Below are 57,671 nucleotides of genomic sequence, written 5' to 3'. Positions count from 1 at the left end.
GCCCCGATGGATGCCGTCGAAGTAGGTCAGCAGCGCGGCGCGGCCGCCCTCCGCGACGTGGTACTGGTGCCGGCTCGCCTGCTTCTCGACGATCTGGACCAGCTCCACGGACGAGTAGTCCGCGAAGGTCAGCGTGCGGGAGAAGCGGGAGGAGAGGCCCGGGTTGGCCGCGACGAACTGCCGCATCTCGTCCGGGTATCCGGCGACGATCACCACCACCTCGTCGCGGTGGTCCTCCATCAGCTTCACCAGCGTCGAGATCGCCTCCTGGCCGAAGTCGGTGCCACCGCCGGTCGGCACCAGGGCGTACGCCTCGTCGATGAAGAGCACCCCGCCGAGAGCCTTGCGGAAGGCCGCCTGGGTCTTCGGCGCGGTGTGGCCCACGTACTCGCCGACCAGCGTGCCCCGGTCCACCTCGATCAGGTGTCCGCGTTCGAGCATGCCCAGCGCGGCCAGCAACTGCCCGTAGAGCCGGGCCACGGTGGTCTTGCCGGTGCCGGGGTTGCCGGCGAAGACCAGGTGTCGGGACATCGGCGGCGGCGCGAGACCGGCCTCCCGACGGCGCTTGACGGTCTGCACCAGCTTGACCATGGTGCCCACGTCCCGCTTGACCCGGGCCATCCCGACCAGATCGTCGAGCTGGCCGAGCAGGTCGGCCAACTCCGGCACCTTGCTCGTGGCACCGGCTCGGGGCGCGGCGGCGGGGCGGCGCGGACCGGGACCGGCCGGCACCGCGCGGGCGGCGACCGGCTCGGTCGGCAGGGTCGCCTCGGCGACGTCGGTGCTCCAGCACTCCTCGAAGGTCGCCCGCCCCTGGTCGGTCTGGTCGACGTCGGCCGCCGCGTCGTGCACGTGGCAGCGCAGCAACGCCGGATCGGCGTCGACGCCGACGTGCACCGCCGGGTAGTCGGTCCGGGAGATGTCACAGTCGGTCAGGCTGCCGTGCGCGCCGTCGCCGACGTACACGCCGTTCTTGCGACACTCCCGCACGGTCAGGCTGCGGATCATCGGCGCGGCGCCCTCCCAGAGCACCAGCCCGCTGCCGCCGATGTCGGTGATCTCGCACTCTTCGAGCGTCGGCGTGGCGTACGCGTCGACGAGCACCCCGGCCGCGCCGCAGGAGGCGATCCGGCAGCGCCGGGCCAGCAGCGCGGCGTGCGGGGCGACCTCGATGCCGGTCTGCTCGACGTCGCGGACCTCGCAGTCGGTCAGCAGCGGCCGGTGCGGGGTGTCCACGCGTACGCCGGCCCGAGAGTCGCTGACGGTCAACCCGCGCAACTCGGCGTCGGCCCCGCCGTCGATCTGCACCCCGCCGAGACCGGCGCCGGTGATGGTGCCGCCCTCCATCCGCAGCAGGGCACGGTCGGAGGCGCGTACCCCGAACTCGGGGGTGTCCGCGATGGTGCACTCGGCCAACGCGGCACTGGCCGTGCCGGTGAGGTGCACCGCGCTGTACTCGGAACGCCGCACCTCGCAGCCGTGCATCAGGATCCGCCCGTCGTCGGCGGCGTAGAGCCCGTTGGCGGCCGAGTCAGCGAAGGCACTGCCGGTGAGGCGCACCTCGGCGCGTTCCCGGACGGCGAGCGCGGTCTGACCGGACTGGTTGATCCGACTGCCGGCCATCGAGAGCCGGCTGTCGCCACCGGCCAGCACGCCCGGACCCCGCGCGGCGTCCACGGTCGACTCGTCCAGATGCAGGTGGCCGTACCCGGCGAGGAGCACCCCGGCGGAGGCCGCGCGGCTGATCGTGCACCGCCGGACGAGCACCCCGCCGGTCTCACCGGTCTCCCCCGCGCCCGGGGTTCCGGCGTGTTCGGGCCGCAGCGGCGGCCACCAGTCCGGCCCGAAGGTCGCGCTGCCGCTGATCCGGATGCCCTCGGCGGCCAGGTCGTGCAGTTGGCAGTCGGTCAGCCGGGCCTGGGCGCCGCCGCTGACCTCGACGCCCACGCCGCCGCTGGGCCCGATCTCGCACCGGGTGAGCGTCAGCGTGGCGTTCTCGGCCACCAGCGCGCCACCTCCGACGCCGCCCATCCGGCTGTCGGCCAGGGTGACCTGGGCGCTGCCGGCGGCCTCGACCGCGGCGCCCCCGGTCTCCGTCACCTCGACCGACGAGCCCTCCACCGTCGCCTGGTCGGCGACGATGAGCCCGGGAGCCGCCCCGGTACGCAGGATGGCGCAGTCCCGCAGCGTCGCTGACGCATCGCCGCTGACCTGGACCGCACCCCCGGTGACCGTGGTCGACTCCAACGCGAGCCGACCGGTGGCGGCGACCACCACGGCACCGGTGCCGCTCAGCACGAACCCACGGACCGTGGCCGACCCGGACCGTACGGCGAGCGCCGGACCGTGCGGCGCGACCAGTTCGACCGCGCCGCCGTCGTTCTCGGCCACCAGCGTCACCGACTTGTCGACGGTCAACGACTCGCGGTACACGCCGGCCACCACCGAGACCACCCCGCCGTCGCGGGCCGCCCGGATCGCCGAGGAGATGGTGCGGTGCCGACTCCAGGGGCGGGTGGAGACCCGTTCGATCCGGCCGGACGGCGCGCTGGCCGGGGCGGAGACCGCGGGCTGCCCCGTCACTGGGCGATCACCTCAACCGCTGTGCATCGGAGTGGTCGGTCGGACGGTTCGCGGGCGGGTCGAACTCCGGTTCGGAATCCTTGCGGTCGTCGGAGCGGAGCACGGTACGCAGCCGGAACACCGACAGGACCGTCACGGCCACCAGCACCAACCCGATGAGTACGAAGATGAGTACCTGGCCGCCGCTGGTCGACGATCCGCTGTCTCCGGCGGGCGGGCCGTTCGGCGCGGCCGCCCCGCCGTCGTTCTCCAGCGCCGCGTTGACCGAGGTGAACGGGTCTATGACGCCGTCGCCGTAGGAGGCGGGGTCCTCCGGGGTGTCGGCGGTCCGGCTGGCCGTGTTCCGGATCCGTTCGGTCACCTGACCGGCCGACAGATTCGGGTACGCGGACCGCACCAGGGCGGCCTGGCCGGCCGCGTAGGCCACCGCGTACTGGGTGCCGCTGCCGACGAAGTCACCCGCACCGCCGATGCCGAGACTGGCCACGTCCACGCCGGGCGCGACCACGTCCACCCCACCGGCGCGGTAACTGGCCGCCATCTTGCCGTCGCCGCCGATCCCGCCGACCCGCAACATGCCCTGGTTCGGCAGCCCCGACTCCGGGTCGCTCGACTCCAGGTCGGCGGCGGAGACCACCACGATGTCGTGCTTGACGGCGGTGGCGATCGCCTCGGCGACCGCCGGGACGTTCGGGTCCACGTACGATCCGAGCGCGATCACGGTGGCACCGGCGGCCACCGCCACCTCGATACCGGCCGCCTGGTCCGCCGGCTGCGCCTCGGCCTTGGTGGTGACCACCCGGACCGGCATCACGGTCGCCTCCGGAGCCACTCCCGTCACCTTGCCCTTGGAGCCGGACTGCGCGATGGCGATACCGGCCATCGCGGTGCCGGTGCCGAGGCAGTCGACGTCGCCCCGGCCGCTGCCGGCCACCACGTCCATGCCCTGGGTGACCCGGCCGCGCAGCTCGGACAGGCTGCCGTCCACACCGGAGTCGACGATCGCGATCATCTGACCCTCGCCCCGGCTACGGGACCACGCCCGCTCCGGTGACATGCGCCGCTCCGCCCAGTCGGCGCTTCCCTTGTCGCCGCGCGCCGCGGTGCCGCACTTGGCACCTCCCGAGCCGGGCTTCTTGGTGCCGCTCGGACTCGGGGTGGGGCTCAGACTGGGGATGGAGGGTCGGGGCAGCGGGTTGGCCGCAGGTGGTGCGGCGGACGCCCCGGGCGACGATGGACGGGGGGTCGGCGACGTCGGGGACGGCAGCGAGCCGCGTTCGACCCCGTTACCGACCGCGTCCCACGGCAGCACGAGGTGCCAGCCGGCGCGCAGTTGACTCGGGTCGGTGAGGGCGCCGCCGCCCGGCTGGGCCCGGCCGACGTTCAGGTTGAAGATCTCCTCGGCCCGGTCCCGGGCGCCGAGGAAACGCTCGGCGATGTCGCGCAGGCCCTCCGGCTTGCCCGCGTACGCGGACTCCACCGTGTAGTACTTGACGTACGGTGCCGCCTGGGCGCGGGCCGGGAGGACGGGCAGCGCGGCCAGCAGTACGCCGAGCACCACCACCACGTACCGTCCCACCCGTGACGGGTACCGGCTGACCAACATCTCCCTCGCCCCCTCGTCGTGCCCGTCCCGGTGCGGACTCACGACTCCACGACGGTCCCGCTCGTCGCGACGTTCAGCCGTCGCGTCGGGAGTTTCCGTTCAGGCCGCCAGTGCGCCGGGCCCGCCGATGATGCCCCGGGCGGCCCGCAGCGCATAGAACGACCGCGACCGGACGGTCCCCTCCGGGATGCCGATCCGGGCCGCCGCCTCGGCCACCGACACGTCGCCGTAGTAGAGCTCGACCAGCACCGCCCGGTGCTCCGGGGTGAGCTTGCGCAGCACGTCGGCCAGGGCGGCCCGGTCGAGCAGGCCGTCGAACTCGTCGTCCGGCGAGTGGGCCCAGCTCACGTCCATCCCGTAGACCTCGGTCGGCCGGGCGGCCCGCGCCCGGGCCACGTCGATCGAGAGGTTCCGCGCCACGATGAACAGCCACCGGCGGATCGTGGCGTCGTCGGCGGGCAGTTCGCTCAACCGGGACCAGGCCCGCAGCATGGTCTCCTGCAACAGGTCCTCGGCGAGTTGGCCCTGTCCCCGGGTCAGTCGGAGAAGGTAGTAGTACAACGGTTGGGCGTTGTCCGCAAAGACACGCCGCATCCGGTGATCGAGGTCGGCATCTGCCTCGACCCGCTCCTGCACGCCAACGTTGGCACCCATCGCTGCAGCCCTCCCCAGGACCCGGACCTCTCACCAGCACCGCTCAGACGGGACGCTAGTGACCGGGAAAGCTGGCGGCGTGAGCCAAAGGACTCAGTGGGGCCCAGGTCTGGTCCCGGCAGTGCTGCCCTGCCGGGTGGTCGCATCGGCCCGGCTGGCGAGGAAGTCGGCCAGCGACATCTCCGGCTCACCCACCGTCCGCCAGCCGAGCCGGCCCGCCGAGAGCAGCCGGACGACCTCGACCTGCTCATTCGCCTCTCGGGGCAGCAGCAGGCTCGCTCCGGCCTCCAGCATCGAACCGGCCGCCGAGTGGATCTGCGGCAGGTCGCCGATCTGCGCCACGGTCGCCCGTACGTCGACGGCACACCGCCACGGCACCCGCACCTGCACCAACAGCCGGCCCCGACGGGCTCGCGGCCGGTTACGCAGCAGCACCAGGCCCTGGCTGCGGGTCGTGGACCCGGGGTCGCGCACCAGTGCGTAGGCGAGCGCGTCGGCCTCGTACGGCCAGCGGGGCAGGTCGGCCGGCAACCCCTCGATGCCGTGCCCCGCGCCGGTGCAGCGCAACGCCAGCGGTGGAGTGGACGAGGCGGCCGGCTGCTCCACGTACCGCCCCGACGCGTCGACGCCGTAACCGGCGATGAGCTGGGTACGGCCCAGCAGACCGCCCGGGAGCAGGTACGACTCGTCCCGGTCGACGAGCAGCTCGTGCAGGGCCGGTGGCTCGTGCACGGTGATCGAGGACATGTCCACCGCGCCACCGGCGAGGACGCGTACCCGCAGCAGGTGCTCGTCCGCCCGCAGCGCGGCGGGCACCGGCGGGCGGAGGGTACCGACCAGGAACAGGTTCGAGGTGGGTACGCCGGTGCCGGTGGCGTCGGTCGGCGAGCAACCGGCCACCACGTACAGCTCGACCGGTTCGGCGTTCACGGTCGGCCGCTCGGCGATCCAGTAGATCGCGTGCGAGACGGGCCGACGGACCGTACCGAGCCGAGGGGCGGCACTGACCGGAAGCTCGGGCCCACCCGGCGGGGCCGGCCGATCGGGACGCCGCCCGGCAGCCTCCGCCACGCTCGGCCCGAACCCCGGACGTTGTGACAACCCGGGCTGTACGACCGGCCCGGTACCGGACCGCCGCGTCCCGGGCCCAGGCTCCATGACCGGACTGGCACCGGGGCGTCGCATCGCTCGCGGATCAGGTTCCCGCGCCGCACCGGCCTCGGAGCGCGGCCCGTCCCCAGAGCCGTGATCCGGGGCCGGACCGACGGCGGAGGGCAGCTCCTGCTCGTAGCCGACCGCAGGTTCGGCAATCGGGCCGCGCCCGGCGTTTTCCCCCGGTCCGGTACTCGGTGCCGGCCCGGCGCCCGCACGCGGACCCGCCACCGGCCCGACCGCCGGTCGCGGCGGCCCGATCTGCCGGTCGACACGCCTCGGCTCGGTCCGGTTGGGCTGGGCCCAGCCACCCGCCCGGGCCTGCGGCGGAATCGGCGGTGCGGCCGACGACAACTTCGAGTAGGAGTCGGCTCCGGCGGCCCCGGCGGGCGACATGGGGGGCACCGCAGGCGCGGCGGGCGACGAGGGAGCCGCAGGCGCGGCGGGTGACGAAGGGGCCACGGCAGCCGCATCCGGCGCGCCCGGAGCTGGTCGCGGCGGTGCCGGCCGGAACGGGGGCACCTCCGGGGCGGGGGACGTCGGCGCGGGCAGCGGCAGGGCCGCGTGCACCGGGACCGGGGACACCGGGCCGGACGCCACCGCCGGCATGCGTCCCGTCGACGGCGGAGCAGCGTACGCCCGGACGTCGGACACCGAGGGCGGAGCCGACAGGCCGGGCTCACCCGCCCGCTGCCGGTCGACCGTCGGCGTCGCCTCGGCGGCGGTGCTCCGCTCTGCGGTGTCCGGGGCGGTGGGCTCCGGCGCGCGGGGGGCGGCGCCGGTCGGGCGGCCGGGGGCGCCCAGGCGGCCGGCGGCGGCCGGACGGTTGCTGCTCTCGGCCGTCACCAGCACACCGTCGTCGCTCTGCCAGCGTCGCTGCGAGTCGTCCAGGTCGAGGCGCTGCCAGTCGACCGGACGGCCCCGCTCGTCGACCGCACGGGCCGTACCGTCGACGCTGTCGAACGCGGCCTCCGGCGGCAGCACCCACACCTCGGCGCGGAGTCCCTCCACCAACCGGCTGCCGTAGCGGCGTACCCCGTCCTCGGCGGAGGCCGGATAGCTGGCCAGCAGCAGCAGGTCCTCCCCCTGCCATCCGGCCGTACGCAGCATCCGTTGCAGCACCCGTGGCCCGAGCGCGTGCGGCCCGGAGTCGGCGTACTGCACCGCCCACCGGCCGTCGTTGAGGATGGTCAGATCGATCCGGAACAGTCCGTGCTGGGCCCGCAGGCTGCTGTATCGGGAGTTCATCGCCCGCTGGCGGGCAGGCGCGACGCTGACCAGGGGCGCGCCCGGATAGGGAGTGACGACCATCCGCCCGGCCGGGGACAGTCGACCGTCCTGGTCCGGTTCGAAACGCGGCGAGCCGGCCATCGGGGGCAGGTAGGTACGCCACTCGGCCGGGCCCCCGGCGCGGTCCACCGCGCTCAGGTCCTGGCAGCTCTCCAGGACCTCCAGGGCGGCGGTACGCTCCGGCGCCCACACGATCGCCCCGGTGTTGTCCGCGAACGCGGCCAGGTTGGCGTGCAGGCGCTGCCGCTCCTCCGGGTCCGAGGGCCAGTGCAGCCACATCCGGATCTCACTGCCGTAGAGCGGCACGTCGGACAGGGCCGCGGCGAGCTGACGCCCCCCGGTCACCTGGTAGGAGCCGGTGTAGTCGCCGACCACGAAGCCGCCGCCCCGGACCGACACCCCGATCGTGGTCAGTTCCGGGTGCCCCGGGGCCAGATCCACCGCAGCGGCCCGGCGGGCCACGAAATCGGCCCGGGTGGCCAGCGTCAGCCCACCGGGCAGCGGCGCGGCGACGACACCGGACCGGGGACGCAGCACGCCGCCGCTCGTCTCGTACCAGCCGGGCAGGTCGGTGGCCATCGCCGGGGGTTGGACGACGAGCCATTCCGCCGGTCGCCCGGTCTGGGCGTCGACCAGGTTGGGCTCCGGCTCGCGGTCTCCGTCGTACCGCAGCATGCTGCCGGCCGGGCTGATCAGCACGTCCCGGCCGAGGATCCCGGCCAGCTCGGCGAAGACCTCCGCGTGTTCCTCGCCACCGTCCATCATGATCCGGACGTCGTCGCCCGCCCCACCGCCCCGGCGGACCAGGTCGGCGAGCTGTACGGCGTCGAGCGGCGTCCCGTTGCCCCGCAGCGCGACCAGCAGGCCGTCCGGGCCGGTACGCAGCCAGATGTCGTAGAGCCCGTCGATGCGCCGGTGCTCCGGGCGCGCCCGGGTAGCCGGTGTCGGCGGCAGCCTGCCGGTCATGACGCCCGTCCGTTCCTCGATGTCCCCCCTTGCACGTCCTCTCAACGGACGGCGGTACCCGGTTTTCTCAATCCGACGTCGGCGAGTCCGTGCCATCACCCCGCTGAACACGGCGAGGCCCGCGTCCGTCGTGGGATGCACCGGGCAGAGAAGGGGTACGGCCATGGAACAGGATCTGGGTACGGTCGCGATCGTGTGCGACCAACCGTTGTCGCGGGTCGGGATGGAACGTCTGGTGCAGGACGAGCCGGGGCTCGCGCTCGGCCCCTCGGTCGGCTCAGTCGGTGAGTTGGAGCAGGCCGGACCGGCCGACTACCGGGTGATCTTCATCGACCTGCCGGCGCTGCCCGGCGCGAGTGTGCTGGAGCTGATCGGGAAGCTCGCCACCCGTGGTGCCCCGCTGGTCTGCGCCACCTGGGAGCAGCCGCCCGGCCTGCTCTCCGCCGTCCGCGCCGGGGCCCGAGGCGTGATCACCCGGTACGCCGAGCAACCCGACGTACGCCTGGCGTTGCGCGTGGTCGCCACCGGCGGGCTGCACATCGGCGCGGAACTGGCCGACCGCTTCGCGGCGGACCTGTCGCGCCCGGCGGACGCCGACGAGAACGGTCTCGCCCCGCGCGAGGTGGAGACGCTGCGCTGGATCGCGCTCGGGCTCACCCACGCGCAGATCGCCACCCGGATGGGGCTGTCCCAGGCGACCGTCAACACGTACGCCAAGCGGATCCGGGCCAAGCTCAACGTGACCAACAAGGCGGAGCTGACCCGGATGGCGATCGAGCTGGGCCACGTGACCCAGGGACGCGTGGCGCACGGCCGGTTGACCCACGGTCACCTGAGCCACGGCTGGCGCGCCGCCTCCTAGCCCACTCCGCTCAGGACAGCTCGGCATCGGGCTCCCTCGTCGGCCGCACCGCGATCGACCAGCGGGACGGCGTCACCTCACCGAGGACCACCGGCACCTGCACTCCGGCCGTCCGCAACTCGCGGGACACCCGCCCGTCGCCGTTGGCGAGCTGGGGGCACACCACGATGCCCGGGGTCGGTGACGGTTCCACGTCGGACAGTTGCGCCACCCGGTTGCATCCGTTCGGCAGCGACTCGCCGAGGACGTCCCCGACCACGGTCACCTCGTTGCCGTCGGCCAACGCCTGCCGGATCAGCCGGCGCGCGTACCGCTGCCCGTCGGGCAGGCTGCCGGCGACGGTGAGGACGTCCGGGCAGCGGACCAGGTCGACGTAGAGCCGCCAGCCGTCGCGGTCGCCGAGCAGCAGTGGCAGGGTCGCGGCCGGCGGCGCCTCACCCGGGCCGTACCAGCCGAACGGCGCCGCCGCCGCATCCCGCGCCCCGTTCAGGGAGACGCTCAGGTTGAGCCCCTCGACGCGCAGGTCGGCGCTCAGCTCGGTGGCGTCGCCGACCTCCGGCCGGCCCGGCCCGGCGGGCGGCTCCATCAGCGGCGGCACCGGGGCCGGCGTCGGCGTCCGGCGCGGCAGCTCGGGAGAGGGCGGTCCCACCGGCCGCAGGCGACCGCCCAGCGACGGCCGTGCCGGCCGCTCGGGTGCCGTCGGCCGTTCCGGCGCCATCGGTCGCTCGGGTGCCGTCGGCGGCAGGTGCGGAGCCCGTGACGTGGCCGTCGCCGGGTACGGGTCGTCGGCCGGCGGCGCGGAGGAGTGGGCCCCGGCCAGCACGAGCTCGCGCTCGGCGTCGGCCGGCGGCGGGCCGGAACGGGCCGGGTGACCGTGTGTCGGCGGCGCGTCCGACGGCACGGGCGGGTCGGACCGCGGCGGCGGGTCCGACAAGGGCGGCAGTGCTGCGGACACCGTCTGCGTGCTGGCCCCTCTCGTGCCACGGCCTCCGCGCAGCACCGCCACCGCCACCGCGAACAGCATGACGGCCGCGAACACCCCGATGGCCTCGAAGATGGGCGCACCCTGCCGCCCGGGAGTCGCGAGATCCCGGGTCGGTGGCGGTGCCGCCTGGTTCACCACCGGGTACTCGTCGTAGACGCCGGGGCCGCTGGCGTCGGCGGGCAGCGTCAGGATCCAGCCGGTTTTCAGGACCATCGGGTCGCTGAGCTGTCCACCGTCCGGCTGTGGACGGCCCCTGGTCAGCTCGAAGATCTCCAGGTGCCGCCGGCCGGTGCCGAGGGTACGGGCGGCGATCTCGTACAGCGACTCGCGCTGACCGGCGACCGGTTCACCGACGACGTAGTACTTGGACCCGACCGGGGCGGGCGGCGGGTCGGCCGGGGCAGCGCGGACCGGACCGACCGGACCGAGCACGGCCAGGGCGGTCAGGCACACCACGACGATCCGGCGCAGCCCTCGCACTCTTCCCTCCCTCTTCCGACTCATTGCCCGCTCGTCCGACTCACTGCCCGAAGGTGACCGTCACCGGCCGCAGGTGGCCCGTACGGCGGAGACCGCGAGCCGGGCGTCGGCCTCTCCCGCCGCCCGCGCCGTGACCCGTACCGCCAACTCGCTAGTGCGCAGCGGGAACGCGCCGACGTCCACCCACCGCCCGGTGTTCTGCGCCTGGTTCATCTCGAACTCGGCGTACGCGGCGCCGCCGCGACCGGCCAGCACCTCGTAGCGGACGCTGGTCACCCAACTGCCGGCGCCGGACGGGTCACGAGGCACGTACACCTCGACGCGACACTGCCCGCCGGTGGACGGTACGAACCACCATTGGACCGACTGGTCGGCGTCGTTGCTGATCGGCAGGGTCTGGAAGGTGCCCCGGCAGCCGCCCTCGGACCATCCGCCGTCGGCCACCGTACGCCACTGGTCGGTCCGCCCCTGCACGTCGAACCCGCGGTCGCTGGTGGTGTCGCAGCCCCAGCCCGCAGTCGCGACGTAGCCCGGGTCCGCCGCCCCGGCCTTGGACCGTGGACTGATGAGCTGCCAGAAGATCCCCACCACCAGGGAGAGCAGCACACACACCGCGGTGACCGTGATCAGCGTCGGCAGCCTGACCGACAACCGGTCGCTGGCCGGCTTCGACCCGGCGTGCTCGACGAACGCGGCGACGAAGTCCGAGCGCCACCGCACCGCCCGCCGGGCCGGCGTCTGCGTCGCCTCGGTGGGGTCCACGATCGGTTGTTACCCGGCCAGCCTGTTGATCGACTCGGTCAGCAGCGTCATCCGCTCGGCAGCCTGCACGCGCAACTGCTCGGTCCCGTCCTGCAACGCCGCCAACACCAGGTCGGCCAGTTCCTCCGCGTCACAGGTCTCCATCACCCGAGGGTCGATGTGCACCGCCTGGAACTGACTGTCGGCCAGCGTGACCGTCACGCCCCCACCAGCCGCGGAGCCGACCACCTCAGCGTTGCTCATCGACTGCGCCAGCTCGGCGACCTCGTGCTCAAGCGCCTGGGTCCGAGCCAACATCTCGCTGAAATCCGCCTGCCCGCTGACCACAGCAACCCCTTCCCCACCGATCCGCGTCCACCCGGCCGCGCACGGCCGTCGGCGACGATGGCCCCAGCCTCCCAGGCCGTACGGAGCAGCCGGTAGTCCCTCATCCGGCACCCCCTCCGGCAAGGCGAGGCGCCACCCGCTTCCCGAGGGGACACACCGCTGTCCCAGAACGGGGACGTCACGCCTCCCCCTCTGAGGCCCCGCACCCGAGGCTCGAAGTTCGGGGTCGGCCGGTGCGGCCGCCGACGCAGGTCGCGGTGATTCGGCTACGACCGCGCCACGTCTAATTGCGGGTGTCGCCCCTATCGAGCTGAATCGCTTACGCCGTCGGGCAGGGTGATTCGTTGCCGCCATCAGCTCGACAGGCCGAGAGACGGACCATCAGCCCTGCTCGTCGTCGGCCGGCGGTCGCGCCTGCCGATACTCGGCGATCCACGCGTCCACATCGCGACGACCATCCACGTCGCAAAGCCCATCCACATCAGGACGACCGTCCACGTCGGGACTACGTCCACGGCCGGGACGGTCACGTCGAGGCGGTGTCGGGTTCGTCCTGCTCGGGTGTCTCGGGGACGGGCGGCGGAAGCGCGACCTGGATCAGTCGGCCCGGTTGGGAACGCTCGACGAGGGTTCCTCGGCCGGGTGGGCGGGCGGCGGCGCGTTCGTTGCCCAGCACGACGCCCTCGCGGCTGTCGCCGGAGAGGATCAGGCCGCTACAGCCCATCTCCTTGACCCGGTTGAGCAACGGGTCGGCCATCGCGCGGGCCATGCCGCTGACCCGGCGGGCCAGCACCAGGTGCAGGCCGATGTCGCGGGCCTGCGGCAGGAAGCGGGACAGCGGCGCGAGCGGGGCTGCCGAGCCGGTGGGCAGCAGGTCGTAGTCGTCGGCCACCACATAGATGTCCGGCCCCTCCCACCAGTCTCGCTGGCGTAGCCGCTGCGGGCTGATGCCGGCCGGCGGTAGCCGTTCGGTGAGCTTCGCGACCACCTGCTGGACGTAGGCGCTCGCGGTGTCCGGGTCACCGGCGTAGGCAGCCAGGTGGTCCTGCGGTACGGCGTCGAGCAGCGAGAGACGCGTGTCGAGCAGCACCACCCGCGCGTCCCAGGCGGACTGTCGTGCGCAGAGCGCCGCAAGCCAGGTACGCAGGGCCGACGACTTGCCGGAACCGGCGTCGCCGAAGACGAGGAAGTGCGGGTCGTCGCGGATCAGGTCGATGGTTACCGGCTTCAGGTCGGACTCGCCGATGCCGAGGGGTACGGCGGTCGGCGCGGCGTCCGGTGGCGCGGGCACCTCGGCGGCGTCGATCCGTGCCGGGAGAAGGCGTACCGGTGGGGCCGGGGGGCCGGACCACCCGGCGGCGATCTTTCCGAGGACGTCCTGCTGGGCCGCGCGCAGACCGTCGATGCTGTCCTGGCCGTCCATCCGGGGCAGGACGAGCTGGAAGTAGACGCCCGGCTGGCTCAGACCTCGGCCGGGCACCTTGGCCGGCACCCGGGCGGCGAGCCGGCGGTTCACCTCGGACTCGGAGGGGTCGTTGAGGCGCAGCTCGATCCGGGTGCCGATGCTGTCCCGCAGGGCGGGGCGGATGTCGTTCCACCGGCCGGTCGTGATGATCAGGTGTACGCCCACGCCGAGTCCCCGGGCGGCGATCTCGTTGATCACCGGGTCGGCCCAGTCGAACTCGGTGCGCAGCGCGCCCCAGTTGTCGACGAAGAGGAAGACGTCGGCGGCGCGTACGCCCTCGGGCAGTTTGCCGGCGCGGCGAAGGTCCCGCAGGTCGGCGATGGAGTCCAGGCCGAGGGCGCGGAGCAGTTGCTCCCGTTCGCTGATCAGTGACCGGACCTCGACGATCATCCGGCTGACCAGGTCACGATCGCTGCGACCGGCCACCGAGCCGACGTGCGGCGCCTCGGCCATCGTGTGCAGCGTGCCGCCGCCGAAGTCCACACAGTAGAACTGCATCTCGTCGGGGCTGTGGGTGAGCATCCCGGCGAGCATCAGGGTCCGCAGCAGCGTGCTGCGCCCGGTCTGGGGTGCGCCGACGATCGCGATGTTGCCGTGTGCCCCGCCGAAGTCCATCATCAGCGTTTCCTGCTCCTGCTTGAGCGGCAGGTCGAGCAGGCCGATGGGGACGGCCAACGAACCGGTCATCGGCCAGTGCTTCGCGCTGTAGCCCCGGCCGGGGTGGTGGGCGACCGGGCCGAGCAGGTGGTCCAGGGCGAGCGCCTTCGGCAACGGCGGCAGCCAGACCTGGTGCACCGGGCTGATGACCGAGGTGAGCCGGTCCACCACGATGCCCAGCTCGGTCTGGCCGCCCCGCTCCGCTGCCGGTGGCGGCTCGTCCAGATCCTCCTCGCGGATCCGGCTGATGCCCCGCAGCGGGAACTGCGCGACGGTGTTGCGGGGCTTCGCGCCCCTGACCCGCTCACGTTCCTCGGGCGAGACGTACCCGGCGGACACGTGCGCGACCCGGAACCGCTGGTAGATCGACTCGTCCACCTTGAGGTACGCGGAACCGGGGATCGGCGGCAGGTTGTACGCGTCGGTGGTGCCGATCACCGTACGGCTCTCGCTGGCGCTGAACGTACGCAGGCAGATCCGGTAGGACAGGTGGGAGTCCAGGCCCCGCAGTCGCCCCTCCTCCAGCCGCTGGGTGGCCATCAGCAGGTGCATGCCGAGGCTTCGACCGACCCGGCCGATCTGCACGAACAACTCGGCGAAGTCCGGTCGGCCGGAGAGCAGTTCACCGAACTCGTCCACCACGATCAGCAGGTACGGCAGTGGGTCGAGCGGACGGCCGTCGGTGCCGAGGGCACCCTCCGCGCGGCGGCTCTGGTACTCGCGTACCGAGTCGATGTTGCCGGCGTCGCGCAGCATGCGTTGCCGGCGTTGCTGCTCGCCCATGAGCGCGGCGAGCACCCGGTCGATCATCGCGGCGTCGTCGGCCAGGTTGGTGATCAGACCGGCGACGTGCGGAAGCCCGGTCAACGGGGCGAAGGCGGCGCCGCCCTTGAAGTCGATCAGCACGAAGCTGAGCAGCTCCGGCGGGTGGGTGAGGGCCAGGCCGGTGACGAGCGTACGCAGCAACTCGCTCTTGCCGGAGCCGGTGGCACCGACGATCAGGCCGTGCGGGCCGGATCCGCCCTGCGCCGACTCCTTGATGTCCAGCACCAGCGGGTGGCCGTCCCCGTCGGTGCCGATCGGCGCGCGCAGCAGCCGTGGGTCACCGGCGCCGATCCAGCGGCTGGTGATCTCGGAGTTCATCGGGTCGCCGCCAAGCACCATCTCGGTCAGCGAGACGGTGCGGGCGAGGAGCTGCTCCCGTTCGTCGCTGAGCCGTAGCGGCGCCAGGGTCCGGGCGACCAGCTCGGCCATGGACAGACTCACCTGGTCGACGTGGCAGTCGGTGGCGGGTGTGACGACCAGTTCCGCCCTGCCTTCCGTGGTGAGCTGACCGTCAGCTCCGCACCGCAGCCGCAGGTTGACCCGGCTCGGTTCGTCGGACTCGCGCTGGACCAGGAACACGAGCGTGATGCCGAGGTGCAGCCCGGCGCCGGCCAGCAGCGCGGCCATCAGCTCGCCGCGGCCCCACTCGGAGAACGGGTCGAAGCTGGTGAACACCAGGATCAGCCGGGGCAGGGTCGGCCCGCCGGTGGTCGGGCGCCGGTTGCTCTGCTGGTCGAGGCGGCGGCGGAGTTCGGCCTCCAGATAGTCGGTGAGCGCGGCGGGGCTCTCCGCGACGAGGGACAGCTCGCCCGCCTCGCCGCGTAGCTCCGGGTCGGTGGTGTGCGGCAGCCACTTCGCCCACTGCCACTGGTCGTCGCCGCCGGCCTCCACCGCGATGAGCACGTCGTCCGGCGCGTGGAAGACGCCGACCTGGCAGAGCATCGCGCGGGCGACCTGCGTGGTGGCCGGTGGCGGGCCGAGCAGGCTGATCACCCCGGCCCGGCCGATGTCGACCACCATCGGCTGCTCGGGCACCACGCCGAGCCGTTCCACCAGTCGTTCGGCGGCCTCCTGCGACTCCCAGTCGTAGTCGGTCAGCGGGTCGATCTTCGCGTCGAGTTCGATCGGGGTGGTCAGTCGGACCGTACCCCGGCCGAGCCGGACCTGGAGGAAGTCGGCGTCGTCGCGGCGGCGTTCCCAGACGCGGTGGCCGCCGACGCCGATCGACCAGAGCCGGGCCGGTTCGGGGTTGGCGAGCGCGGAGGCGGCGCGTTGCGCGTTGGCGCTCTGTCGCGCCTGGTCCCGCACGAGCCGCAGGTGGCTGCGGTACCGGCGGCGCTGTTTGCGGGCCGTGACCCCCCGGGTACGCCGCTGCCCGAGGAAGAGGAAGACGACGGCGGCGATCGAGGAGAAGAAGAAGACCGAGCCGAGGATGATGGTCGCCGGCTGCCCGAAGCTGACCATGTACGCGGCCATGCCGACGCTGCTGATCAGCGGGAGGACCAGGTTCCAGGCGTGCGAACCGGTCGACGCGTCCGGCACCTCGGGGGGCACGGGCAGCACGATCCGGTCCGTCGGCAGCGCCGGGAGGATGTGGCGGGCCGGACGGTGGAAGGCCACCCGGCTCATCCGGCCACGCTCCGCTCGTTCATGTCCTCCACGACGGGCCGGGGTGACCTCCCGTTCAGTCGCCGGGACGGGCTCATGTGTCCGGGTCGGGACAGGTCATGATCGCCTTCTGGATCTGCGCGAGGGGTTCCCGGTGGCCCTCCGCCACCAGCGGCACGAGGGCGTTGATCTTGCGGATCCAGTTCGGCCGGACCGCGCCGCCGCGCGGCAGGTCGTCCTTGAACTCCCAGATGGCGGCGGTCACCTCGTCGGCCGACCGGGTGCCCTCGACCAGGTCACCGATCGCGGCCAGGATCGCGTGGCTGGCCCGGTCGTCGAACGACACCCCGGCCAGCTCGGCCAGCATCGGCGCCAACGCGCCGACCTGGGCTGCGGAGCCGGCCGGGCCGCCGGTGCCTGCTGCGCCGCCGGGGCCGCCGGCCGGGCCGTCGAGCAGCAGCGGCTTGGCCAGGCTGAGCACCGCATGGTGACCGGCGAGGGACGGTACCCGGTCGACCGCCTCCCGCAACTGGGAGTGCTGGTCGGGCAGGGCCGGTCCGGCGCGGTCCAGCCCGGACACGATGGCCTGCGGATCGGTCAGCGGGACGGACAGGAATGACACCATCGGGACGGTCGGCGGCGTGAACGCTGGCGCCTGACGCAGGCCGGTGGCCGCCTCGATCAGATCCACGCTGAGCGCGTCCACGACGGGCGGTGTCGCCTGGCCGCCCCCGCCCGGGGTGCCACCCGGCCGCCGTGCCGTCCACGCGCTACCGAGGTTGAGCAGCGGCATTCCGCCCGCACCCGGCGCGGAGAGTCCGGGTGCCTCGTACACCAGCGGCGCGCCGTACGCGTCGAGCACCCTGGTGAGTTCCGGCGACGCGGACGCGCGGGTGTAGACGACCGGCACCGGATCGTGGCCGCCGGCCAGGACCGACTCCCCCAGGTGCACGAAGAGACGCCGGTTCAGCAGCGCCACCTGCTCCGGGGCGGGCCGCCGACCGGGCCGGTCGGTGGCCAGCACGATGATCGGTTGGTCGAGGGTCTCGGCCGCCTCTGCCAAGATGCCCAGGTCATGCGTGGACACCGCGCCGACCGGGCCGATGATCTCCAGTACCCGGCCCGTGCCGTCGGCCGCCTGCCAGGTGTAAGGCGTGACCTCGTTGCGCGTGGTCTCTGCCCAGGAAGGTCCGGTGGACGCAGCGGCCGGGCTCCCGGCCGGAGCCGCGCCGAGCTGGATCAGTCGATCCTCGACGCTCATCGGCTCCCCGGGGTACAGGGCGAGCCGGATCCGGCCGGATTCGGTGGCGGGCAGCAGCACCGACCCGTCCGGGCCGAGCAGCGAGAGGTTGCGGGCCTCGTCGTTGACGGCGAGGTAGATCGACTCGCCGTCCGGGCCGTCCACGACGACCACGGCGTGCGCGCCGGCACCGGCCTGATCCATCCGGTACGCCAGGTCGACGTACCCGGTCGGCTCGTCGATCCGCTCGGCGCCGGTCGCCGCGAGGGCGTCGTCACCGGTGGCGAACCGCAGACCGTGGGTACGCAGCACCGCGAGGTACCGGTGGTTGGTCAGGGCCGCCGGCAGGCCGACCTCGACACCGTCGACGGAGAAGACGATCCGCCCGGAGAGGTACGGCTTTCCGGACAGGATCTCCAGCACGTCGGCGGGTGCCTCCGCCCACGGCCTCGGCGCCCGATGGTCCGACGGCACCACCCGGACCGTGACGCCCGTGCCGGCTGCGGTGATCCGACCCTCGGCATCCAGATCGACGACGCGGTGCGGTCCGAACGGCACCGCGCCGCCCGTCGCGCCGTCGAGTTGGGTACGCAGCACCTGCGCCGACAACCGCAGGTCGTCTGCCCACTGTGCCAGCGCCGGCAGGGACGCCGGTCCGGCCGAGTCCGGCCAGTGCACCGGCATCAGGTCGAGTTGCTCGGCCGACTGCCGGTCCAGCATACGACGCAACAGATCCGAGTCGGCCTGTGGGAACAGTGGCGTGGCCACCGGGCCGGAGAACCTGGCGGCGGCGTCGGCCCGCCGGACGAACGGGTCGTCGGCCGTGGGCATCGCGTCGGTCCCGACGGCCATCGCCCCGCCGGGCAGGAACACCGTACGTCCGTCGGCGCACAGCTCCGCCATCGGACGGGTGATCAAGGGAAGGTGGGTGACCATGCCACGGCTCCTCATCGTCTCGCCGTCACCGTGGCATCCCGGACGGGACGCGCGACAGTCCCCGTTATGGCCGCGGCGGCGTCCCCGGCGGGCAGACGAAGAGCGACCGACTGAGCGCGCCCAGCTGTTCGTGGTGCTCCGGCCTGCGTCTTCCCAGCTCGCGGAGGGATCGGCTCGCGTCCAGCTTGTGCGGTACGAGATCGACGACGAGATCGACCGGCATGACGTGGGGGCCCGGCCGACCGTCGAGGATGGCGAGCACCCGATCCAGCAACGCTACGGCTGCGTCTTCGACAGCAGTGGTGCTCGCATCGTCAGTCTGGTCGGAGAGCATTCGGATCGTCGCGGCATCACCACCACTGATGGAGCGGATCAGCAGATTGGCGCGGGCGTCGGCGGCACCGTGCCGCCCGGCCGCACCGGGCTCAGGGACGACGATGAGCGTCCCCTCCGCGGCGACTCGATCTGCCGGGGGTGGGGGTGGCGGGACTGGCACGCCTGCCCGGAGGGGGGCGAGCGTCGCGAGGTCCCCGCCTCGCACCGACCGCCCCAGCACCTGTCGGGCCAAGGTGATGAGGTCGACCAATTCGGGATAGGGGTCCGCGTCGCGCGCGTCGGCATCGCGCACGATGTGCATGAGTGCCCGCAGATCGGAGCGATTCGGCGCCAGGACGAGACCGTTTGCCCGTACCCACAGGGCGGTCACGTCAGCCAGCTTGGGCCGGCGGTCGATGGCAACGGCGCGGAGAACCTGGGTGAGGCGACTCACCCAGACCAGGTCCTCCGCATCCGCATTGCGCCCGAAGACGAGGACGGTGTCCTTGACGAGGAAATCAATCTCATCCGTGACATCGGCCCACGGATGAATGAAGAGGCGGCTCACCGAGCGGAGGTGCATCGGCCGGATCTCGCCGAGCATCGGCAGACGACGCCGCAGCAGAGACGCGACCGCCCGCTGCAGCCTGGCGGTGTGGTCCAGCGGCAGCCCCTGCGGTAGTGCGGTCACCAGCCGCGCCAGACCGACCAGGTCCGGCTCTCGGAGATACGCCCCGAAGAGGGCCTGACCCAGCCGCTGCACGTGCAGGAATCGACTCCTCACCTCAGTGGGCATCATGAGTGTGCGGAACGTGGCGACGACATCGATGGCGACCCTCGCTCGGCTGGCCCGGGCCGCGTTCATGTCATCAACCAGAAGTCCCTGCGACAACAGAACCGGCACGGCGCGGCTGAGTCGCGAGATGTCTTCCGCCTTGAACTCGCTCCCGAAGATCATCTCGGCTCTGGTCAGATGGTTGCGGAGCGCTGCGCGATTCAGTTCCGGCGAGTCGGTGGGGCTGATCAATGCCTCCAGTGCCGCCACGTCCCGCGACGACAATGTGACCGAAGGCGTCGGCGCACCGAGCAGCCGACCGACCGAGACCTCGATCTGTTCCCACGTGTACGGACGGTGATCGCGGCCCAGCACCAGCAGGAGCCGGCTCATCCGTGCCAGGTCGTTCGCGCTGAACGCAGGCCCGAACACGGGAGCGGTGACGTAGGCGATGTCGTACAGCACCTGTTCCGCATCCGCGTCGCTGGGCAGATCGGCCTCCACCCCAAGGTTCAGGGCCAACTCCGTGATCCGGTACGCGCCCCCGGCCAGGTCCGCCAGCCGTTCGGCAACCTGCCGGACCGACACGCGCTCCGGTGCGGTGTTCGCCCCACGGAACCGGTCACTGAGCTGCGCCCACCGCAGTGGTGGCCAAATCTGGTCGTCCGCCACCCGAAGCCAGGCTTTCGGGAACCACCGCTGGACCTTGAGCAAGACCGGTTCGGCCAGGCCTGCTCCGCGCACGTCCACGTTGAAGATCTGCCGTCGCAGCGCCGGATCCAGTCGCAGGTTCACGCTTTCCAGCAGGCCGATTGCCAGAACCGGTCGGCGGCCCTCGGGGACCTGCGCCAACAACGGTGCGACCGTCGACAGGGAGAGCCGGCTGGGTACGTCCTGAAGGCCTACCACCAATCGCAGCGTGCCCTGCCAGGTACGGCGCAGGTCGGTCGCCTCTCGGCCCATCCCCTCGGCCGAACCGTCGAGCGACGACAGTTGGCGAAGAAGATCGGATTCCACCTCGACGAGATCGACCGCGCTGACCAACTTCTGTGCCGAGCGTTCGAGGACGACCCGCTGGTAACTCCTACGCACCCTCCTTCGGAGCCACTCCTCGTCCTGTTCGACCTCGGCGCGGAACCATGCTGTGGCATGGCCGAAGCCCCGCTCCTCCCCGACCCGCAACGCGACGTGGGTCAGATGCCCTTCGTTGGTGTCGACCGCAGTGAATTCCGTGGTGATGCCGAGCGCCTCGGCCACCCCGATGATCCGGCCGGGATTCGGGCGAAGGACGTTGTCCAGCAGATCCCGCACCGTGAACCCTCCACCTGGCATTCGATCGTCCAGCAGGTTCCGCAGTTCACCCGGGCTTACGTTCAGGTCCAGCTTGACGCCGTAGCGCCGACGATAGTGGTCGGCGAACAGGCGCTGGATCCGTGCGGCGTTCGTCGCCAGGTACTGCCGCAACTCCTGCGGAAGCGCCATCAGCGCGGCATGGAACGTCTCCCGGGTGGCCCACAGCAACAGGTTCTTCGGCACAGTTCTGACCTGATAGAACCTCGACGCGACCGCACCGACCCGCGTGTACTCGTGAGCCAGGTAACCCGCGAGGGTCGTGGCCAGGGAGGACATGGTCAGATCGGGGCGCAGGCCACCGTTGAACTCCGTGGCGATCAGCCGGCCGAAGTCCAGACCTTCGTCGAGCAGGGCCAGCTTGTCGACGCGCGTTTCGGGGTGGTGCCGACGTTGATGGTCGACGAGGTCTTCCAGGAAGCGGTACATGCCCTCGACCGGCAGACCGTAATTGTGCTGTGCCTCAATGCCGTGACTCCTACTGGGAAGAATCACCATGTGCCGGAAATAGGGAGCGACCGCCCAGTCCGAGAACGCCTCGCCGAGGGTGACAGGCTGCGATGCCCTTGCAATCGCGTCAGCGGTCGTCCGGGCCACGGAGTGCGGGTCTGCACCCACCTCTTCGTCGTCCAGCACGAGTGTCGCCGGTTCGACGATCTCCAGAACGTCGCCCCAATGTCCATCCGCATCGAGACGGAATCCGTCCGTGGACGTCGCGATCCGTCTGGCATTGCGAGGCGACGCGTCACCGGGCCACTTGAGGCGGGACGTCTCCAGTTCCTTGCCGCCCCGCCCGCCGCGCAGCCGGCCCACGGTCTCCCACCGGCCGTTACCCGCCCACCGGTAGTCCCGGTCCGGCAGCCCGGTCTCCGGGTCGAGGCCGCGCAGACCGCTCTCGTCGACGAGCACCCGCACCGCCCGGAAGGTCGTGCCGCCCCGGCCCTCCTCGGCGACGTGAATGACGGCTGAGGTCTGCGGCGACGCCTCCGCATGCGCCGCCATCCTCCGCCGGAGCCGGACGGTCTCCCGCCGGGCGACGTCGGTCAACGCGTTCGTCCCCGACGCGACCCCGGTCAGCCCGGCCAGGGCACGATGGCGCGCGAGGGCGGCCGTCGGTGCCGTACCGGTCGGCGGCGTGGCCGCGTCGGCCTGCTCGCCGCTACCGGCCGTCAAGGAGCGCGGCGGCTGCACCTGGAAGTCCAGGCCGAACCGGTGGTCGAGCTCGCCGGCTCGGAACCACAACTTCGGGAACCACCGGGTGCCGAGGCCGACCGGCCGGAACACCACCGGCCCGTCGAACACGTCCGGGTTCGCGGCCCGCAGCCGGTCGAGCAGAACGGTCAGCCAGGCCGCCCCGCCGGGTACGCCCACGGCCGGGTCCTGTTGCCGGGGCCTGCCGTCCTCGCGGGCCGGGTAGCCGACCACCACCCCGTCCGGCGACGGTTCCTCGGCACGGACACCGCCGAGCGACCACACCCGTCCCTCCGACGAGGACCGCGCCGAGCCGATCCAATCGTCGATCGTCGCGTACGTCTGCGTCACCCGCTGCGCCACCTCGTCGGCGTCGACCGCACCGGTGGCCAGCTCCAGCGCCGTCACCAGCCAGTCGAGCGCCAACGGCTCGTCCGACGCCGGTGCGGGCAGCGCCCACAGCCGGTGTACGAAGGCGGTGAGGCGGGCCGGATCCACGTCGCCGGCCGGTCCGTCCAGGGCGAGGAGCCGACCGGCTGCGGCCAGCCGGGGCCAGCTCAACCCACCGATGCCGTAGGCGATCGCGGCGACGAACCCGGCGTCGAGCAGGGCCGAGGGGCGGCGCGGGTCGACACCGACCGACTCGGCCAGGTGTGACCAGGACAGGCGGACCGCAGGCGGCTCACTCGACGTGGTGCTCGCCTGGTCACCGATGGCGCGTACCAGGTCCGGCAGGCCGAAGGCGATGCCACCGTCGTCGCCGGGCCACCGGTAACGACCTGGGTCGATCGCCCCGAAGAGGGCCTCGATCAGGTCGGACGTGTCCGCCGTCGGTGCGAGTCGGTCGGGGAACGCAGGTTGACCGGCCACCACGTTCGGGACCCGCAGCGGGTGCGGATGGACGCTGTCGCCTCCGGTCAGGGCCCGGCTGACCCGGCGGGCCAGCACCACCGCCGCCCAGGGTGCGGGCTCGTCCGCCGGTCCCGTGTGCAGGGTCAGCTCGTCGTCGAGCCTCAGCCACCAGTCGTTGTGGTCGGTGAGCGCGTAGCCGCCGCCCCGGGTCGACGGCAGCGTCAGGCCCGGACCGGGCCGCAGCACCGAGTACGCCGCCGCGTGCGACGGCAGGAACTCGAATTCGGTGGCCGTCGCACCGAGGCTGTCCCACCCGCCGGTACGCAGCGGACGGATCCACCCCGATCGCACCGGCACCTCGGCCAGCGCGCCGCGGCCCAGTAGCAGCGACCGGCTCCCGCCGAGTTGGTCAGCCAGTTCCACGGCCTGATCGGTCGCCAGCGGTGCCGCCGGCAGCACCTCCACCATCGCGTGTGCCCTGAGGTGATCGGGCAGCATGTCCAGCGCCGCGTGCACCGCCGATGCGGCGGCAGCCGCCCGGGCGTCTACCACCACCCGCAGGCGGCTCGGGTGCGACGAGCGTTCCGGCAGGTCACCGAGGGCCTGGAGGTCGGGGCCGACGTACAGGCCGTCGGGGCGGGCCAGCAGGTGCTGTCCGGGCGGTGCGGTGAGGTCCGCGTCGGCCAGATCGACCCGCCAGTCCCGGGCCGAGCCGAGGGTCGACGAGGTCAGTTCCAGGTCGTCCGCCTGCGTCTGGGCCAGCGACGCGAGGTGCAGTGCGGAGGCCGTCGTCGCACGCTCCCAGGTCTGCTCGCGGGCGACACCGAGCCAGGCCAGCGTCCGGGGGCTGAAGCCGGGGGTCTCCGTCGCCTCGGCCAGCCGCCGGTCGGCGTCGCGGCCGTCCTGGTGAAGCTGCTCCCGGGCCGGCCTGCGGACCGCGTCGCCGTGCGCGGGGTCGAACAGGTCCTGCCGGAGCGCCGTGGCCAGACCGTGCCGATCGTCGTCGACGGGCAGCGGGTTCGTGCGGGCCGCGTCCAGCGCGGTCTGGTCGGTCACCCCCTGCGTGACCTGCTGCCAGGACCGCTCGTCGCCGGTCGCCGCGACCGAACGGTGCACGAGGAAGTGCTGCGCGGCGACCAGCACCTCCCGCCGCAGCCCGACGAGCATCCCGTCCGGCTCGTCCAGCACCACCCGCACGGTCCAGGTGGAACGGTCGAAGGTCACGCCGAGGATGCCGTCGGTGTCCGGCGGCAGCAGGTCGACCGAGGGCGGCGGCATCTGTTCGACGCTGGCGAGATGAGCGGCCAGTTCCCGCAGCGCGTCCTCGGCGGCGGTGACAGCGGCATCGTCCGCCCCTGTGACGGCCGTGCTCTGCCAGGCTCGCAGCAGCGTGTCGAAGTGGGCCCGGGCCAGGTCGTGGGAGGCCCGCTGCACCTCGGGGTCGGCCATGGCGAACCCGTTCGCCGGGTGCGGGTCGAACGACGTGGGCGGTGCCGACGGCTGCCCGACCGCCGGCACCTCGGTCAGCTCCGGCCCGATCCGCACCGGATCGCTGCCGTCCGCCGGGTACCGCCAGAACGCCGCCAGGTCGCGCCGCAGCGCGTACTCGCCGGTCGCGTCGAAGCCGACGTGCAGCGCCCGCAGCCGCCCCGGCTCGCTCTCGACCCAGCCGTCACTGGCGTACACGTCCACGCCCAGGATGCGGCGGAGCGTGTCGGCGAGGCGGGTCGACCAGGAGTCCGTCGCGCAGTCGCAGATCGCCAGCGCCAGCGGCTGTCCCCGCCACCCCGGCGTCGCACGGATGATCTCGGCGTACCGGGCCACCGAGACGTGCCGACCGTTGATCCGTACGCCTCGGGCGTCGCCGTGCACCGCGACCACGAAGGCACCGGGGATGGCCGACAGCGACTGCGGCACAGTGGCTTCCGGACCGCTCGCCCCTGGCGACCAGTACCGCCCGCCGGGGAAACCGACGCCTGCGTCCGCGAACTCTGCACCCACGCCGTCGTACGGTGCAGGCGTGGACGCGGCCGGCAGATCGCTGTCGTCCGAGGCGCGCGACGCATCGCCGGTCGCCCACACGTCGCCCGCCGTCAGTCCGGCGACCTGGTCCTTGCGCCCGCCCCGCGATGCGGGCGCGGAGCCGCCGGCCGGCTCCGGCGCGCTGCCCACCGCCGCCCAGGCCGCGGGCAGGTCCGCCACCCGTACCGGCCGGTCACGTCGGGTGGTCTTGGCGTGCTCCACGGCCGCCAGCAGCCGCCTCAGCTCGCCGTGGCTGACCGTGGCGGAGTCGCCACCGCGCAGCGCCCACACCGCCGTGTCGAAGCGGTTGCCCCACCGGATCGGGGTCCCGTCCTTCTCCGACAGCGCGGCCGACAACCGGCGCATCGACGCGACATGCGCCACGGTGGTCCGGGTGCCGAACAGCGCCCGCACCCACACGCTCATGGTCAGCAACGACTGCTGCTCGGCGCTGTCCGCCGGCAGGCCCTCGTTGAGCAGCCGGCCGAACCGCTGCCGCAGGCCGGTTCCGTGTCGCAGACCGGTCTGGTGTGCCAACCAGCCCGGTCCGGCGTCCGCCGGAGCGAGACCCGCCAGCCAGCCCTGCAGGGTCTGTCGCCAGTTCTGCGCCAGCTCGGTCATGGCCGGGGTACCGGGCGGCTCGAACGCCCACACCTGACGCCGGAGCCGCTGCGCGCTCCCGCTGCTTGCGCCGTCCGCGAGGAACGCTCTCGCCACTGCTCGGACCTCGGCGGCACCGCCCGTCCAGAGCGGGTCGTCGGCAAAGATCTCCCGCCGCACGGCGGCCACCAGTCCGTCCCGGTTCTCCGACGATAGGTCGAGCTCCAACGCCTGGACGAGGTAGGTCAGTGCCGCCAGGTCCCCCGCCATCGGCTGCTGGTCGGCGGACGGGCCGAACACGGACCAGGCGAGCCGGGCGAAGCCGCGTACCGCAGCGGCGGCGTCTACACCTTCCGCGTCGGCCCGGCGAATCTCCAGGATCAGCGCTCGCAGGTCGATATAGGATGGATAGAACCGCGCGCGGTCGGCGGGAAGCTCCAGGTAACTCAACAGGCTGATGAGGCTGTCCAGCCTGGTGTTCCAGCGACCGGGACCGACCAGGACGCCGATCAGGCGACCCAAGCCGACCATGTTGTCCGCCTTGGCCGTCTCACCGAACAGGACAGCGGTGTCCCGGGCCAACAACTGCAGCATCTCCGGCGCATCGTCAGGGAACGCGTGCAGAATCTGAGCCAGCCAGCGCAGGTGTCGTGGCTGCATCTCGGAGACCCGTAGGTCGTTCCAGACCAGCTTCCGGAACGGCGGGATCAGGGCGGCCGGGTCGTCCAGCCTCGGCCGGTCCGGCAACACGGACACCAGCCGGGCCGTGCCGACGAGGTCCGCCGCCCGGTCCTGGCGATCGAAGAGCCGGGCGGTAAGTGCCGTCACCTCGCGCAACAGGTCGACCGTCACCGGTTCGCGCTTGTCCAGGTCGGTGATGAGCGTGGCCGTCAGGGCGACGTCGGTTCCGGGAAGGTTCGCCGGGTCGCCGCCGGTAACGGCGACGACGGCCTGCCGAAGGTCGGTCTCCCCGACGAAGGTCCGCCCGGTGAGGACCTTGATGGTCTGCCCCAACCGGGCCAGGCTTCCCTCGCGCGGCTCGGGGCCGTACACCCACCGGGCCAGCGCCGCCGCCTCACGCAGGAGCGCGTGCGCTGCCCGCCGGTCGCCGTCGGCCAGCACCTCCAGCAGCCAGCGGACGTCCGCCACGGACAGCGTCACGATCCACGGCTGGTCGGCGGAGAGCCGGCCGACCGCCGTTTCCAGGTCACCCCAGGTCACCAGTCGGCGGTCGCTGCGCAGCGCCGTCAGCAGCCCGACGAGGCGCTCCAGGTCGGCCCGGCCGAACCTCACGCCGGACACCGCAGCGGTCAGGTACGCCAGATCGTGCAGCGCCTCCCTGGCGTCGGCACCGGTGGCCGGGTCGCTGGTCAGCCCCAGGGCACGCGCGAATCCGGTCAACCGGTGTCGGTCCCCGGCCAACTCCACCAACCGCTGCGCGACCTCGTTCACCGGCACCCGTACCGGCGCGCTGTTGGCCCCACCGAACCGGTCACTGACCTGCGTCCAGCCCAGTGGGAGCTGGACCGGCTCGTCGACGACGCGCAGTTCCGCCTTCGGGAACCACTCGTGGACCTTGGGCCACGAGCGCTCAGGCAGTTCGACCGCACGCAGGTCGACGATCTGGATCCGGCGGCGCAACGCGGGATCCAGCCGCAGGTGCACGCTCTCCAGCACCGACATCGCCAGGTCGACGCGCCGCTGCGGCGGCACCTGGTCCAGCACGTCGCCGGCCGCCGACAGGTCGAGCCGGTCCGGGTGCTCCAGCAGCCCGGTCAGCAGCCGCAGCGCCCCCTGCCAGACCGGTCCGGGCCCGGCCGGGCCACCCGGGGCCGGTTCACCGGACGCCACCTGGCGTCGCAGGTCCGCCACCAGGTCCGCCAGCGCGACGGTGGGTGGAGCGGCCGACGCCGTACGCGCGAAGGCGACCTTCTGGTATCCCCGTCGTACCCGGCGCCACAGCCATTGGCTGTCGCGTTCGAGGAGCGAGGCGAACATCGGGTGCGCCGCCCCGAAAATGCGCCCCTCGCCGACCCGCAGTGCGACATGGCGCAGGTGGCCCTCGTTGGAGTCGATCTCGTCGGTGTAGGTGCGGATGTTCAGCGCCTCGGCCGGCGTGATCGGCCGGTCGGGGTTGGTACGCACCACGTTGTCGAACACCTGGCGCAGGGTGAACGACTTACCCGGTACCTCGACGTCCAACAGATCCGCGCCACGTCCAGCCCGCGCCAGTTGTTCGGCGTGGTGGGTCTGGAAGTGCGTGACGAACTGCTGCTGGACCCAGTCCGCGTGGGTGTGCAGGTAGCGGCGCAACTCGGCCGGAAGCGCGGCGAGCGCGGCCCGCCAGGTCTCCCGGGTCGCCCAGAGCAGCAGGTTCTTCGGCCGGTGTTCCCTGGTGTGGTAAGCAGACGCGACCGCGCCCACCCGGGTGTACTCCTGAGCCAGGTAGCCGGCCAGCGTGGTGGCGGGTGACGGCCGGGTCAGGTCGGGCGTCACGCCGCCGTTGAACGCGGTCGCCACGTACTCACCGAAGACGAGTCCCTGCGCGGTCAGCTCGGCGGCCTTGCCGAACTCCACGATCCTGACCTGGCCTGGGTAGTCGACCAGGTCGCGGAGGAACTCGTGCATGTCCTCGACCGGGAAGCCGTAGTTGTGCTGTACGTACGTGCGCGCGCTGAGCGGTTCGAGCGGCACGTTCCGCATTTCGGGTACCACGGTGTAGTCGGGGAAGAGGGAGCCGAGCGTGCCCGGCCGGATGGCCCGCCGGGCCGCCTCGGCCGTGGCGGCATGTATCACTGCCGGTTCGAACCCGACCACCTCGTCGTCGAGCACGAGCAACGGCGGCTCGACGACTTCCAGAATGGTGCCGACGTCACCGTCGGCATCCAGCCGAAGTCCGTGCGGTGACCGGGCGATCGCCCACTGCGCATCGGTCCGCTGCGGGTCCGGCCGTTTCAGGATGGCTGGCAACTCCAGTTCCCGGGCTCCCCGTCCGCCCCGCAGACGCAGGATCGGCTCGGTGTGCGCGCGGGGTGGCTGCACCTGGAAGCTCTGCGACAGCCGGTGATCGAGTGCGCCGGCCTGTCGGCGCAGCTCCGCTAGCCACCGGGCGTCGATGCCGACCGGCCGGACCACTACCGGGCCGCCGAAGCGGTCGGGATCGGCGCCGCGGGCCCGGTCGAGCAGGACCGTCAGCCAGGCCGCCCCACCGGCCACACCGACCGCTGGGTCCAGGGGACGCGGCCAGCCGTCGTCGTGAGCCGGGTAGGCGATCACCACTCCGTCCGGCGACGGGTCCTCGATGCCAGCACCGCCGACCGACCACACCCGTCCGCCGAACAAGGGACGGGCCGAGTCGATCCAGGCGTCGACCGTGGCGTAGAGCTGCCGCCGACGGTGGGCCAACTCGGCAAGGTCGGCGGCGCCGGGAGCCAGCTCGACGGCGACCACCAGCCAGTCCCGGGCCAGCGGTGTGTCCGGGTCCGGGTCGGACAGTCCCCACAGCTCGTGCAGCAGAGCGGTGAGCTGAGCTGGGCTCCGATGCCAGGCGGCTGCCGCACCGGCGGAGACTCCGGTGTCGAGGGCGACGAGCTGCCGGACCGCGGTCAACCGGGCCGAGGCCAGGCCGCCGATGCCGTACGCGAGCGCGGCCACGAACCCGACGTCGAGCAGCGCCAACGGATCACCGGACCCGATGCCGACGGATTCGGCCAGCCGGGTCCACGCCGGGCGGGCCGCGTCCGGTGGCGCGTCCGAGTCGACTCCGGCGAGGTCACCGAGCGCATGCACCAGGTCCGGCAGCGCGAACCCGAGATCGCCGCCACCGCCGGACCAGGAATAGCGCGCCGGCTCGACCGAGCCGAACAGGTCCGGCTCTGCGGTGTAGGGCTCGGACGACGTCGGCAGCGGTGCGGCCACGTCGACCGGCGTCCGTAGCGGTGCCGGATGGAGTTCGTCGCCGCCGGCCAGTGCCCGCGCGACCCGGCGGGCCTGCGTCACCGCCGCCCACGGCACCGGCCCTGTCGCAGCCCCGCCCAGCGACAGTTCATCGTCCAGGACCAGCCACCAGTCGCGGTGACCGGCGAGCTGGTAGGTCCCGTCCGGCCGACGTGGCAGGCGCAGGGACGGGCCGAGGCGCAGCGTCGACGGCGGTGCGGTGTCCCTCGGCCGGAACTCGAACTCGGTAGCCGTCGCGACGAGGCTGTCCCAGCCTCCGGCGCGCAGCGGCCGGACCTGCTCCGACCGGGCCGGTACGCCGGTCACCGCGTCTCGGCCAAGCAGCAGGGAACGGCCGGAGCCACCGAGCCGGGCCGCCAGATTGATCGCCCTGGCGGTATCCAGCGGTTTGGGCGGCAGCAACTCCACCATCACCCGATCCGCGAGGTGACCGGGCAGTGCCTGCACCGCCGCCCACACCCACCGCTGCGCCCTGCGGAGCGATCCGGCGTTCCGGGCGTCCACCACCAGACGCAGCCGCGACGGATGCGCCGGGCGGTCCGGCAGCTCACCGAGCCGCTGCGTGTCGGGGCCGACGTACAGACCGCCGGCCCGGGGCAGCAACCAGTGGCCCTTCGGCGCAATGATGTCGGCGCCGAGGACTTCCGACCGCCAGTCCCGGGTCGAGCCGAACTGCGACGCGGCCATTTCGAGCGCCTCGGCCTGGCTCTGCGTCAGGGAGCTGTGGTACGACTCCACGGCGGACGTGTACCGCTGCCACGCCTCGTTTCGCGACTCGGCCAGCCGCTCGCGTACCCGTGGACTGAACCCGGGAATGTTCTCAGCACGGCGGAGCCGCCGGTCGGCGTCGCGGGCGGCCCGGTGCAGTCGCTCCCGGACCGGCCGACGGACGGCGTCGCCATACTCGGGGTGGTACAGATCCCGCCGGAGTGCCACGGCCAGGTTCCACTGGGCGTCCTCGGTGGACAGCGGGTGCCGCCGGGCCGCGTCCAGAGCCAGCCGACCGACAGCGTCCCGGCCGGTCCGCTCGTCACCGATCCCCGCCATGAGGCGGTGCGCCAGGAAGTGTTGTGCTGCGGCCAGGACCGCTCGCCGCAGATCCATCAGCATTCGGTCCGGCTCGTCCACCGCAATCCGCACCGTCCAGTTGACCGGGTCGAGGCCGACGGACGGACCGGTGTGCGGCAGCAGCTCGACCGAGGGTGCCGGCATCTGCTCGGCAGCGGCGAGGTGGTCGGCCAGTTCCTGCAACGCCTCCTCGGCGGCGGACCTGGCCGCATCCGCGCCGCCCGGGTCAGACCGGTCGGAGATCCATACCGACCCGGCAGGTGCACCGGCCGCCCCCGCGACGGCCGTGCTCTGCCAGGCGCGGGTCAGCGCCTCGATGTGGGTCCGGGCCAACTCGTACGAGGCACGCTGCACCTCCGGGCCTGCCACGGCGAGCCCACCCACCGGGCCCGGATCGAGCGACCACGACAGACCCGGGAAGGACTCGACCGCCGGTACGGCGACCAGCTCCGGCCCGACCCGCACCGGATCACCACCGTCGGCCGGGTACCGCCAGAACGCCGCCAGATCACGCCGCACCACGATCTTCTCGTCGACGGCCGGGGCCGCTTCACTGGAGGCCGGCACGCCGGTCGGCGCGAAGCCCACGCGGAACGCCCGCAGCCGCTCGTCGTCGGTCTCCACCCAGCCGTCGCTGGCGTACACGTCCACCCGCAGGATCCTCCGCAGCCTGTCGGCGAACCGGGTGGACCAGGTGTCGGTGGCGCAGTCGCAGATCGCCAGTGCCAGTGGCTGCCCCGACCATCCCGGCGTCCTCCGCACGATCTCGGCGAACCCGGCCACCGCGACGTGCCGACCGTTGATCCGCACGCCCCGACGATCGCCGTGCAGCGCGGCCAGGAACGCACCCTCGATGACCGGCAACGACTCCGGCACCGCCGGCTCCGCCCCACCCGCCTCCGGCGGCCAGTACCGACCACCGGGGAAACGGACACCCGCGTCCGCGAACTCTCCGCCGGCTGGTGCGTCCAGATCGATGGCGGCCGGCGCGGCCGGCAGGCCGCTGTCGTCCATCGGTCGAGGTCCGGACTCGGCCGGCCAGACGTTGCCCGGCACCAGGCGGGCGACCTGGTACTTGAGCGACATCCGCAGGTTCCGCAATTGCTTCGCGGCCTCGTCGGCCTTCTGACGCAACTTCGGGTAATCATCGAGACGCTTATCTGCCTCGCCTGCTGCCTCGCCTGCCGCCGTGCGTACCCGATCGATCGCCTCATGCCAGGCCGCCGTGAGCGGCCCCAGCTCGGCATGGTCGTCCGTCAGCCGCGCTAGGCTGACCGGCCCGGACAGCGCCTTCAACGCCTTGCCGAACTCCTCCCGCCGGAACGCCACCGTGTCGTCGGCCGCCTCCGCCGCCGCCCGCCCGGCCGGCAGTTCGGCTGCGACACCCGGCTCGGCGATGGAGATGTCGAACACGGGCGTAGCCTGCTCCTCGCGGAATCTCCGGTTGGCCGCGGAGGCCTCTCGGAGGGCTTCGACGTACGCCTCGCGGGCCTCCTGGTACTCCTGGATCTGCGGCCGGTAATCGTCGTCGCGATGAGCGGTCCATCGCGAGAGCAGGCTCTCGACACGGCTGGGCAGGTCGTTCGTGCGGTCTGCCGGAACCGCATCGAGAAGACGTTGCCACGCCTGCTGCTCGGCCTCGATCCGCTGGGTGAGATCCTGCCCGGCCACGATCATCCGGTGCCAGGCGTCATCCGCCTCCTGCGCGGCCCTGCGGTAGGTGGCGGCGGCCGCGTCGACCATCTCGATGGGTGACGTCAGCGCCGCGGCGACCCGCGGCGTCATAAGGTGGGTGGTGAACGCCTCCCGCTCGCGCAGCCGGAACCAGAAGCCGTCGGGGATGACCACCTCGACGCCTTCGGCTCGACCGTCGAGCGTCGCGACGATCCGGTACACGACGTCGGCCCGGTACTCGTAGGTACGTCCGATGTCGCGGATGCTGCGGTAGCCGGCCGGTTCACCCTCGTCACCGACGGCGTCGTCCTCGGTGTTGGACGTCTCGTTCACCCCGGTGAGGGCGAACAGGTCGGTTTCGTTGATCTTGCCGTCACGCTGGTTCTGGTGGTCGAACGAGGTCTGGAAGAGCAGGTCCTGGATCCCGCTGTCCGCGTGCTGGTAATCGACGCCCGAGGGGGTGAGCGTCACCTTGCGCCGCTCGATCCGGACGACCTCACCTGCGGACCCGGACACCGAGTGCAGGCGCACGTTGCGCAGGTTGGCAAGAAGCCGGGCGTCCACGTCCCGCCACGAGCCCTGCGTCACGCTCCGGACTGAGAGCACCGACACCGTCGGCAGGGCCAGCCCGGCCTGCTCGCCGTCCACATCCGGCAGGCGGCCGGCGGAGTCCCGGTCGCTCGCGTCGTTGATCTGGAAGAAGGTGCTGCTCAGGACAGTTCGCGTGAACAGGGATTTCAGGGTGGCGCTCGCGTCCGATCCGGCCACCTGGTAGGAGGAGCCGATCCGATCCATCGCCGTGAGGTCGCTGCCCGGCAGACCGATGCTACCGGTGACCATCATGGTGAGCAGGCGCTGCGCCGCGAGCCGCAGCGTCACGGCTCCCCGGGCCTGGCCGGGCCCGAAGAACGCGGGTAGGCGGACCGCGAGCGGGTCGTTCTTCCATCGCACCAGCCGGGCCGGCTCCACCTCCCAGGACGCCAACAACCGGATCGTCGCGGGCCCCGGCGAAACGTCCGCCACGTCGCCGCCCTCCGGAAGCGCTGGAGTGCTCATCGTCTCGGGTACCCGAACCAGCGGCTGTATCGGCACACCGGAGATGACTTCGGTGATGCCGTCCGCGTAGTCGACGACGGCCTCCGGTAGGAGATTCACCGCGAATCGCACCGTCGGCCCGGTGGACGTCACCGTGGTGTGCACCCGCAGCAAGCGCGCCTGGTGACGGTGCGTGGATCGGCCCCGAGCGCCTCCCACCGCACCCCCCGGCATCAGCGCGAAGACCGGGCCGTGCACGGTGCCGTCGCCGGCCAGTCCCTGCAGCGCGCCCAGGTGGCGGCGGGAGACCGTGTCGTTCTCCTCCTGCCGGATGTGGGCGATGTGATGGTGTTCGATGCTCACGTCGTGTCGCAGGTCCCGGAAGACGGGTTCGCCCCTCTGCCGCAGCCGCACGGACACCTCGACGACTCGCCGCCCCGCATAGGTCCGTCGGCGCAGCACCAACGGGATCCCGCCTTCGAGCAGGTCGTCGAGGAAGGCGTTGACCCCGTCAGCGCGGACCCCGGCCAGCAGGTGACGCAGACCACCGAGTACGTCGTCGGCGAGATCGTCGGGCAGCGCTCCGGCGATCTGTTCGGCAAGTTGGTCGTGGAGCAACGCCCTCAGCTCGTCCAGGTCGATCTTGTCTTCGAGAACGTTGATCGTCAGACCCTGCCCGAGCCGCATCGGCTCGGGCGCTCGCCAGGCCCGCTCCCGCCCGAGTGGAGGCGGTAGCAGCCCGGCCAGCAGCCTCGCCGTCGCCGGATCCTGGGGATCGATCAGCAGAGCCAGATCCTGGAGGTCCGACTCGGCGATGTAGACGTACAGTGCGTCGGGGACCGTCGCCTGCCAAGCCGACGACCGCAGCAGCGGACCTCGCCGGTTGGGCAGCATCATCATCAGGTCCCGAGTGACGGGCAGTTCGGTGAGCAGGTTGCCCCACCGTGCGGTGGCCAGGGCGAGGTACTGCAGATCCGCCTTCAGCACCAGGTAGCGGCCGGTGTGCGACCGGTTGCGTTCCTGGGCGCCGGTGACCTCCCGGCGCATGGCCCGGATCCGCTCCCGGTCGTAGTAGTAGCTCCCGAAGAGACGGCCGGCGAAGCGTCCAGCGGGATGGCCGGGAGTCCAGCCGGGTCCGAGCACCACGCCGCCGGTCCACTTGGTTCCCCCGCCTCGCGAGACGAACGCACCGCTGGTGCCCCGGTAGTAGTCCTCCACGGACAGCGCGTCGATGTACTGCTCCAGTCGCCAGTTGACCGGCACGATCCGCGCCGCCACCCCGGCGTGCCAGTCGGCGTAGCTGCCGTCACCGAGCAGACCGCCCAGTTGGAACCCGCCTGGCGCGGTGAGTGTGCTGAAGTGCCCCTTCTGCACCGACTCCTCGAGCGCGTCGTTCAACGCCTCGTTGACCGGGGTCCCCGAGGTGGTCATGATCGGCGATCCGTTGCTGACGTCGCGCATCGCCAGTTCGGCGAGGCTCGTCAACACCCCCGGTTGTACGTCCATCGCGTCGATGTGGGTGGCACGGGTCAGCAGCTGCGACCGGGCACCGTCCAATGTCAGTCGGGCCTCCGCGGGGGCGATCTCGAGTGGTGGGGTGTGCGTCGCGGCGGGAAGGGTAGTCGGCGTGACGCCGGGCTCGACGCGCCAGGACAGGTCCGACGGTGTCCACAGGCTCACCGTCCCCCGCGCCGACTCGTCCCCGGTCAGCAGCCGTTCCGGCGGGCTGACCTGCATCCGCCAGCCGCTGTTGGCCCACGCCACGAGCGCCGAACGCCGCCACCGCGCGGGCCGTCGGTGGTGCAGCCAGAGCGCGTCGAAGTCGAGGTCGAAGTCGAACACCTCCACCCCGGTCGCCCGGTTGGCCCAGCGGTACGTCAGCACCGGTGCGCCGAAACCGCCGGATCTGACCCGTGGCCAGCTCACCTTGCCGATCACGCCGAACCGGCCACCGATCTCGGTGGCCAACGACTTCACCGCCACCGCGAACTCGGGGCCGGTGGAGTACGCCTGCTCACGGGCGTGAGTGGAGCTCACCAGGTCGGTCAGGACCGCGACGTCCACCGGCTTGATCAGGCTTGTGCTCCCGGCATGCCGCCGGTTGCTCAACCTCCCCTTGACCACGAGTTCGTAATAGTCGGAGTGCAGGGGGCCGAACCGCCGGAAGTTCATCCGCATGCCGCTACCGATCAGCGGAGACAGGCCGCCACTGATCGACGAGGTACGCGCCAGACCGGCCGCCAGCGTGCCGTAGTTCTGCACGATGTCGTAGACGTCCCTCAGGTGCCGGTCAGACGGCTGCACCGTCCGCCAGCCGGGGAACAGTTCCGGTTTGCCCGATTCGAGTTCGCCGAGCAACCGGTCGTGCAGGTGACGCAGGCCGGTCAGGTCGGCCACCACCGAGCTTCCGATCGTGGTCGGATGCTCCCTCGACAGGTACCTAGGCGGCTGGATCCGATCGCCGTTGGTGGGTATGCGGCCCACGCCCCTCGGCGCGCTGGTCCTGCCCGGGTAGCGGAACGTCAGATCGGTCACCCGCTGTGGGTTGACCACCCGGTCGGCGTCGGCCAGCCGCCGGACCTCTTCGACCTGCATCCGGACGAGCAGGGTCACCACCGCGTGCTGGGCCGGCTGGTCACCCATCGGTTCGATGTCGAAGGTGACGTCGACCGCGTACAGCGCGGTCTGACCGACGGTCTCGGCGAACTTCTGGCTCACCGCACCGCTGCCGGCGGCGCCGCCGCGAGTCCGTCGGAACGACTTGCCGACCAGCCAACGCAGACCGCCGGACACGGTAATTCCGAACCCTCGGTAACGCGATCCGGGTCCGGCGCCCACTGTGCCGCTGAGGCCGTCGATGACGCCGGTCTCGGCGGCCACCTCGATCGCCTTGGCGAAGATGTGCCGCATCGCCACGTCGTCGTCCATTTCGGTGACGGAGAGCAACTGGGCGGTACCGAAGTCCGCGCGTACCCGCTCCGCTGCGATGGGCTTGGCGTTCCGGTCGTCGGCCAGGACCGGGGCGTACTGGTAGGTGTCCACCATCTCGTGGATCGTGTTGCCGACCTCGCCTCGGTCGGAGAAGTCGTACAGGGTGGCTCGGGCCGACCCACCCACCACCAGGGGCCGGCCCGCCGCCAAGGTCATCGCGTCGACCAACGCCGTCGTGTCGCCGACATCGTCGACGACGAACACCCGTGGCAGCTCGCCCTTGAAGTCGATCGTCGGCGGAAGATCGCCGGCGTTCACCTGTTCCCGTGCGGACGGTCGCTCGCCCGGCTGTGGGACCAACCGACCCGAGGGCGTCCGCCGCAGTTGCTTCAGGTCCATGCCCGACTGCTCGTGACTCTTCTTCCGGAACTGCATCCACCGGACCAAGCGCCTCGACCGCGACTCGGTCTTGCTGGAGCTGCTCGGCTGACGGACGACCGACGACGTGGACGATTCGGTGGAGCTGCGGCGGGAGATGGTCGGTGGTGACCTGTCACCGCCTGGTTCGCTGCCCCAGATGTCCTGCCGGAACTGTGGTGACGGGTGGCTCGACTCGGAGATGACGGAGTCGGCGATCACCGATTCGGCGTCGTTTGACGACCTGACCGAATCGGACACCGAGAGCACGGTGGCCCGGGCCTTGCCCTTCGCGTTCGCCGACGGACGCGTCATGAAGACCGGCACGTCGAGCAGCACCGACTCCGACAGCAGGCGGCTGTGCGGTTCACCGCGTACCGCCTGTCCCGATTCGGCACCGGGGGCGATGCTGGTCACCGTCCACCTGCTGTCCGCGCGGAAGGCGGTGGCGGTGGTGCCGCTGCGCAGCATCCGGGTGTGCAGGACCCCTCTGGACCTGCTCATGGTGCTCGCCGGCTCGTTACGCGTGATCGCGACGTGCACGGCGACGAAACCAGCCGTCAGGGCGCCGAACAGCGCCGAGAACGGGAGATGAACGGTACGCGGACGAAGGAACTTCTTGAGGTACTTCTGTTTGCGCGCGGACATGGTGGCGCTGTCCAGCCGCCGGGAGCTGGGTCCCGTCGACGTCTCCTCGACCAGCGTGTTGACCAGCTTCGAACCGACGTGCAGCTCGATCGGGATGCCGTCGCGACGCATGAAGTACCGGTTGCCGTTGACGAGGAAGCCGCGGTAACGGTGTTCGAGGTCGTACCGCAGCCGCACCATGCCGGGGTCGTGATCGGGTACGCCGCGCCCGACCGCTTCGTGGACCAGCGCCAACACCTGAGCGGCCTCGGCCGGGAGCAGCGTCGCGTCGGCCGGGCCGAGGAGTTGGTCCTTGACCAGGTGACTCGGCAGCTCCCAGCGGTCCGCAGCCCGGTCGACGGGCAGGGCGAGCGCCTCGTCGGCGGTGGGCGGTACAGCTCGAGCCCGGGTGGAGCGGGATCGCTCCTGCCAGGCGCTCAGCACGCGGTGCAGCCGAACCTTGTGCCCCGGCCGTTTGAGCTCGTCGACCAGGTCCACGAGAGCGCGGAGGTCGTCGTTGGTGATCGGCCGGTCGGCGGACCCGCCCCGCCACCCGCGCAGCAGGTTGGTCAGCAGTTCCGGACGCATCCGATCCTGCACACCCGGCGTACGCCGCCACTGCGGGTCACGTCGGACCGCGTCTACCAGGCGCCGTACCCGCCGCAACAGCGTGGCACGCTGCGCCTCGTCGCTCTCGGCGAGTCGGCCCGGGTACAGCGCCTCGGTGAGACCGACGATGTGGAACAACCGTCGCCGAGCCCAGATCGGAATGTCCGGTCGCCGGGCCCAGGGGCGCAACCGGGACATCTCCTGTCCCCACTGCGCGCTGCTCGGTTGGTGATACAACCCGACCGCCTGCGCGGTCTCCCGCAGCCAGGACCCGAAGCCGCCGTCGACGCCGGCCAACCGACTGAGCAGTTCCCACGTCTGCCGGTGCCAGTCGGACAGTTCCGTTCCGAAACCGAACCATGAGGCCAGCTCCGCGTCGGCCACCGCCCGTTCCAGGTCGACGTCGAACCGGCCCAGGTCCGCGCGGAGCAGGGCCACCGATTGTCCGGCGACGGGCGCCCACTCCTCCTGGCCGCCGAAGGCCAACTCCTGGCGGGCGCCCAGGCTCCGCCGTGCCCGCTCGATCCGGTCGCTGAGCTGCAACCATCGGCGATCGAACCGGCCACGGTCCGCGCCGTCCAGGCGGGCCAGCCGGGCTCGCACCTCGTCCGTCGCCACCGGGCGGCCCCGGTGCACGAGAGCGTCGAGCGAGACGGCGAGTTGCTCCGGTCGGTCGCTCCAGAGCGCGTGATACCGGTTGTCGTTCGTGCGCAGCAGGTACAGCATCGGACCGGACTCGCCCCACGCCGGGTAGGACCGGATGCGGTCCGGCTCGACCTCGTCGAAGACCTGGAACCGGAACGCCTCGGTACCGCCGAGGCCACGGACCGCGCCCTGTAGCCACTCGAAGATCTCCCGGTCCCAGTCCAGTCCGGCCGGTACCGCTTCACTGAACCGCAGCAGTTGCGCGGAGGTGGGTACCCGCCGCACGTCGGCGGCCATCGCCAACTCCCGTACCGCCCGCAACACGGCCTGCACCGACGACCCGCCCATGCCCGGTGACAGCGCTTCCGGCAGCCGGGGCGCTGTCCCCTCCCGCTGGTACTCGCCTTCGGCAGTCACCTCCCAGCCGTCTTCGGGCGCTGGCCCAGCCGTTGCCGACAGCAGTCCCTCGGCCGGCCCGGACCAGGCCGGGGCGTAGCTGCCGTCGCGGGAGTCGTGGACCAGGTGGAACAGCGGACCGAGGTCGCCCCGGACCGGCTCACTGACGACGGTCTCGCCGTCGGTCACGAAGACCTGTGCCCGGAAGCCGAGCTCCTGTCCCATCACGGTGAGCAGGGCCGCGTCGGCGGGTTGCTCCGGCACCGTCCCGGCGGGCAGGACCTTCGCCTCGCTGAGGTGCCGCCACAGTCCCTCAGCGGTCGCCGGATGTCCGTGCACGGTCATCAACCGGGCCACCGCATCGGCCATCCCGATCGCGTCGGCGCGGTCGGCGGAGCGTACGTTCAGTCCGTCGGGCAGGCGGACGGCCCGCACGCCGGGCACCGGCGCGAAGCCGCCGCTCCCGGACCTCGCCCACTCCTGCCTGCGCAGTGGGTAGATACCGTGGTACGCCGACTCGTAGACGAAGATCAGCGGCCCGGTGTCGCCCTCGATCGGGTACGCCCGGTACCTGCCCTGGCCGACGTCCTCGAAAGCCTGCAATCGGAACGGAACGGGTTCCGCAGACTGCGCCGCACCCACAGATCGTTTCGCCGACCAGTGCAGAAGCCGGAAGATCTGCCGGGGCCAGGCGAGGTCCGAATACGACGTCAGCCGCGCCTGCAGTTCCGAGCGCGGCGGCAGCCGCGTGCCCATCACCTCGGTCAGCAGCAACTCCACCGTGAGCACGATCTGGTCGGTGCGAGCATCCGCTCCGGTGTCGGTCGCCGACAGTCCCGGCGGGAGTTCGGCAGCGGCGGTCTCCTGGTAGCCGCCCGTCGACGTCACCGGCCATCCGCGCAGCCGATGCAGCGTCTGGCCATCCAGGTACGCGAACACCACCTCGCCAGTGTCGCCCTGCACCGGGTATGCCCGGATACCGCCCGAATCAAGCCGTTCGAAGCCCTGCACTCGGAACGGGACGCCACCGGTACCGGTCGCCGCTGCCCGGAGCCACGTGTACAGCTGCTCGTCCCACCGCTCCGATCCGGTGGGCGTCACCGGGGTCGTCGGGGGCATGTCCCGCAACTGGCGCAACGTGGGCAGCCGTGCCGGTCGCGCTCCGGCGGCCAGCAGTTCCTGCACCACCCGAAGGAAGTCGTCGTCCTCCTGCTCGACGATGCCGGTGGAGTCGTCGAACCACAACCCGGTGGGTAGCCCGGCAACCTCCCCTTCCTGGTACGCGCCATCGGCGCGAAGGTCCCAGCCGCCGGTGTCGCGCACCGGCGCCACCAGCGTCGACGACACGTCGATCTGTGTCGCCATCACACTGACCACGGACTCACGACGATCACCCGGATAGCTCTGCGAGACCTCCCGCACAGCCGCCTCGACCGCCTCGGCCAGCTCAGCCCTGAAGGTGGCCAGGTCCGCGTGCAACCCACCGGCCAACCGACTGGCGCGCATCCGCTGGCCCGGGCCGGGGTTCTGCAGCTCGATACCCGGACGGCTGGCCCACTGCCACGCCTGACCGATGCGCCGCCGCAACACGGACCAGCCGGCCTCCATGACGGTCCGTGATTCGCCGTGCAGCTCATCGATCCGGTCGATGATTTCCCGCTCGACCAGGGGTGTCCCGTCCACGGCAAGCGATCGCAGCCAGAGCACGCTCCGACGCCACTGCCGGGCCGTCGCGACGACCGGGGTCGCGTCGGTGCCGCTAGCGGAGTCGGACGCGTACCGCCCGCCCGGTGTCACCGTGTCGGGAATGCCGAGCCGTGCCTGCCGGATCCGACGCACGAATCCGGGCACCGATTCGGGATGCCCGGTGTCTCCGGCCAGTCGTGCCGCGTCCTGACCCAGGAAGTGGCGGTGGACGACCGACTCGTTCTCCACGTCGACGAACGTGTAGATGAGCTCGTCGCCGTCGCCTGACACCGGCACGACATGGACGAGGTGACTCTCCGGCGGTCGCAGGAATGCCTGCAGCCGGAACCCCGGCTCGCGGTCCATCAGGTCCCGCGATGCCCTGCCCACCCCGTCCATGAGGTCGGCGCTGTTCCGGGATGTCCACCGCAGCAGGTAGTCGACCCACTCGTTCTCCGTCGGGACCCGCTCCGGCGCGGTCCGGGCGATCACCACGCGCAAAAGCGACGCGAAAAACTCCACGTGACTGAGCGGCCGTGACAGATTCTCACGCAGCGCTTCGGGAAGATCGTCGGCACCCTCGTCGGGATGGGTGAACGTGCCGTCGGCGGCACGCTGCCACCCGAGGTCGTCCCGGGGAGCGGCGACCGCCACCGGTGCCTCGACCGGCGCAGGTGGACTGGCGTCCAGCGAACCGAGGTCCGAATCCGCCTCGGCGCTCGAAAGGCGGTTTTCTTCCACCGCGGCCCGGAGGCGGTCCTCCGTCACGCCTGCGAGGCCGTGACGACCGTACACGTCGACCGCGACGTGCAGCAGGGCCACCCGGGCGCTCTCGTCGACGACGTCTCCCTGGCCACCGGAGTGCAAGTCGACCAGCCGCGTCAAATCGGTCAACCGGTCGACGATCCGGTTCGGATCGGTCTCCCCGTCTCCGCCGGCGAGGCCGACCAGGTGGTCGAGCAGCATGAACGGCAGGTAACCGTCATTGCCGCCCATCTCCTGATCGGTGCTGTCAAGAGCGCCGTGACCGAAGGCGTGGCTCCACAACAACCCGTCCAACGGATCGACGGCGATCACGTCGCGGAACTGGCGGAGCGCCGGCGGTGACCCGACGTCGCCGTGCACCTTCCACAGATCGGCGTTCGGGGTCACGCCGTTCTGCGATGCCAACCAATCGGTGAGCCAGATCCCGAGGCGGACGACCGCCCACGGTGTCGCCACCCCGGGCGCACTGATGGCGACCGACTCGTCCCCGAAGGTGGGCACGAGGTCGATGGCCGCGTCGGGTCGAATCCAGATCCGGTGGGGGTCGGCCTGCACCGTCCAGCCCGGCACGAGAGCAAACCGGTCGCCGCCCAGATCGGCCAACTGCGTCAGGTACGACACCGGCAGCGGTTCGCTCTGCGGTTCGGTGTGCACGGTGTAGTAGGAGACGAACGGCCCGACCGCTCTAGTGTGTGCGCGTGAGTACCCGACGAGATGGTCGGCCCGTTCGCCTCGGGCGATCAGGTCCGCCCGCAGCGCCAGGTCCTGGCGATCCTGCAACAGACCGGCCAAGGTCATCGCCGCTGTCGCGTCCACCCGACGGGGCACGACCAGCTCGACGAGGGCGTTCGCCGGCAGGTCAGCGGCCACCCGACGGAGGATCCGCTCGGCCTCGGCTGCGGAGCCCACGCGCACCAGCACCATCGGGCGCGCGGGATGCACCAGAAGGCTCGGTAACGGGACGGTGGCACCGTTCGCCGGCCCGAGCTGGACACCTGCCGGCCCCGACCACGTCACCTCGACGCCCGAGTTCGGGTCGACCCGGATGTCGTGCTCCACACGCCAGTCGCGGACCGATCCACCGGCCCTCATACGGTCGTGAAGGGTCCTGGCGTGCTGTTCGACCAGCGGGTTGTGCAGCAGGGCGAGCATGTCGGCGTGGAACAACTCGACCCGGGCGCGGTCACGCGTCAGGCGTCCACGCAATCGCGCCGAGACCTGGCCACCCTCGACAGTGAGCGCCGCCTCGGCGCTGCTCCACCAGGTGTCGGCCGCCGACCGAGCAAGGCTCAGCGGACCTCGCAGACCTTCGGCCTGCTGATCCCGGATCCTCTCGGCCGGGGCGAATCGACGATCGCCGGGAACGAACGTCTGTCGAAGGTGACGTCGGACGGGTGGAGCGGTGAAGGGACTGTCGACCGACTCGTTGCGCGCCCCTGCGGCGTACGACGCCTGTTCCACCAGCATCCGCTGCTCGGCGCGCAGTATCTCGGCGAAGAGCGTGCCGAGGGTGAGGTCGACCGACACCGGGTCGACACTGAACGACCACTCTGCGTAGCTCAGGGCGACACGTCCTCCTGGTGCCACCTCGACGCGGAGTCGCGGCAGGCCGACCCAGTCGGTCAGCAGATTCGTCAGCTCCGTCCACGCTCGTTCTCGTGCGTCGCCGCCCCCGCTGAGCGCCGCATAGTGGTCACGAGCCCAGGCACGTGCTGCGGCGGTCAACTCGCGATCGGCAGCGTCGAACATCGGCAGGACCGGGGTCCCGGAGCGGTCGGACGTGACCGGCGACAGCGGTCGGTAGGCCATGTCAGTGGATCGGTCGAGGTACAGGACCGGGCGCTCGCCCGGATTGGTGTGCTCTGCGATCGAACCGCTGCGGATCACGATGTCGATGTCGAGTGCACGCGCCAGCAACACGGCCAGGTGACGACTCGCCGTCGGGTCGCGGGATTCCTGAGGCCCCAGGTGCTCCACCAGAGCGTCCGGCCGGCCGTCGAGGACACTACTTAGGGCGCCGGCGAGCACCGGACGTGCTCCGACAAAGTTCAGGACCGGCTGGTCGGTTGCTGGGGCGCGCTCCTGCGTCTGGAGCGTACGCGCCAGTTCCGCGCGCAGGTGACGCCACCGGCTCTCGCGTACCCACCCGTTGAGTGCTGCCTGGACCCGACGCGAGACCTCCTGGTCGCTGATCCCTGGATGCTCACGCCGGATGTTGTCCTCGACGACGGCCCGTCGATACTCGGTCGGTTCCGGCGCTGCTGCCAGTCCCGGAAGCCTCGACACCAGTTCGAACAGCGCACCGGGCGGCACCCCTTCGGCACGCTGCACCGGCTCCGCGCCGACCAGGTCGCGAACGAGGTCGTTGTGCTGCCCGATCTGCGCCGACACGTGGCGTCGAAGTCCCGCCGGGGCGCTGACCCCGGACGGCAGTCGAACTCCCTGCCACCCGGCGGCGTCGATGACGGCGCCCAGCAGACCGTGCTGCGCCCACCGCCCCGGCCGCAGGTGCAACTCCGGCATCGACGCGGAGAACCGACCCGGGTTCCGCCGGGCCAGCCATGTGCCGATCCGGTGCTGCAGGTTCGTGGCGGGTTCGGACCGCACGGTGTTCAGCCAACCGGCTGCGGTCCGGAGCGTCGCGACGTCCTCTTCGGTGGCGTCCTCCGGGCGGGCCGGGGTAGCCAGCCAGACCGAGCGGGCCGCCTCGTACGGGTCGGGGACGCTCGGGAGGGAGGTGGGTGAGGTCCACTCGGGCAGCGGACCCTGCGCCTGGAAACGCTCGTGCCAGACGCGCACCGACTCGTTACTGTTGTCCAGTTGGCGCCACAGCGCAGCAGCGGTTCGGCGCCGGTCGCCGCGTGCGAGGTCGAGGTCAGTGCCGGGTGGTAGTGCGCTGACGAAGGCATGGAAGCGGGCGTAGAGCCCGTGCCAGTACCGCAGCGGCAGGTGGCGCGATTCCCTCGGCCGCACGGCGTCTCGGACGAGGGCCTCCGGGTTGCCCTCGACGACTGCGGCCAGGAACGCGGCCGGGTGTTCCTCGTCGGGAGTGAGCAGTCGCACCTCCGGCCTCCACCGGACACCTCGTGGCAGACTTGCCCTCTCCTCGCCGGGTGGATACCACGACGTCAACTGGAACAGTGTCGCGACCTGCGCGGCTCCCGGCGGGTCCAGGTCCAGCACGTCGAGCAATGGATGGAGATCCGTCCAGCCGGACAGGTCGATCAGCCAGTCGTCGAGCCAGACCAGGTCGGGGTCGAACCGACCGGACCCGTCGCCCAGCGACGGGCCGTCGCCGACCGCGCCCACACCGCCTCGTTGCACCGCCCGAACCAACGCGAGGACGATGCGCAGCCGGGCCTGCAGTCCCGCGAGACCCAACTCGAGATGCAACGGCATCGACCAGGTACGCACACCGCCGCCGGTGCTCTCGAACGTGTCGTCCCAATCGACCGGCGCGCTGAGGGCGGCGCGCTCCGGGCCGGACGACATCCGCCGCAGCAGGTCCGAGTACGTCGCAACGGCCTCGTTCAGCGCATCGAGCGGGAAAGAGTCCGTCTCCGTGCCGGGAGTCCTCACCTCGATGGAGAGCGCCACCACTGCCCGGCCGTCCCACTGCCGCAACTTGTCGACCAGCATGCCGAGCGCGCGCCAGACCGCAGGACTGTCCACCAGGCCATGTACCGCGGACTGATACCCCGCCGGGTGCACCATCTGGTGCTCGCGGTCCATGCTCGGCACGGCATTCCGGAGCCCCTGCCACACCGGCGCCATGTCGTGGCTGATCTGCTGGAACGTCCGGGTGAACTCCCCGTCCTCGGAATCTCCCTTCGGCCCGATGGTGAGGTGCAGGCCGAAGGTGGTGCCGGTGTCGGGCCCGGCCAGGCCGCCCAACGCGTTCTCGACGAGGTACGGCAGAGGGCTCACGCCGGCTGAGACGCGTTCCCGCAGCCATCGCTCCAGTTCCTGCGCCACTGGCCGCGAGCCGGGAACACCGAGGTCGGGCCAGTCGTCCAACCCGTCCGCAGCGACCTCGTCCACCCAGTTCGGTCTCTCCAGGTCCCACGGTGGCCGTGGCATCGGAGCGGAGAGCAGGTTCGTCCAGTCCGCGTCCGAGGTCCCGACGACGAAGCGGTACGCCGCCCGGATCGCCTCGTCGGGCAGGGCCATCCGCCCGGTGATGAATTGGCGGGCCAGGGCCGGCCAGGGCTGCTCGGCCAGCCGACCGGAGAAGTCCGCGTTCCCGTGCACCGCCGCACGCAGCACCGTCTCCTGCCAGCTCACACGCTCGCCCCGCTTGTCGGTGGACGTGCTGAGCCGGGCGGTGAGGGCTTCGGCGTCGAGGCCGGACGTCGACGTGTCGACGGCGAGGATCTCACGTACGCGGGCAGCGCTCGGGGGCCGCGGCGCTTCGAACGACGTGTGGGCGACGGTGGGATCGCCGAGCACCCGGCCCAGTCCTGACGCCGGTGGCTCGGTCTGGTGGTGGACCGGCTTCCCGCCGAGCACGAGTCCGGCCGCCTGGGCGCGAAGCGCTGGATCGGTGAGCAGTCCGATCAGTCGGTGTGCCCGGTCTCCGAGCCGGTGCGCGCCGCCCACCTGCGACGGGTCGCGGAATCCGGGAGCGGTGAAACGCCAGGCCCACTGCTCCTGGGACAGCGGTCGCCGGGCACCCCGGACGAGTGCCGCCGCGATCCGCACGCGGGCCTGCAGGACACCGGGCCAGACCTGGCCGGGAGCCATGGTGAACGAGACGTCATCGCCCGAACGCCAGTTGGCGTGAAGGACGAGTGGGCCACTGCGGTGCTGCTCCAGGAATTCCTCGTAGGAGGCGAAATCCCGCATCCCATCGGACGGGTACAAGTCCTCGTCGGTGAAGGGAGTCAGCCCGGCAGCCGTCAACACGTCGGCCTGCGTGTAGTAGAGGTGCGCCAGCCGGAGGTAGGCGGCAGCGTCGCTGCCGTACCCGGAACGGATGGAGATCGCCACTTTCGTGGCGGCGGCATGCGGCGGGATGATCTCCGTGAGACGAACCAGTCCGGCCCAGTCACCGCGGTGCGGTCCCAACTGGTAGAGCAGGTCGTTGCCCAACAGCGTGGCACCGGGCAGTTCCGCGACCAGTTCTCGCAGCTCACCGACCCCGGTCAGAGAAAGTCGGATCGTCACGCCGGTCGGCGCGGGGGCCTCCGGCAGGAACGGCACCAACCACGCGCCGGGCTCACGCGCCCGTGCCAACGCCTCGATCGTCCTGAGCGGATCGGGGCCACCGATGAACCGATGGAACAGGTCGGCGGCCTCGACGGGCTCTGCGGTGGCCAACGCCGTGGCTTGGATGGAGCGATCGCTGTACCGGTCGAGAGAGGCCGAGCCCTCGCGGTTCCACACCCGCCAGAGCTGCTTCGGACCGAGGGCATACTCCTGGTGCATGGACTCCGCCCATGCCTGGTAATCCGTGACCACCTGCTCGGTCGTGGGCCGTCCCCCGCCTGGCGCGGCCGGTGGCCGTCGGGTGTTCGCATACAGCGCCACCGACTCCGGTGCGCTGTGCAGCAGCTCCGCGATCTCCAACAACCGGTCGACACCGAGCCAACTGCCGTCGTCGTTGAGCAGCGTCGGAAGATTCGACGGGACGGTCCCCGACCGCAGGACGAGCCGGAACAGTCGATCCGTGAGCGTGTCGCCAGACGATCGCCGCGCCCAGTCGGGCCGGGCCCGGATCGCCTGGGCGACGTCGTACGCGACGCTGAAGCGGTCGCCGTTTGATTCCTGGTTGAGTCGGCCGAGGTCGTCGTCGGGTCCGAGCAACGCCGGGTCGACACCGAGCATGGATGCGAGCGCGAACAACTGCGCCGGGTCATTCACTCCCAGGCCTCGGGCCTGGTCGACGACCCGGTCGGGGACCTTTCCGATTCGGAGACTGAACGCGTCCACCCAGCCGACACTGATCCCCAACCGGTCGGCCAACGCCGTCCGCGCCGGCTGCGACAGGTTCATCCGCTTGGCCAATGCTCGCAGCAGTGTCCCGTAGGTAGGCAGGTGCGGCTGGTCGCCGTCTTCGATGAGATCGACGACGCGCGTCTCCGCGGTGAAGTCCAATCCCCACTGCCAGGTCAACCACCGGCCGATCAGTCGGCTCCGATCGGCCCCCGCCCGCCAGCTGCTCGCGCTGATCCCCAGGTCGGTCAGACGTCTCATCGGTAGCGTGGCCGCCTGATAGGTGTCGGCGGGAACCAGGTCTGGATCGCCCCAGATCCGGGCCTTCAGACTGGCGCTAATCGACTCCAAATTCTGTGTCCAGAATCTGGATTCCCGTGGCAGCATGTCGGCGATCGGAGCGAACTGGTGCAGGTGCACCTGCCACTCCAGGGCCAACTCCATCAAGCCGACCTGTGGCGGGCCGAGCGGCAGTCCATATGATCGCGTCGCCGCCAGGTCCCCACCGCCCGACCAATGCGCATAGTCGAGCACGTCCTGCAGCGGCGCCTCCATCCTGCGCGCCTCGTCGAGCACCGCGAGGTGGTCCAACCACGGCCGCGTCAACATGTCTCGCGCGATGGCCATCTCAGCAACGTCGAACCGCTCGCCGAACCACCCGGCGAACCACTGGTCTGCGGCCCGCTCGACAGGCAGCGGGCTGATCGCCAGTTCGTTCCTGGGCTGCCGGTACGGGTGTCTGATGCGATCGAGGAGGTTTACAGCGCTCAGCGATCCCGGACGCGCAAGGACGTCCTGTGTCTCGGCGTCCATCAGGTCGTACAACTCGCCCGGCGTCAGTCCGTCGGTGCCCAACCTCGACGGGGTGTGCGTGGCGATCCACAACGCCCACCAGGGCGCATCGGTCACATTGTCGAGGCTGTTTCGAAGGTTCGTCACCAGCTCCGCGACGGAGAGCCGGTTCGGCTCCGTTACCGGCGGAGGAGATACCGACAGCAGACGAGCCGCCGACCGGAAGGGCATGAGGTCACTCGGGTCAGCGTCCATCCGCCAACTCCACTCGACCAGGACCTGCGGCCGCACATGTGCCCGATATGCCAGCTTCGGCAGGTAGGTGGGCAGCTGACCGATTTTCCGGGTCAGGTCGAACAACCAGTGTGCCTCGCCGTCATCCAGTTCCATCCGCTCGGCTAGGCCGACCATGCGGGGTAGGTCGGCCCAGGCGTTGGCGGCCAGTGCCCGCACCTCGTCGACGGACACCCCGAACCGGGTCGCCCACCTGGCCGCCTGCTCCGTACCGACCGGAGGCACGTGCCGATGCGGCAGGTCGGACGGCGCCAGAGCAGCGAGGAATCCTTCGATGTCGTCCAGCGGCCGGTCACCAAGCATCCGATAGAGCTGTAGTCGCAGGTGCCGAGACCGCAGATCCGCCAGCAACGCCGTGACCGGGAAGCCGAGCCGACCACTCAGTGACGCAAACCGGACGAGCTGCCTCGGCGTACGGAAGCCGTACTCCTGAGCGACATGGACGACCGCTTCTCCGACCGATCGTCGCGGACCGCTCTGGGCGGACGCGGTCACACGCCGCACGCCCTCCCGGACCACGTCACCGATCATCAGCAGCGCGGCCCAACTGTCCGCTGCAGAGTCCGTCCACTGCGCCACCCTGGGCCTGCTCGACGCCGTGGGTGCTACGGGCTCCGGTGGCCGCGACTCGGCACTGTACGGCGGCGGATCGACCTCGGTGCCGTTCGCCGCCGACCTCAGCTCGTCGACCAGTCGATCCAGCGCGTCGGCATCGGGAAGGCCGAGTTCCGCCACCACCGGCGACGGATCATCACCACGATGGTGCTGCTCCCAGGCCCAGTTGAACGATCGTGACCTCAGGTCTGCCGGCAGCGCGTCCAGCAACTCCAACGACACGCCCCGGTCGTTGAGCCACCGCAGCACCGGCAGGTCAGCCGGGTCCAGAGTCAGCCGCCTGCCGACGTCGGCCAGCAGGCTCAGGTCGTTGTCGGTGTACACCCCGTACGGCCGCAGCCGCCGCCGCAGGTCGGCCAGCAGCTCGTCGGGCGCGACGTCGGCGCGTCCGACCATCGCCGCGGCCAACTCGCCACCGAGCACCTCGATCGCGTACGGATCCACGCCAAGTTCCATGGCGAGCGCGAACCAGGCCCTTAGCACCCCCGGCACCTGCGGCGCACCGGACGGGTTCGCGCTGAGCAACGTCAGGTCCCGACCGCGCCCGTCGATCTCCACGCGCCGCGCGGCGATTTCCCGCGCCACATCACGTTGCCGAGCGGCGGCGGCGGTCCGCGCGTCGCGGACCTTGTCGACGTTTGCTGTTACCTTGGCCAGCTTCTCCTGTGTTTTGGTAAGTTCCGTGACCAGGGCCGCATCGTCTCGCTCCCGGCCGTGTTCCACCCGACGCCGGAGATCGTCCGCGCGGATCTGGAGGCGCTCAGCCTCACGGTCGAGGCCGGTCGACTTGGCCCGCCAGTACCCATGGTGATACTCGGCCGACCAGTGCGCCCGCACGGCCCGATCCAGCTCGACCTCCGCGTGTGCCAACGCGCCGCGCGCCTGGGCCAGAACCGCCGCCACCGCCAACGGCTCGATGCGGCCCAGCTCCGGCACCCGCTCGATGAGCTGCACCCAGCGCAACAACCGGGTCAGCCGGGCAGCCTCGACCACCAGGTCGTTCTCATCGATCACCCCCAGCAGCTTCGCCAGACGCCAGAACTCCGCACCGTCGAACCCGAACGGCTGACTCCTCAGCAACCCATCCCAGGCGTCGGTGCCACCCAGCGCATCGGTGAGCGTCTTGTGCTGCTCGGCGCTCAGCCCCGAGGCCGACGGTGCTCTCCGCTGCTCGGTGCTCGGCTTGGACACCGACGGTGCCTCCCGTTCGTAGGCGGGCGACTCGTCGTGCAGTGGAACGGCGTCGCGCATGATCTGGTCAGCGTCGCTGGGCGACACCGACAGCTCCACCGCACCGTCCAGCCGGAACGCCAGTGGCAGCGCTGCCGCCGAACCCGTCGGAGTCACCTGTGCCAGCAGCCCCACCCGGATCCGCTCGCGGGTGGTGCCATCCCGATCCGACCGGCCGAGGCGCACCCCGCCGAACATGGCCACCTGCACCCGGATCGGACCCACCGCAATACCGGATCCGCGAAGCGCGTCGGGCAGCAGCACGGTCAGCCCCGGCGCGGAGAGCGCGTGATGGATTTCGTCCAGCATCTTCGGGTCGGCCACCGCCGGGTGGGGCCGCATGCCGCCCCGGGCACTCGCCGACCGGCGGTCCGTCCAGCGGCCCGAGTGAAGGTCCGCCATCACCGCGTCGTTGAGCGCACGCACCGATGTCGGGACGATCGCGCTGACCTGGATCTGCCCGTTCCGTACGGCGTCAGTGGTAACCGCCAGCGACCGCAGGCCGAGCGCGCGGAGCGTCTCCTGCGGACCGCCGGGCAGTGCCGGCACCGGTGCGGTGCCATCGCGGTCGATCCGCAGCCTCGGCTGCATCAGGATCTCGTCCGTCACCGTCACCTGCTGATCGAGCAGCACCGCACGGGTCTGTGGCAGATCCGTGACCGGTTCGAGGCTCGGGAGTCCGGCCGGTATCGGCCCGGTGTGCTCCAACCGCAGCGTCACCAGCAGCGGCGCCTCGTACCGATGAGCACCCTCAGCCGACTCGACGTGCCGGTAGGGGCCAGCCGACTCGGCTCGCACGACCAACCGGAACCGTTCGTACCCGGACCTTCCGGACCGAGCCGGGCGGAAGATCACACCGGCCTGAAGTTGTGCGGGCGGGATGGCCCTCAGGCGCTCGGTGGAGAGCAGCTCGGTCAACCGGCCCGTCGACCGACCCGACGCAGCGGACATCTCCCAGCGACTCTGCGCGAACTCCCGCGCGTGCGCACCGATCAGACCGGTCACCGCAACCACCAGCGGATCCGAGACAGCCGGGTCCGGTGCCGAGAGTGAATGTTGCTCGTGCTCAAGGGGAAGGGCTGCGGAGGGCACGAGCTCGGGCGGCCAGCTCACCGCCACCGGCGTCTCGACCGGATTTGGCGGGCTGGCGGTGAGCTGCATGTCGTCCGGGTCGCCACCGGCCGGTTCCGCCTCGCGGGTCCCGGTCGATACCGACGCCGCCAGTCGGACTCCCCAACCCAGCCGCCTGTCCAGCGCGGTGAGGTCGGTCCGCAGCGCGTCGAGCGCATCCTCGACCGCCGGATCGTCGACGAGCGGTGTCAGGAAGACCCGCAGGCGACTCGGCTCGCCGTCGTTGAGCTCGGTGCGCAGCGTGTGACCGAGTTGAGCCAGCAGGGCGGCACCACCGACGACCTGGTGATCGCTGGCTGACTGACCATTTAGCAGCGGCAGCCCGTCAGGACCTGGCTGGTAACCCACCACCACGACGCCGTCGATCTCGGGCAGCAGGGGAAGTACCGCCCAGACGTCGAGTGGTATCCGGCTCAGGTCCGCACCGGGCCACCAGAGGGTTGCCGCCTCGTCACCGGTCGCCCTGGTGCCCTGGATTACCCGGAGCAGCCACTCGTGCGAGCGATCGTAGGACGGGCCGAGCGCAGACCTGGCACCGTCCGAGACCGCTACCGGCTCCAGCACTCGCATCAGGTGCAGCGGAAGTTCCCGGCTCAGGTCCTCGACGTGGCGCGCGGGAACGACCCGCTGGACCAGCGTCCTCGCCCGGGTGACGGCGGGATGCGTCGGATCTCCCGCCATCGTGTGCACGTGCCACGCCGCGCGCAGTCTCGGCATGGTCAGGCCACCCGGACCGTACGCGACGGCCGCCAGTCGTCCCGCTGCCAGCAGGGCACGCCGGGTAGCGAGCGCGTCGGAGTAGGGTACGGCCGGATCGAGCACTCGCAGCCGGTCCGCCAACTCAGTCAGCGCGTCGACTGCGCGCGACGGTGCCACGAGCACGTCGACCGGGCCGATGCCGCTCAGGTGGAGCAGGGCGTCCACCACGTAGTACAGCTCGTAGTCGGCGGACTCCAACAGCCCGAACGGGTCTTCGCCGGGGGACGGGACCTGGGCGGCGGCACCGGAAACCGGGACGTACTCGGCGCCGAAGGCGAGGCGTACTAGCTCGCGGTCGCGGTCCTCGACGGCGTGAAGCACGTCATCGGTGACGGCCGCTTCAAGGTCGGTGGGTGTGCTCGCCGGCCGGAACACGTGGACGAAGCCCTCGTCGACGGTGGCACCGACCTGACCGGCCAGGATCCGGGCCAGCCAGAGTCCGGCGCTGACCACCGCCCACGGCGTCTCCTGGCCGGGGCTGCCGATCACCACGCGCACGCCCGGCAAACCTGTGAGGTCCGGCTGCCCGTCGGCCGGGCCGATCCAGGCCCGGTCGCCCACCGCGACCACATGCCAACCCGGGTACAGCTCGAAGGTCCCGACGCCCACATTCCGCATGAAATAGGGGAAGGGCATCGGCGACCACGGTGGCCGCGAACTCGGGTGCACCACGTAATAGGCGGCGAAGGGTGCCACCGTCGGCACATGGGTCCGGGCGAACGGCACCAGGTGACGGCTGGACCGGTCGGTAGGAGCCACCACGTGCGGGGCGACAACCAGATCATGGTCGTCGTCGAGCACGATGGCGAGCCCCGTCAACTGGTCGACGGTGAGCAGCCCCTGTCCCTGCCCATCGTGTAGTTCTACCAACGCCCGTCCACGCAGGGACGACGCCAGCTCGGCCACCACCCGCTCGGCTTCGACCAGGTCGGTCAGGTGGATCAGCACCAGGGGTCGATCCGGGTGGGCGAGCCGATGTGGTGGCGTCACCGCCATGCCCTGCGGGCGTACGAAGCTGCCCGCCGCGATCGGCTCGACCACGTACCCCGGGGGCGGCACTAGCTGCGCCTGCGGCTCCTGTCGCCAGTCCCGCACCGCACCGCGAGAGTCGAGATCGAACTGCACGAGGTGGGCCTGTGCCTCCAGCGGCAGGTTCAGATACCGTGTCATCGCATCGGCGAAGTGCCGGAGCACTCCGGCGTGTCCGCGTGCCAACCGGCCGCGTACTCCGGCGTTGAACCGGCCGAGCCGATCCACTTCGTACAGAAGATGCGCCGTCACATCGATGCGGACCTGCGCCGCACCGGCGGCCGCGATCGCCGCCTTCGCCCGAGCATGGCCCTGCAGGTTCAACGCCGAACGCAGCAACTCGGCGATGCGGTGTCCCGGACTACCGGCGACCACCGCTGTCGCCAGGAGTTCTGCCCGGATCTGGTCGTCCTGGACGTATGACCTCAGCTCGACACCGTCCAAGCGGCTCGCCAGCATCTGGCCAACAAGCGTGGCCTGCTCGACGTGAACGAGCTCGTGCATCAGCGTACGGAACAGGTGCGCGACGTTCCCGTCGGTGAGACCGATCGTCCATGACTGCCAGTCGAAGCCGCCCGAACGGCCCTCGGCTGGCTGAAGGATGTGGAAGTTGCCCTGGCGCACTTCAGGCAGCCCGGCATGCCGCAAGACGAGGTTCGCCAGGTTCCGCCAACCTTCCTGCTGCGGGGCTTCTCCCGACCCGCCGGAGAGCCGCGCGTAGTCGGTGTGAACCAACTCGCGTACCGCCTCGTGTAGCACCAGGTCGGCGGTTACCAGGAGCCGGTGGTCCAGCAGCGGGTCCGCCGGTGCGAGTGCCACAGCCGCTTCGGCTGGCACAGGCGGGCTGGCGGTGATCTCGGTGGGTCCGGTCGACGCCGGCCCCATCTCGGAATCGACGGCGTGGCGCTCGTCGCGGTCCAGCCGGGAGGGCGTGGCGACGGCGACCGGCCCCGGCACGGCGTCCCAGGCGAACAGCCGGTCGAGTTGCCGCTCCCGCTCGATGGCCGGACCTTCCATCGGCAACGCGGCGTACTCGAAAAGCATCGAGGCGTGCGCGGCGCGGGCCCGAACCATCCCGAAGGCGAGGTCGGCCAGGTCCCGCAGGCTCCGGTCCGGCTGGGCGCCGGAGGCCCGGTAGCGTTGCACCGCATCGGTGTACGCCTGGTACGCGTCACGCCGCCGCGCCTCCACCGCCTCGGTCGCCCCACGGTCGACGCCGAGCCGGCCCCGGTACAACTCTTCGCCGTACTCGTAGTCGGCAGTGCCCTGCACGGCCGGGTCGTCGAGCGCGGCCTGCAATACCCGGGTGTCATCGATGGCGATGTGCCGCCGCAGGTCCGCCACGGTGCGGTGGGTGGCCGCCAGATAGCGAGCCATCAGGAAGTACTGCTCGACGTGCTCCCATTCGTGCCGCATAGTGGTGACCACGTCCTGCCACGTGGCCAGCCTGTCGGAGAGCAGCAGCCGCCATTGCCGGTGCGCGAAGCCACCGTGCAGGTCCTGGGCCTGAGTACCGCGCGCACGGCCAGGGGCGTAGAGCGTCGGATCGAACACCGGCACCGGTACGTGTCCCGGCCCGGCCGGGTTGAGCGTCTCCGACAGGTACGCCCAGAGCTTCTCCTTGGCCTCCCGGGTGGGCCGGCCGGTGAGACCGTGTCCAATCCGGCGCGCCGCCTCGTGGTACTCGACCAGCCGGCGGTCCTCCGGCAGGTGGTGGTCGAGTCGCTCGGAGACCAGCTCCTGCGCCTCCAGCTGGGCCAACTGCTGCTCCGGCAGGCCACGCATGTGCGTTGCCAACTCGTCCCACACCTCGCTGGGCGGGTTGGCACCGGGCGCACCGACGAGGACCAGGGTCTTCCCGTCGTCGGGGCGGGCGAGGAAACTGGTGATCGCCGACTCAGACACGCCGGGTGGCCGGACCCAGATCAGATTCGGATACTGCACCAGGGTGTGGCCGGCGACCATCGGCCGCGTCGAAGGTCGACCGCTCGGCGTGGCCTGGCGATCGACCAGGTACCAGCCGTCGTCCGCCGAGCCACCGCCCCGCATCCGAGGGAACGGTACCGGCGACGAGGCGACCACCTGGCCCACCGGCACAGCCATGACCGCTCCGGCCGGTAGGTGCTGGTCCACCAGCGACCGCAGCTTCTCCGGCGTCGTCTGCCTGCCGGTACGCGGCATCTCCACCTGCTGCCGACTGGCGATCGCCGGATCCAGCGCCCGCAGGTACCGGCCAACAACGCTCATGTCGGTCACTGACCGGTCAACCTGCAACGCCTCCCGCCCGGACACCAGCGGCGCCCCCGCACGTTCAGCCGACGACTCCGCCGGGGCCAATCCCCGATAGAGGCGGTACGTGTCGTCCCGCTCGCGCCGGATCTGATAGCCCATGGGAACGGCAGCCGCGCGTCGGGCGAGCTGCTCCTCGCGGGTACGCCGCTCCTGCTCGGCCTGCCACGTCCGCAACGCCTGGTCGAGCTCGCGCCGCCACCGTTCCTCCTCGGCCTGCCGGACCCTCTCGGCCAGCCGCGCCGCCTTCCGCTCGTCGAGCACGACGGTGACACGCTGCTCGTACGTCAGGCCACGGCCCTCGCCACGTCCCCGCAGCACCGTCCACTCGTGCTTCGTCAGCGGTCCGGGCAGCTCGCGCGGCGGCAGCAGGACCGGTTGCCGGTTCCCATCCAGCACGATCCGGACTCCACGGTTGCCATAGGGGCTACGCCCCTGCTCGGCCAACTCCACCTTCCGCCGCAGTCGTTCGGCCCGTCGTGCCTCGTCCGCGCCCCCGGCGGCCGCCATCTCGTCCAGCACGGCCCGCCCGCGCTGCACGAACGACCGTAGCGCCTCCACCACATAGCGCCGCCGCAGCGGCGACAGACCCGCGCCGAGCCCTTCGCCGTCGAGGATCCGTTGCTCGTCCGTCGAGGGGTTCACCACCACCGGCACTGGAGGGATCCACGTTCCGGGCGGCGTCGACGTCGGCGTCGATGGCACGGGCTGCTCGTCGGCCTGGCGAGTAACGTCGCCGGTCAACACGGCTTCCAGATGAGCGATGCGGTCCAACCGCCACCACCGTTGCGAGACAGAGCCGCCAGGCAGAGCGTCCCAGGCGCGCAGCTCCGCCAACTCGACCTGCACCTGCGTGGTCCGCCAGGCCCAGTTGCGCTCGTCGATCACCAGGCCGACCCGCTGGTCGTACGGCAGCCCCTGGCCCTCACCCCAGCCGCCCAGCACCTCCTGCTCCGCCTCGGTCAGCGGATCATCGGGTCTGCCCGGCGGGAGCGGCCACAACGGCGGAGTCTGCACTGGCAGGGCACTCCGGCCACCAGCCGAGCTGTCGCCCACAAGGTTTTCCAGGTCAGCGATGTGCTGCGCCCGCCACTCGTGATCCGACGTCGGCTCGTCCGGCAGCGGCTCCCGGCCCCGCAGCTCCACCAGCTCCAACCGCAACTGCTCGGCCTGCCACGCCAAGTTACGCTCGGTGACCACCACACCGATCCGCTGGTCGTAGGACAGTCCCTCACCCGCGCCATGCCCGGCCAGTACACCCCACTCGGCCCGGGTCAGCGGGACTCCGCGTACCTCACGCGGCGGTAGCAACCCTGGACGGCCGTTACGGTCGAGCACCACCCGGACGCCACGGTCCCCGAACGGGCTGCGTCCCTGCTCGGCGAAGGCGATCTGGCGCCGGATCTGCGCGGCCTGCCGCAGGTCCGAAGCGCTACCCGCCGCCGTCAGGTCGTCCACCCGGGTACGCGCCTGCTGCACGAACGACCGCAGCGCTTCCACGGTCTGCACCCGCCGAGCTAGTGACAGCCCCTCACCGAGCCCCTGGCCCGCCAGGATCCTCAGCTCCGGCACCGGCGGGCGCTCCACGATCGCCGCCGGCGGACGCTCCCTCGTCTGCACCAGAGGGGCCGACTGCCCGCTTCTCGGACGCTCACGTACCACCGACGGGCTATCGACCGTCCGTACCGGCGGAACTGATTCCTCGATCACCGGCAGCAGCGCGCCCCGCTCGCTGACCACCACGGTCTCCGGTCGCGGGGGTGCCGACTCCTGGCCCTTTTCCAGTACCTCCCACTCCACGCGCGTGGAGGAAGTGCCAGACCTGCCGATCTCACGCGGCCGGATGCTCGGGCTACCGTGCGGGTCCAGAACGACCCGGAACCCGCCGTCCCCATACGGGCTGAGTCCCTGCCGGGCCAACTCCACCTGCTGCCGCAGTGCAGCGAGGTGCCCCTCACGCGCCGTAGCAGCGTTCGTCCCCTTCATCCATGTCTCGGCACCCTGCACCCACGACCGCAGCGCCTCGACGGTCAGCACCCGCCGCCCCGGCGCCAGACCGGCACCCAAACCCTCGCCGTCGAGAATCCGCTGCTCTACTTCGGACGGGTTTCTCACCCGCTCAATACGAGCCTCCAGATGCGCCAACTGCGGTGGCAGCCCCGACGGCAACTCAGCCTCGACTGTCTCGGCCTGCTGCACCGATATCCGATCATTGAGCACCACATTCACCCGCTGATCAGGACGCAACCCCGCACCCGCACCCCGCCCCTGCAACACCTCCAACT

At 71.5% G+C, this 57,671-nt stretch carries 11 protein-coding genes (1 of these 11 only partly in view); 1 reads left to right on the top strand and 10 read right to left on the bottom strand.

The features are described 5' to 3' along the window. The 4 genes from ACWDVW_RS06035 to ACWDVW_RS06020 all read right to left on the bottom strand — a co-directional run. Positions 1-2,583 carry the 5' portion of a right-handed parallel beta-helix repeat-containing protein gene (locus tag ACWDVW_RS06035; protein WP_449945405.1) on the bottom strand. The gene continues 159 nt to the left of window position 1, outside the view, so only the first 2,583 of its 2,742 coding nucleotides appear in the window; it begins with the start codon at positions 2,581-2,583; its stop codon lies beyond the left edge, outside the window. Positions 2,584-2,590: 7 nt separating this feature from the next. Beyond that, positions 2,591-4,231 (bottom strand): S8 family serine peptidase, encoded by a 1,641-nt coding sequence (locus ACWDVW_RS06030; RefSeq protein ID WP_449945403.1) that lies wholly within the window; start codon positions 4,229-4,231, stop codon positions 2,591-2,593. A gap of 57 nt (positions 4,232-4,288) precedes the next feature. Next, complete coding sequence (locus ACWDVW_RS06025; protein ID WP_449945402.1) at positions 4,289-4,843, bottom strand: sigma-70 family RNA polymerase sigma factor; 555 nt, start codon at positions 4,841-4,843, stop codon at positions 4,289-4,291. A gap of 93 nt (positions 4,844-4,936) precedes the next feature. Continuing rightward, complete coding sequence (locus tag ACWDVW_RS06020) at positions 4,937-8,251, bottom strand: hypothetical protein (protein WP_449945400.1); 3,315 nt, start codon at positions 8,249-8,251, stop codon at positions 4,937-4,939. A 163-nt stretch (positions 8,252-8,414) separates the two neighbouring features. On the opposite strand from ACWDVW_RS06020, the gene ACWDVW_RS06015 reads away from it, so the two are divergent. Next, positions 8,415-9,113 (top strand): LuxR C-terminal-related transcriptional regulator, encoded by a 699-nt coding sequence (locus ACWDVW_RS06015; protein ID WP_396740929.1) that lies wholly within the window; start codon positions 8,415-8,417, stop codon positions 9,111-9,113. A gap of 10 nt (positions 9,114-9,123) precedes the next feature. Here ACWDVW_RS06015 and ACWDVW_RS06010 read toward each other — a convergent pair whose 3' ends face one another. The 6 genes from ACWDVW_RS06010 to ACWDVW_RS05985 all read right to left on the bottom strand — a co-directional run bounded on the left by ACWDVW_RS06010 (position 9,124) and on the right by ACWDVW_RS05985 (position 57,501). Beyond that, complete coding sequence (locus tag ACWDVW_RS06010) at positions 9,124-10,578, bottom strand: hypothetical protein (protein WP_449945398.1); 1,455 nt, start codon at positions 10,576-10,578, stop codon at positions 9,124-9,126. Positions 10,579-10,638: 60 nt separating this feature from the next. Beyond that, positions 10,639-11,340, bottom strand: coding sequence for a hypothetical protein (locus ACWDVW_RS06005; RefSeq protein ID WP_449945396.1), 702 nt, complete (start codon positions 11,338-11,340; stop codon positions 10,639-10,641). 9 nt (positions 11,341-11,349) lie between these two features. Next, positions 11,350-11,637: a YbaB/EbfC family nucleoid-associated protein gene (locus tag ACWDVW_RS06000; RefSeq protein WP_449945394.1), complete on the bottom strand. Its 288-nt coding sequence runs from the start codon at positions 11,635-11,637 to the stop codon at positions 11,350-11,352. Positions 11,638-12,193: 556 nt separating this feature from the next. After that, positions 12,194-16,243, bottom strand: coding sequence for a type VII secretion protein EccCb (gene eccCb / locus ACWDVW_RS05995; RefSeq protein ID WP_449945392.1), 4,050 nt, complete (start codon positions 16,241-16,243; stop codon positions 12,194-12,196). 73 nt (positions 16,244-16,316) lie between these two features. Beyond that, positions 16,317-18,398, bottom strand: a complete 2,082-nt coding sequence (locus ACWDVW_RS05990) for a hypothetical protein (RefSeq protein ID WP_449945390.1) — start codon at positions 18,396-18,398, stop codon at positions 16,317-16,319. Between the two features lie 64 nt (positions 18,399-18,462). Further along, positions 18,463-57,501 carry a hypothetical protein gene (locus ACWDVW_RS05985; protein ID WP_449945388.1) on the bottom strand — a complete coding sequence of 13,013 codons (39,039 nt, stop codon included), beginning with the start codon at positions 57,499-57,501 and terminating at the stop codon, positions 18,463-18,465. Between the last annotated feature and the right edge of the window lie 170 nt (positions 57,502-57,671).

The organism is Micromonospora sp. NPDC003241 (assembly GCF_053589795.1).
The sequence above is the reverse complement of the archived record's forward strand: the minus strand, read 5'-3'. Positions and strand labels throughout refer to the sequence as shown.

Excerpts from the sequence above, each read along its gene's own strand:
- ACWDVW_RS06025 (WP_449945402.1), bottom strand. The coding sequence starts at position 4,843 with ATGGGTGCCAACGTTGGCGTGCAGGAGCGGGTCGAGGCAGATGCCGAC.
- ACWDVW_RS06020 (WP_449945400.1), bottom strand. The coding sequence starts at position 8,251 with ATGACCGGCAGGCTGCCGCCGACACCGGCTACCCGGGCGCGCCCGGAG.
- ACWDVW_RS06015 (WP_396740929.1), top strand. The coding sequence starts at position 8,415 with ATGGAACAGGATCTGGGTACGGTCGCGATCGTGTGCGACCAACCGTTG.
- ACWDVW_RS06000 (WP_449945394.1), bottom strand. The coding sequence starts at position 11,637 with ATGTTGGCTCGGACCCAGGCGCTTGAGCACGAGGTCGCCGAGCTGGCG.
- eccCb (WP_449945392.1), bottom strand. The coding sequence starts at position 16,243 with ATGAGCCGGGTGGCCTTCCACCGTCCGGCCCGCCACATCCTCCCGGCG.
- ACWDVW_RS05990 (WP_449945390.1), bottom strand. The coding sequence starts at position 18,398 with ATGGTCACCCACCTTCCCTTGATCACCCGTCCGATGGCGGAGCTGTGC.